Genomic DNA, 57,671 nt, shown 5'->3' on the forward strand with positions numbered 1-57,671 from the left:
TTTCCGGTAAACGTGTATGGGTTTTAAAGCAATAGTGCGGGTAATCAATGGGTTCGCCATTGCGCAACGCCTGCAGGTGCGCTTTCAGCAATTCGTGTTCGAATGCATTAGGGTGATCATAGTTATTCTTCTCCCGCGCTTCCATTGGCAGGTGGTCCTGCGCACGGTAGTAGTGATCTTCCCGTAATATTTGTACAGGGCGACCTTGCGCGCTGAAGGCATTTAACAGATTTTTAGTAAAAAGTGATTTCCCGGAGCCCGAAGCTCCGGATATAGCGATAATTAATGGCGACTGCATAACTCTGGACGGCTGATATTCCTCCTGCAAAGATACGCATTTGGCCCTCGCGAATCAACGTATAATTCACGATCAGTCAAAAAGTGGTTCAGTCTTTGCAGACCGGACACAACTGGCTGAGCTAATACCTGCCGTACCTGGTACGGCGTTTTCTCTGGGCTGGTGGAGCAATCAGGCTTATTTTCCGAGTATAACAATGTCCTCATCAGTAATCGGGGGAAGTGCGTAAGAATGCTGTTTGGATCTGGAGCCTTCACCCTGTGCTCTGGGCGGATAATATTTTTCCTTTTCCACCGGGAAGGGCTCAAAGGTTTCATCCAGCGCCGCACGGATCTCACTTAAGGTTTTATCCAGATTGGCATTAAAGTCCGGTCTTTTACGTTTGGTATGGCCCAGTTCGATCAGGCGCAGGAAAACACGGTTAGCAATCGTTATGAGTTCCTGGGGCACATCTTTATTTTGTGGCAAGGTCGCATCAGGGTTCTCAATGCAATATCTGACCAGCGCTGCGTAAAAGCAGAACGGTTTGTTTTGCATCAGGATAGCCCGGCCGTCTGCGCCGTTGCCGATACATTTCGTGTTCAGATCGATAACCAGTTTAGGTTGGGGTGGTGGCGGTGCTTCTTCTTTCGCAGATTTACGCTTACTTCTGGCCCGCGGTTTGTAGCCAATTAACACCGGAGCAGCAATCAAAGCCGCCAGAATGGCCAGCGGATGGATATGCACCGAAAAGTATAGCGGGGTAAGACTCAAACCAATGTCGATATTTTGTTCTGCGGTGGATAATGTGAATGTGGCGGTTTCAACCGTTTCTTCCACCGGTTCTGCAGTGGCAGTAACGTGCTGGATTTCACTGATTGTAAGGGGGTAAGACTGCTCCGCCAGAGTTGCATTAATGCGGCGCATATAATGACGGACCGCGGCATCATTCACCGGTGTTTTCAGGGTTTCGTTACCCACATCCAGATAGGCGAGATCGAGACTTATCCGGCGTTCTACATTATCAATAGCCTGATGACGATCGATATATGCACCGGCAAACTGCCCTGCAAAAATACAACTTTGAAACAGAGCAAATAGTCCCAGCGCGGCTGCCGCTGTTCGTCCCCACTGAGAGGCTGTCATTTCACTGAGCGTTTGCATTTACACAAGGCTCCTTCAGTTCTACCTGCTGATAGTATTTTTTATTTTGTGCGGCAGAAATGGCCTGAATCACGTTTTGCACGGCGCATTTTAAATCTGTGTTGCGAGTCTGCATTTTCAGGTACCAGCGCATGCCTTTTACACTGTTTTCAAGCGGTGTGATATAAGTGCGCGACAGGATTTCGCCGTCATTTTTATCCCAGTAGGATGAAATAATATCGACTTCACCGGAAAGCAACGCTCTGCGCATCTCTTTGTGAGAGCTGTAATAATGCAGCTCTACATTATTCGGATTCAAATCTAAAGTTTTCAGTACCTTCTTAGGCACAATATGGCCTGAGCGGCTGCTCGGATAATCCAGTATGCCAATACGCTTGCCCAGTAAATACTCTTTAGACAGCACAGGTTTTTCCTTTAAAGCGATAAAGTAGGCTGCATAGTCCTGATGGGAGGCAACTTCTTCGTAGCCATAAATCTCACTGGCACCAAAGGCACTGACAACATTGTTCTTTACGAGGGCAAGATCACTTACGCCGTGGTTGATGTAGCGGTAGGTATCATAGTCATTTTGTCCCACTGTAATTCTTACATTACCAAACTGACGTTTAATTACCGGGTTCTGACAGAAAGCTTCCAGTGCACTTTCTGAGAAGGTTTGCTCTGTCAGATAGATGTCGAAATCGTCTGCATTAGACGAAAAACGGTCCTCGCAGTTCAAAGCCTGACCAGTTTGCGGCCCAACTAAGGGAAGATTTCTAAATTTTTGAAAAAAACCTGTGACAAGGCAGCACCCAGCAATGAGCACGACAATGATGACCCTGTATTGTTTCAAAAATGAAAAACTGACCACTTGAGTAAATTTATGTAGGTTTATTTGTTGGCGCAATTTCACCAGTTAAGCTTATTTAATGCAATAGGTAAGTTTATTTTAATTTCTTAAGTTGTTGTATTTTAGTTATTTTAAATCAATGAAGCTGAATTCCAATAAGCGGTGTTTATCTGAAAAAAATCTGCGTTGAATAGTCGGGCTGGTGACGAACTGCACGTGCTAAAGTTTTTGCGTAAATTTTCCGGACCATTTGTTCCGGATACTAATAAAAAAAACAGTATGCTCAGCATCTTAAGTGTTAATCATTTTCTATTGCTGTCATAAAGCTGACATAAAACTCACGAAGAATTGCAGCCGTTTCCAGTTGATGCCGGTAGCGTCATTTTCTCTGTTTTGATGTTGCTACCGTTTGTCGATTATGACTTGGGGGAGAGCCAAATCTCCAAAGTGCATGGCTTTTCCCCGGTCAGAATCACAAAAACGAATCCGTAAAAAAATAAAAGATACGGGCGTTGCAGCCACAGTGGTCAAATTTGCGGTCACCTGGCGCCAGAAAACTCACCAGCCAACAAGCGATTGTTGGCTGGTTCCTTTCCGTTGTATAAGATGGAAGTGGCGGTTTATCTGCGAAAAACAAGACTGGATAGTATTTCTTTAGAGTGAATTACTGTTCCGGGTTAAGTCTCCGGATAGTTCGCTCTGAATCGTGATGTGCGTGAAGTTGAAAACGAATGTGTCATGAGCCGTCATATTTCTGAGGTCATGGCCAGTAGCATCACGGGAAAGTAGTTATCTTGATCCGTTGGACAAAAATAAAAACCCAACGTTCAGAGAGTTTTTAAAAAACGATAGGGAAACACACACATGTTTAACAAGTCTAAGCTGAGCCGTATAGCGTTAGCTGTTGCACTTTCTGTAGGTGTTGCAACAACAGCTGTTGCAGCGAATGGTCAGTCCGCCGCTATGCGCGGTGTTATCTCCGGTCCTCAGGGTAATCCTGCTGCCGGTAGCAAGATTACTATAATCCACATGCCTTCAGGCACTGTGAAAGAGTTTACAGTAAACGAAGAAGGTGCATTCTCTGCACGTGGTCTTCGCGTCGGTGGCCCGTACACTATTTATATTGAATCTGATAAATTTCAAAGCACAGCTGTTGAAGATGTCTATCTCGAGCTGAACGATACTCTTGTATTTGACCGTTCTCTGGAAGATCCGAGCAGTGTAGAGCGTATTACTGTAACCGGTTCTCGCGACTTTTTCGCTAACAATGGTTCAAGCTCTACTTTCGGTGAAGATACAATCAATAATACACCGACGTTTAATCGTGACTTGAAAGATGTTGTACGTCTTAACCCTCTGGCAGTAGTTAGCCCAACAGGCGGCCAGATGAGCATTGCTGGTCAGCATCCTAAATCAAACTCAATAACTATTGATGGTGTGGGTTTGAATGATACTTTTGGTCTAAACGACAATGGCTATCCTTCACAACGTTCTCCAGTTTCCCTTGATGCAGTAAGCCAGATTTCTGTTGATACAGCACCATTTAATGCCCGTGCTGGTAAATTTACCGGCGGTAACGTTAACATCGTTACTAAATCCGGTACTAACGAATTCCACGGTACAGCTTTCTACGAGAAGGTTCCATGGGCAGGTACTGCGAAAAATGACCGTACTGGTGAAGAATTCGATGTTGAAAACGAAGAAGAAACCTTCGGTGCTTCACTGGGTGGTGCAATCGTTGAAGATAAATTATTTTTCTTTGCTTCGTATGAAGAATGGGAAGAAGAAATTCCTTTCGACTACAACCTGGATACGCTGGAAGGTCATAATGTAACAAATGGTCAGGTTGACCAGTTTATTTCAGCGCTGAGTTCAGTGTATGGCTTGACTGATACAAAAGGTGCTACCCCAGCGCCAGACAACGACAAGAAAACGTTGATCAAGTTAGATTGGAACATCAATTCTGATCACCGTGCTGACTTTACATATAATTATCAGGATACAACGTCTGCCCGTAACTATACCAATAGCCGTTCGACTCTGAATATGAATTCAAATGCGTGGACTCAGGTGTCTGAAACCACAATTTATACCGGTCACTTATATTCAGACTGGAGCAGCTCGTTCTCTACCGAAGCAACTATTTCATATAAAGAGTTTTCACAGGCTTCTGTAACGAACTCTCCGTGGGGGGAAATTAACGTTCGTACTGGTACAGGGACTATTGTTGCCGGGCAGGACGAGAGCCGACATCGCAACGAACTGGCTAATGAAGTTTGGAACTTTGGTTTGCATGGTACCTATTTGGCTGGCGATGTAGAGTATAACTTCGGTGTTGAAATGGAAGACACTTGGAATTACAACCTGTACGCTAGAAACTCAGCGGGTACATGGCAGTTCGAATCGCTAGAAGATTTCGAGCAGCGTTTACCAGACGAAGTGGTTTACTGGAATGCCTATAGTAATGACACCAGCGACCTTGCTTATGATGTAAGTAGCAAGCTCTATTCAGTGTATGGCGAAGCTAACTTCGAGCTTTTCGAAGACTTTGAAGTGACAGCTGGTTTGCGTTATGAGTACTTGACCGTTGGTGATTCACCGCAGTTGAACGAAAACTATCTGGAAACTTATGGTTTTGCTAACACTGAAAACCTCGATGGTACCTCTATGCTGTTGCCTCGTGTGGGCTTCAACTGGGATCTTACTGACGATGTAACTATCCGCGGTGGCGTGGGTCGTTATTCAGGTGGTATGCCACTGGTTTGGATTTCCAATGCGTACACCAACGATGGTGTAACTATGTCTAACGTATACTACTCAGGCAGTGATATTGATCCAGCCAACGTTGCGTTTGATTCAGTGCCTCAGTTCCTGCAGGATTCTGTATCTCCTGGATCAGGTAATACAGTGTCTATCGATCCTGATTTCAATTTGCCGTCTGATTGGCGTTATCAGTTGGCCGTAGACTATCGTTTCGACATTCCGAAAGTGGGCGATAATTTTGCATGGTCTAATGAGATCACCTACATCGATAAGTCGGATTCAGTTTACTGGATTGAAATGGCCCGTGTACCCGAAACTACGCTGGCTGACGGTCGTATCATCTACGGAACCCGTTATGAAGGGACAGACCGTGAAGACAATTACGACATGCTGACTACCAACTCTGATGATGGCGGCCGTAATATCGTATTTACTTCTGCATTGAACAAGCAATGGGACAATGGTGTTTCAATGAGCTTGTCGTACACCCATCAGAATATTACTGAAGCGGCTGCGCAGACTTCTACTACGGCACACTCTAGCTACATTTACAAAACCACGCTAAACCGTAACGAGCCAATCGTAGATACAGCTTATTATGAAGTTCCACATCGTTTCGTGTTTAACTTAGGTTACACCACGGAGTTTTTCTCTGGTTATAACACAACATTTAACCTGTACTGGGAGCGCCGTTCAGGTCGTCGTTTCACTCCTACTTTAGGTCTGTATAACGATGGCGATTTTGGTGACCAAAGTGCACTGGATGGCGGTGATTACCTGGTTTATATCCCTAATGGTCCTGATGATGCGCTGATGGATTATGAAGGCGGCATGAGCTACGATGAAATCATGGAAGTAGTTGCCAATGCTGGTCTGGAAGGCTATGCCGGTTCAGTTGTACCTAAGAATATCGGTAAGCAACCGTGGATCACCTCTATGGATCTGTTCGTTTCTCAGGAAGTACCTGGATTCCACGAAGACCATAAAGGCATGGTTTACATGAGTATCGAGAACTTTGCTAACCTGCTGAATGACGACTGGGGTAAGGTCTACCAAGCTAACTATTCTTCAATCGATTTATTCGATTTAGGTGGTCTGTCTGATGATAATCGTTACCAGTATTCCCGTGCATATGACGGCGATTCAGGTCAGAACTGGGATACATTTGAGACCGATGAGTCTACTTGGCGCATTAAAATTGGCGTACGTTACACTTTCTAATAGTCATTTTTGAGAAAGCTTAAATCGTCATGAATATGATTTAATCAAAAGGGGGCCTGCAGCAAAAGCAGGCCCCCTTTTTACGTTTAAATAGAGATAGGCTAATAAGTTATATAAATAAAAAATTTATAAGAAATTGATATACTTGAAGAAGATAAGTTTAACCATTTTATGTCATAGATCTGACATCATGGTTTAGCAAAATTGGTTAAAGTACCAACAAATACTGACAGCCTTACAATAAGAAAAATTGGACATTAGAAACAAATTTTAAAAGAACGATAGGGAAAACACACATGTCTAACAAGTCTAAGCTAATCGCGTAGCCTTAGCCGTTGCGATGTCTGTAGGTTTATCTACAGCTGATTTGGTATCAGGTTCAAAGAACACACACATCGCAACGTTAGTGGATAGAAAGTCGCGCTTTACTATTATCCTCAAATTAGCAGGAAAAGACGCTGAATCAGTACATGCGGCTTTACAATCGACCTTCAGATCAATGCCCCCGGAATATTGTAATTCTTTAACTTGGGACAGAGGTATAGAACTGGCAAAACATGCTGATTTAACGAAAGAAATCGGTATGCCTGTATACTTCTGTGATCCTCAATGTCCATGGCAAAGAGGGACAAATGAAAATACTAACAGCTTAATTCGCCAGTATTTCCCTAAGAAAACAGATTTATCACCGCATACACAAGTACGGCTAAATACTGTGGCATGCCAACTAAACGAACGCCCGAGGAAAACATTGAAATTTAAAACACCATCTCACATGATTGACAAGGGTGTTGCGATGATCATTTGAATCTACAGCGGTTTTTTTTAAGATGTCTCGTTCTTCGGTAGCTCGTTTTAATTCCTTCTGAAGGCGCTTTATCTCAGCCTGGGCCTCAGATAAATCATTCTGCTTCTTGGAATCAGGGCCGAACTTCTTAACCTAGGCATACAAGCTGTGAGTAGTAATATCGAGTCGCTTGGCAACATCAACGACTTGTTTGACCGCTTCAATTTTGAATTCATCAGGATAGCGTTTACCGCTCATATACACCTCTCTTTTCAGTTAGTTTATCTAACTAAGAGGCGTCTAGGAAATTAGTGGCGATTCAGTATTCTGGAAGAAAATAACTACAACACTATTGTTGTTGGTACAGAAGATCCTGAACGTCGCGTTGGTAACGCTTCACTGTGGGAAATCCGTGTAGGTGTTAACTACAACTTCTAATCTGACAACAGGAAGCTCAGCTTCTTAGCTCAGAAAAAAGCATATAAACCGCCGTTTTTTACGGCGGTTTTTTTATGCTTGTAAAACAACCTGCCTCAGCATTTACTCACTGGCAGTTTCTGCACTGCCATCATCAACATTACCCAGACCTCCGCCCATCACCCGGTAAAGGGTAATGCGGTTGCTTAAATCAATTTGCTGCGTGGAAATCAGCGACTGCTGAGCACTGTAAAGAGTTCGCTGTGAGGTGAGGGCATCCTGAAAACTGTTCACGCCATTTTCATAGCGGGCCAGTGACAGGCGGTAACTGTCTGATGCGACATCGACTAAATCCTGCTGCGCGCCAAGCTGACGGGCAATGGTGCCCCGTCTTGCCAGTGCATCTGCCACGTCAGAAAATGCAGTTTGGATGCTGTACTCATAGGCGGCGACCATTTTGTCCCGGTTTGCCTTGGCGTAATCAAGCTGGGCATCGTTGGCGCCACCGGTAAAAATAGGTACCGACACAGAAGGGATAAGGCTCCATATTGTGGACGCGCCACCGGTAAAAATGTCGGCCAGCACATTACTGGCCAGCCCGCCGGTTACGGTTAGCGTAACAGACGGGAAGTAGTTTGCCCTGGCGGCACCAATATCTGCATTTGCTGATTTAAGGTTATGCTCAGCGGCAAGTATATCCGGTCTGTTGAGTAAAATGTCGGACGTCAGCCCTGCCGGGATCACGCTAATGAAATCATCGCTCTCCGGCAGACCATCAGGTAACCATTGCTTATCTACGCCACTGCCTGCGAGCAGCATAAGTGCATTAATGTCCTGCGCGACCTGGGTGGTATAGCTCGCAATATCTGCCATTGCAGTGTGGTAGGTGGTTTGCGCATCCAGCACATCCACTTTTGAGTCCACGCCCAGCTCATTACGGCGGCGGGTGATTTCCATGGCTTTCTGCGCGTTTTCTGCGGTTTCTTCTGCCAGTTTCAGTAAGCTTTGGTCCGACGCCAGCGTCAGCCAGGCATTGGCGGTTTCGGCAATAAGCGTGATCTTCGCCGCCCTGGCTGTCTCCACAGAATAAAGCCAGCTTTGCTTATCAGCTTCCGTTGCGCTCTGATTCTTGCCGAACAGATCAATTTCGTATCCGCTTAAACCGGCATCAGCTTCATAACTGGTGCTTACGGAGTCGTCTGACGATTTCGCGCGTGTACCGGTTAAACTCGCACTCACCTTAGGAAACAACTCTGCCCGCTGAATGCGGTAGGTGGCTCTTGCTGCCTCTACATCTGCAAGGGTTTGTCGTAAATCCCGGTTGTTATGCAGTGCCGTCTGAATCACTTTCTGCATTCTGCTGTCAGTAATGAACGACTGCCAGGGAAGCTGTAAAATGGCGTTATCTTCTATGGTGTTTGCGTTCTGCAGCGAAGTTTGTTCAACATTCGTTGAATCAGTGTAAGCCTCGCCTGCCGGCCACTCAGAGGGCACCGGTGAGGCAGGGCGCTCATAATCCGGCGCCAGGGTTGCACAGCCGCTCAGCGACAGTGCGACAACGACGGCGCACAGAGAAAGCTTGCTAAAATGACGTGTAGATTGCATTGATTACTCCTTATCCGCAGCAGTGTCATAAACGGGTTTTCTGGCCGGAAACGCGGTTCTTACCAGTACGAAAAACATGGGAATGAAGAATATGGCCAGCAAGGTCGCGGTAAGCGTGCCGCCCAGGATACCTGTTCCGATGGATATCCGGCTGTTTGCTCCTGCACCCGATGCGATAACAAGGGGGAAAATACCAAAGACAAAGGTGAGCGATGTCATAATGATCGGGCGCAGTCGTTGAGCTGCTGCGTGAATAGCGGCATCCACGGCGCTTTGCCCTTTTTCATACGCTGCTTCGGCAAACTCGACGATCAGAATGGCGTTTTTAGCGGATAACCCGATGGTGGTCAGCAGCGCTACCTGAAAGTAAACATCGTTTTCAAGGCCGCGGAAAGTTGCCGCCAGTGCTGCACCAATTAATCCCAGCGGAATAACCAGCATTACCGAGAATGGAATAGACCAGCTCTCATACAGTGCGGCCAGTGCCAGAAAGACTACCAGAATAGAAATGGCGTACAGGTAGACAGATTGCCCGCCGGACAGATTTTCCTGATAGGACAATCCTGACCACGCATAGGTCACTTTGCCGTTACCCACTTCATCTGCAAGGCGTTCCATTTCCGCCATCGCTTCGCCGGAACTGACGCCCGACGCTGCGCTGCCCTGAATCTCATAGGATGCCAGGCCGTTAAAGCGGCTTAAGGTTTGCGGCATCTGCGACCAGGAGACACTGGAAAAGGCACTGAAAGGGGTCATGGTCGTATTGCCGTCACTGTCAGTACCACGCACGTGCCACTGGCGTAAATCTTCCGGTTTGGCGCTGTAGTTACTGTCGCCCTCGATGTAGACTTTTTTCACCCGGCCGCGGTCAAGAAAATCGTTCACATAGGAACCGGCCCAGGCTGTAGATAAGGTGTCGGCCACATCTGACAAACTTAATCCCATGGCAACCGCTTTTTCGTTATCAATATCGATATCCAGTTGCGGGGTTTCACTTAGCGTACCTTCACGCACACCACTCAGCAGCGGATTGGTGCGGGCTTGTTGTAAAATAGCATTCTTTATTTCTGTCAGTTCGTCACGGGTTGTGCCCGCTGCTGCCTGCAACTCAAAGGTAAAGCCGTTACTTTGACCGAGACCCTGAATCACCGGCGGCAGCATAGCTATAACACTACCATCGCGGATTTCGCTCATTTTCATCATCAGGCGACCGGCAATGTCTGATGCCGACTCACCGTCGCCGGTTCTTTCGTCCCAGTCTTTCAGTGACAGGAAGCCCATACCTGCGTTCTGGCCGCTGCCGGAAAAGCTGAAGCCCGAAACCGTAAAGAAGTGATCAACCAGATCCGATGCCTCTTCCTGAATATAAGTCTGGATTTCATCAGCAATGGCGGTGGTACGGGTAATCGATGCACCGGCAGGTAAGTTAAACATCACCATTACATCACCCTGATCTTCTTCTGGCAAAAAGCTGGAAGGGAGTTTCACCATCATCAGGCCCATCACCGCAATAATTACCACATAACCGGCCAGCCAGAATTTAGGGCGCTTAATCGCCGATACCGCACGCAGGGTATATTTGTCGGCAAACTTATCGAACATACGGTTAAACCAGCCGAAAAAGCCCCCTGTCTGACGACTTGCGCCGGTATCTTTAAGCAGTGATGCACACAGCATGGGGGTCAGCGTTAACGCCACAAACACCGATAGCAGCATGGAGGAAATCACGGTTACCGAAAACTGACGGTAGATAACACCGGTTGAACCACTGAAGAAAGCCATGGGCAGGAACACGGCGCAGATCACAATGGATGTACCGATAAGGGCAGAGGTGATCTCTTTCATTGACAGGATTGTGGCATCACGGGGCGACATCTTTTCCTCTGACATCAGCCTTTCTACGTTTTCAATTACTACGATGGAGTCATCTACGAGTAAGCCGATGGACAGCACCAGGCCAAACATAGTCAGGGTATTAATGGAGTAGCTCATTGCGGCCATGATGCCGAATGTACCCAAAAGCACCACGGGCACAGAAATGGTAGGAATAATCGTGGCCCGCCAGTTTTGCAGGAACAACCACATGATCAATACCACCAGAACAATGGCGATGATCAGGGTTTCCACGACTTCCAGAATTGATAACTTGATAAACGGGGTAGCGTCTTTCGGAAACGCCATTTTGTAGTTTTCCGGGAAATTCTTTTCCAGATCACTCAATACCGCTTTAACCCGTTCTGATGTATCCAGCGCATTGGCACCGGGCGCCAGCATAATGGCAATACCGGATGCAGGATGACCGTCGAGACGGGGAACAGCTGTGTACGATTCACTGCCCATTTCAACACGGGCAACCTGAGATAACCGTACATCGGTGCCCTGGCGGTCAGACTTCACAATGATGTTTTTAAAATCGGAAACACTCTGCAGCATGGACTGAGCCGTTACGGTAGCATTCAGCTCCTGCGTATCAGGAGAGGGCATGTCACCGATTTTACCGGCGGGTACCTGCACGTTCTGGGCGCTCAGGGCGGAGGTAATATCTGAGGGCATCAGTTCGTATGCCGCCAGCTTTGCCGGGTCGAGCCATATGCGCATGGCATACTGGGAACCGAACACGTTTATGTCACCCACGCCTTCAGTACGGGCAATGGTGTCCTGCATATTTGAGGCGATGTAATCAGAGATATCGAACTCAGAGTCCGCGTCGGTTTCATCGTACACGGCGGCAATCAGCAGCATGTCGCTTTGTGATTTAGTTACCGTCACCCCTTCAGACTGCACGGCAGAGGGGAGTCGGGAATTCACTTGCTGTACTTTGTTCTGAACCTGCACCTGCGCGTAATCGGCATCCGTTCCCTGCTCGAATGTGAGTGAGATACTGGCGCTACCTGCAGATGAGCTGGAAGATGAAAAATACAATAGTCCATCCAGGCCCGTGAGCTGCTGTTCCAGTACCTGGGTGACACTGTTCTCCACGGTTTGGGCGTCGGCACCGGAATAGTTGGCACTGATGCTCACAGTAGGTGGCGCAATATCCGGGTATTGGGCAATGGGTAAAGAGAGTATGGAAGCGGTTCCCGCCAGCATAATAATAATGGCGACAACCCAGGAGAATACGGGCTTATCTATGAAGAATCGGGCGAACATTACTCATCTCCTTCCTGATTTTTAGCTTTAGGTGCTGCCACTCTGCCATCTTCGTTCAGCGTGACTTCAGTAACGGTGATGTCTGCGCCGTCCTGTAAACCGTCGATGCCTTCCACAATCACTTTTTCACCGGCCTTGATGCCGGACTCAGTCAGCCATTTATTACCGGTGGCTTCCTGTAAGGTCAGCGACCTTTTCACTGCTTTACTCCCTGAAGCGACCCAGGCGAAAGCATTGCCTTTATTGTCAAACTGCACGGCTTGCTGGGGTACCAGAATCGCGTTTTCGTCTACCGCTATGGTGACTTTGGTGCGGATAAACATGCCGGGCATGAGAATGCCGTCCGGATTGGGAAAAGTCGCCCGTAGGGTAATAGAGCCGGTTGCTTCATCAACAGCTACTTCATGCATAGTGAAGGAGCCGGTTTCATCATATTCAGTATTGTTTTCCAGCATGGCGATAACATCACTTGAGCCGGATGTTACGCCCTCACGCTGCATCATGGCACGGCGCTCAAGCACACCTTCGCTGGTTTCTGTCATATCAATATAAATCGGGTCGAGTTTGCGAATGGTGGTTAACGCCGTGTCCTGGCCCTGAGTAAGCAATGCGCCTTCGGTCACATTAGAAATACCGGTACGGCCACTGATGGGGGCAGTAATGCGGGTAAAAGCAAGATTCACATTGGCAGAGTCCAGTGCCGCCTGCGCTTTCGCCAGTGAGGCCTGAGCAACCAAATAGTCTGCATGGGCGTTATCGGCATCCTGTTGGGAAATACCTTCTATCTTTAACAGGTTCTGGTAGCGCTCATCAATCAGCCGGGTTGACTCCACAGACGCTTTCGCGCTCACCAGATCGGCTTTTGCTTCGTTCACGCTGGCTCGATAGGTTGAATCTTCAATCTGGTAAAGAAGCTGTCCTTTTTCTACAAAACTGCCTTCTTCGAACAAACGCTGTTCAAGTACGCCGCCCACCTGTGGCCTGACCTGAGCGGTTTGCTGCGCCACAACACGGCCTTGTAGTGTGCGGGTAATCGGGAATGTTTGTGTGGCTATGGTAATTGCACTGACGGCGGTGGCGCGGGGCGCAGAGCTTTGATTTTGTGTTGTGTCACTGCAGGCTGAAAGGGTAAGCAGGCTGGTGAGAACACAGAGGGTGGTGGCGATCTTCATGGCGATTCCTTGTTTAATCCGGAGCTGACGGCGCTAAGCGCTTTCCCGTCAGTTTGCTTAAGCAGAGTGTATCGACTAGGAGGGTTAAGGCAGGGTTAACGCGGTTTTATGAGAAGGCAGATTAGCGAAAAAGCAGGACGAATTTACTCATTCACCGGCGTTTTTGCCGTGAATGAACGCGCCATTTACAAAGGGGGTACAATACTGAAGAAATAAAAAAAGCACCTGAAAAGGTGCTTTGTGCAATAGCAACTGTGTCAGACGTTTTCGAACAGGTTCTCTACGCGCTGACGAATTTCTTCAATACGGGTGACGTCAGCCGGGGCGATAAAAATAGTATCATCACCGGCAATGGTTCCCAGCACGCCGTCTTTCTGACTCAGAGAGTCAAGCAATCTTGCGATAAGCTGTGCGGCACCGGGGCTGGTTCTTATGATTACCATCACATTATTGTGTACAATGTCGAGCACGAGCTGTTTAAGCGGACTTTTCGCCGTAGGCATGCCAAGTTCAGGTGGTAAACAGTAAACCATATCACCGCGGGCATTTCGCGTTCTTACCGCGCCGAATTTACTCAGCATACGGGACACTTTTGATTGGCTGATGTTATCAAAACCCTGTGATTTCAGTGCTTCAACGATTTCACCCTGAGACCCGAAGCTTTCTGCTTTCAGGATCTCTTTGAAGGCTTTGATCATCTTTTCTTGTTTTACGTTAGCCATATTTTCCTGTCGTATTTGGTGTTTAAGGGTACAAACCGCTATTATTGTGCCGTAGTCATCACATTTAAGCAATATTTATGCATATCCATTCAAATTATTGCATAATCTTGCGGCTTATACCCATTATGCATGCATAAGACCATTGGGTGATTGAGTTTTTTTACGCGTTGATTTACTGTGACGCTCCGTTTTTTTGACGAGTAACTATTCCATAGGAGAAATGGTATGAAAGTAGCCGTGTTAGGTGCTGCCGGTGGTATTGGTCAAGCGCTGTCATTGTTGTTGAAAACACAATTGCCAGCAGGTTCTGAATTAGCGTTATATGACGTTGCGCCAGTTGTTCCTGGTGTTGCTGTTGACCTGAGCCACATCCCCACCGCGGTGAAAGTTACCGGTCATGGTAAAGATGATCTGGCTGATGCGCTTACCGGTTGTGACGTTGTTCTTATTCCGGCCGGCGTTCCGCGTAAGCCTGGTATGGACCGTTCTGACCTGTTCAACATCAATGCCGGTATCGTTAAGAACCTGATTGAAGGTGTTGCTGATAACTGTCCATCTGCTTGTGTTGGTATTATCACTAACCCTGTAAACACTACTGTTGCTATCGCTGCTGAAACGCTGAAAGCAAAAGGCGTTTACGACAAGAACAAGCTGTTCGGTGTGACTACTCTGGACGTGATCCGTGCTGAGACTTTCGTGTCTGAACTGAAAGGTCTGGACGTATCAAGCGTACATGTTCCTGTAATCGGTGGTCACTCCGGTACGACTATCCTGCCTCTGCTGAGCCAGGTTGAAGGTGTTTCTTTCACTGACGAAGAAGTAGCAAGCCTGACTACACGCATCCAGAATGCAGGTACTGAGGTTGTTGAAGCGAAAGCTGGCGGCGGTTCTGCAACGCTTTCTATGGGTCAGGCTGCAGCACGTTTCTGTCTGTCTCTGGTTGCTGCAATGCAAGGTGAAAACGTTGTTGAGTACACCTATGTACAAACTGACGACAGCGATGACGCGGCATTCTTCGCACACCCTGTACGTTTAGGTCCTAACGGCGTTGAAGAAATTCTGCCATACGGCGAGCTGAGCGCTTTCGAACAAAAAGCGAAAGACGACATGCTGGAAGGCCTGCGTGGCGACATCAAAATTGGTGTTGAATTCGTAAACGGCTAATCCAGTTTCGATAATGCATTGAAAACCGGCTTTTGAAAGCCGGTTTTTTTATGCCCTGATTTCAGGCACAGAATGAATTGTTTGAAAGTACAGGATGATTTAAGGATGACTGCGTTCCACAGCGATATCAGAGCGACTTAATACACATCCCTGTGATAACGGTGGCTGTCGGTTAACTGTTGCACCTGTTCCTCTCCGAGCATCCTGATTAATGTGTGGTGTACGCCTTCGCCCATACCATCGTAGCTGCCGCAAACGTATATCTGGCCGTTATTGTTTACCACATCACGAAGCGCTTCTTCGCTTTGCTGCAGCGCTTGTTGCACATACATGGGATGGTCCGGACAACGTGAGAATACCCGTTTCACGTTAACATTGGCTGCGTTCAGCGCCTGTGCAGGAATAACTTCTGACAGGATGTCATCATGTTCCCGTGTGCGTTCACCGAATAGTACATAGACTGGCGCAGTATGTTGCTGTTCTGCTGCCTGCATCCACTGAGCACGGATACCTGCCAGTCCACTGCCGGCAGCTATCAGAAGTAGTGGTTTGTTGTTAAGTGTAAGGTGGCAGGCGGGGTTTACATGCAACTTAGCTTTAACTGTGTCGTTTATTTTCAACTGCTGTGTCAGCCACCCTGAGGCCAGGCCCTGACTGCCGTCCTCTTTTATCGCCAGCCTTACAATCAGTTTAATAATATGGCTTTCGCTGCTTACAGAGGCGATGGTATAGCTGCGGGCGATTTCCTCTGATGTGTTCAAAGGCAGTACATCAAGAATATCACCGGCTTGCCATTGCTGAGCATTGTGCCCGGCGTACAGATCGATTTCAAAAAGAGGGTGACGGGGACCACTGTTGAGTTGTCGCCGGCGAATAAGCGTGAAATCCTCATACGCAGGTACAGCCTCACTTGCAGATGAGTATTGTGCCAGTGCGGCGGTTTCTTCACCTTTACTGTGATCAAGTTTAACCAGTGGTGCAACGGGGCTGGCACCCAATGCATTCAACCGCTTATCAATATGTTCGCCGAAAGCACAAAAATGCGGATATTTACTGTCTCCCAGCGCGACGACTTCATACTCGAGATGAGATAAATTAATTTCGTTCCTGCGGGTGCGGTTCAGGGCTTTGAAAAATGAACGTCCGTTATCGGGCGGCTCACCATGACCGTAAGTACTTACTACAAATAAAGCCCTTTCGAATTCTTTCAGACGCTCCGGTGTGATGGCTGATAATGGCATCAGCACACCGTGTTTAAAGTCTCTGTGGTTTGCAGCATAAGCTTCTGACAGTGCCTGTGCGGTGCCTGTCTGGCTGGCCCAGGCAATAAGAATATTGCTTTCCTGAGAGTGCTGCCTCAGCAAATGCTTCCCTTTGTGTTTCCAGAACAGATAGCCAACCCAGAGGGAGTAGGCCGCTACCATAAAAAGACCCGTCAGTAGTCGTTCAAACTCGGTCACAACCAGAATACCTTAATGAATAAAAACCAGCATAATGAAAACAGGGATGAGGAAACCCAGTGCCGTTACTGGCCAGGTTGACGTTTTGTGAGGTGCCTGTTTTATCAGCAGTTGCAGTCCGGTGACGGTGAAAATAATCACTACCACAGAAAATATATCGATAAACCATTGCCACACTGTGCCGGTATTCCGGCCTTTATGTAAGTCGTTAAAATAGGCTATCCAACCGCGATCTGAGCCTTCGTAGACTAATCCACCCATTTCGGTATCCACTGACAGCCAATGATCCTGACCCGGACCTGGCCAGGAAACATACAGTTCAACACCATCCCATTCGCCCTCCTTATCTGACGGCGGCGTGATGCGCTGAGCGTCAGCCAGCCAGCTTCTTAAAGAGGCGGGCAGGGCGACAGAGCCTTCAGGCAACTCACTGATATCAGACAGCACATTATCCGGTAATTCCGCTTCAACATTTCTTACCTGCGGCGCGACTTCAATATCAGCCGCGTGATTCAGCGTGATACCGGTTATGGCGAACATGAACATGCCAATCATACAGATGGCGGCTGAAATCCAGTGCCACTGCCGGGCACTGCCAAGGGAAAATCGCATAGTGTTACTCAAATTCGGGAATACAGGCTTTGTAACATAATTCAAAGCAGGATAGGGATATGATAATGGGAATTATTATTTTTTGAAGTGGAGCCGGCCCGCATAGCAGGCCGGTTGTCGTCATATCGGGGTAAATTGCTTATCAGAAAGTGTACGTGATATAAGCACTTGCACTTCGTCCCGGCTCAGAGAACCGCTGGTAACCGTTACCGCTGACACCGGAGAAGAAGCCACCATTGCCTGAGCGAAGGTTATCTACAACACTCCAGTTGTAATACTCCTTGTCTGTCAGGTTGTAGATAGCCGCTCTCAGAGTCAGGTTTTCTGTGATTTCATAGAAACCGGTGAGGTCAAACATAGTCAGACTCTGTGGATAGAAGAAAGGGCCACTACCGTTGTTCAGCGAGGCAAAACTTTTCTGATCAGATGTATTCATGCCCGCAGAATAAACCATGTGTGCTTTGATACCCCAGTTGCGCTCGTCTGAAAGGTAACCAACGCTCACCGTCGCAGAGTCTGGCGCAAGGGTCTCAAGATCATCCCCTTTGTCATAGAAGTCGAAATCTCCTTCGCTGGCCGGCGTGTATTCAGACAGGTATTCGCCGTCAAGAGCTGAGTACGTCAGGCGACCGTGAATGTTGTCGGTGAATAGATAAAAGGCACTGAATTCAACGCCTTCTACTTTTATTTCACCGGTGTTTTGCGCCTGGGTATACACATCTTCCGTTAGTATTTCGCTTGTACAGGTTCCGGTATAGTAACTGCAGGTTTCAATATTTACTTCGGTATCATAAGGAGTAGAAAATGTTTCGCTTTGGATGCGGTTTGTGTAGTTCGTTCTGAACGCAGTCAGGCTGATATAGCCACGTTCGAAGTGAGCCTGATAGGTTATTTCATAATTAACAGATTTTTCTGCATCCAGGTTTGGATTCGATATTTCGTCAATGTCCTGATATACCGTACCGGTTACCGTATCCGTGATTTCTTCACCGGAGTTAGTACCAAAATAAAGTTCCTGTAGCGTCGGTGCTTTGTATCCCTGACTGATTTTTGCCTGAATTTCGTGACCGGGAACGAATTCATAGCTTAATCCCACCTCACCGATAAGAGCATTAAACTGTGCATCGGAAACGCTCTGGCCCAGCGGATCGGAGAAACTGTCATTCAATTCAGGCTCGTACTCTGTTTTGTCGTAGCGCGCACCTACATACAGTTTTACTAACTCATTCAGCGCCATGGTGTCTGCCGCATACACAGACAGTACACGTTTATCTGATGCTGGAACAAAACCCTGGTCCAGAATAGGGTAACCATCCAGTACCGGGTCGCTGGTGGTTTCACCATTGTAGCGGCGGTCATACATGATGTTTTCTACGGACACTGACTGATAATTCACACCATAAGCAAAGTCATGATTGATATCCCCTTCAACCGACTTTTTAAGGTCGATATTCAGACTGGTGGAGTCCTGTTCAAAGCTGCGATCTTCCTGACGAAGAACTACAGCGCCACGGCTTGAGTAAAGAAAAGAGGTCAGGCCGGACGTATATAATTGCTGATAATCCGCCTTCACTTCAATGCTGTCGAAGAAGAGGTTTCCGGCATTGTCCTGTTTGTAGAAAATACCTGCGCGCTCGCGGTTATTTTCGTCATAACTGCTGAAATTGTAGTAGCTGGCAGTTTCACCTTCTGCGGGTTCCCGGGATAGCGGTGTACCATCTGAAGAGCGGTCAGTTTTTTCGTAAACCACGCCAACCTGTGCGTCTTCAGACAGGTTGTACGCGAATTTCAGCAGCACGGCATCTGACGTATTATCCATAGGATCGGCCTGGCCACGGGCCGCTCCGGCGATATCTGCACCGTTGCTGTGAGCTTCTGTTTCATTGCCGTCACGACGGGTGTATTGCAACAGGCTTTCAAAATTGCCGGTACGGTTTGCAACAGAGCCGTTGATCAACCATTCGTTTGAACGCGAATCGAAACCGGTTTTCACTCTGCCGCCGGTTGCATCGCCGGATACAGGCAGAAAATCTGCGGCATCATTAGTGACATAGGTTACTGCCCCGGCCAGTGCGCCTGAGCCGTTTGCGACAGCACTGGGACCTTTCGAAATTGTTACGGTTTTAACGTGTTCAAGTTCTACCTGACCACGGCTTGAACCGAACATGCCGTAAGCCGCAAAACTTGACGGGTTAAGGGTTTCCCCCTGAGAAATACCATCTACGGTTACCGCAATAGCATCGCCTTCAAGGCCACGGATATTGAATCCATCGTCACCGAAGCGGTTTCCCGAATCATTAATTTGAACGCCTGCTTCATAGCGGGCGGTATCTTCGATATTGGTGATAGATTGTTCTGCCAGCGTTTTAGCATCCAGAGTAACCGCAGTAGATGTCATTTCTTTACTGTCTTCGCTCTGTACTTTGGTTGTGGCGAGTTGTTCTTTTTCTTGTGCGAAAACATTACCAGACAAGATCGCCGTGACTGCAAAAAACAGGGCTGACCGTTTGAAGTTCATGAGTGGCTCCGTGCAATATTAATAAAAGTGCAAATAATTAGTATTTGGATCTAAGTGGCGAAAAAGGGAGAGTTATGCGATGCGCAGAAAAGGTGATTAACACTATCGCCGCTCAGATTTGATTGAGGATGATATTGATAACAATTCCTATTTGCAATAAGATCGGGAAACTTTTTACAACCTAAGTACTAAAAAATGAAAATAAAATCCTTAGCACTGGCAAGTACAATGATGATGCTTGCACCCATAGCGAACGCCCACACTCCTTACCTGAAACCGCTTAGTTTTGAGCCGGTTAGCCGTGACTCGATGACCCTGGATGCGTCATTCGCAGAGCAGTTTTTTGTGCCCGAAGTGGCCATCAGTAATGCACCTTTCGAGGTTGAGCAACCCGATGGCAGTATCGTACCGGTAGAAACGGTGGTGAATCTGAAAACCCGTAATGTCCTTGAACAGACACTGGAACAGGAAGGGACCTATAAGTTTTCCACCGGTAAGCGGTTGGGGGCGATTTTTCGCGTTTACGATTTGAATGGTGAGCGCGGTTCGGTGAGAGGAAATGAAGAACCTTTACCGGAAGGGGCTGTGTTGACAGAGCACTTTCAGTCGGTGACCAGCGCGGTTGCCTATGTGACGAAGAAAGGCCCTACTGAAAAAGTATTAGCCGGCACGGGTAAAGGACTGGAGATTGTGCCAGCGACCCATCCTAATGGTTTGTTTGCGGGAGACCGGTTTGAATTCACCCTGCAGTACGAAGGCAAACCACTGGCTGAGCAGGCGGTAACGGTGTATTTCGCCAATGATCAGTTCAGCGAAGAAGCAGATTTTCAAAAGTTAACGACCAACTCAAAAGGTGTTGCATCGGCCACCCTGGATAAACAGGGATTGTATTTGCTGCAGGTCCGCGTGAAAGAAGCTGCACCGGAAGGCGAAGCGGTACCGCTTTACAGCTACACAACCACGTTAACGTTAGAAGCTTTTTAAGGAGCCCATCATGAAAACACGTATTTCTTTTATTGCTACAGCTTTAACTCTGCTTAGCTGCACCTGCTCACTGGCCGCCCCTCACAGTGCCAGCGGTATTATTTTAACCTACGACCTGGATGGCAACGAAAAGCTGTCTCTGGAAGAATTTGTTGATGCCCGCAGACAGCGTTTTGCCGCAACGGATACCAACCACAACGGTACCATCGAAGAAGATGAGTATGTTTACGAGTGGGAAGGTCATATGAAAACACGCATGACGGCTGACAGAAAAGCGTCGGTGAAACAGACACATATTCGCTTCAACGCCATAGACAAAGATGACGATAAACAAATCACCAAAGCTGAAATGGATGCAGTGGGGGGGCGGGGCTTTGACTTCATGGATCAGAATAAAGACGGACTGATCCTGGCGTCTGATCCTGACCCGGTACGCGAAGGCCGCAGTGCAGACAGTGACGACAAGCCAAAGCTGGAGCAGCGCCCCATGTTGCGCATGCCGACCACACATAATATCAAAGGCTTCATGGATTTATATGACACCAATGGTGACGGCAAAGTCGATAAGGCTGAATTTCAGGCTGTCAGAGATGAGCAATTTGCCCGTACTGACGAGAATGGCGATAAGGTACTGACTGAGCAGGAATATGTGCTGGAGTTTGAAGACCGTCTGGACGCGCAGTATGAAAAAACCTATGAGGGACAGGTAAAACAAACTTACGTGCGTTTTGGTGTACTGGACAAAGACGAAAGCGGGCATATGACATTTAACGAATACATGCAGTCCGGCTTCCGTTCTTTCAGCCGTTACGATACCACCGGTGATGGTTTCATCACCATCGACGATCCGGCTCCGGTATTTGAACGTGAAAGCAATGATAATGACGACAAGGCAACGCAAACTGCGAGTGTCAGTAATCCATGAAACGTCGCTTCATTATCTGCCTTCTGAATGCCTGGACAGCGGCAACTGTTCAGGCCGCCGGTTCAGCTCAACCTGAGCCGGCAAAGCAATCTTTTCACATTAAGCAGCCCGGCTACGACGTCACGGTCATCATGGAAGGCGGCCATGCAAAGGTTGAGCAGGAAGCGCTGAATGCACTGGTGCACGACACGGCAGAGGCTACAAACCCGCAAGGCAGCTTACTCACGGAACTCTCCCTTGGGGGAACGCATGAATTGCCATCCTGGTTGTATGAGGGCATCGCGAAATGTGAAGCCTGGTTTCAACTGACAGAAGGGAAAGTCAGTTGCCGTAATGGTGCGCTGTACCGTTACTGGGAGCAGTATGTTGCCGGGAACGAGTCTTTGGAACGGCGGGATGCACGGAAACTGGCGAGAACATCCAGAGTTACGGCAGTGTCATTAACTGCGCCGGCACAACTTACAATGCCGCAGGCTATGCCTGACGGACCATTCTGGAACACAGGCATTATTGGTGATGCACTGATGGTTAACCGGATTTCCGGTTATCTCACTGAGAAAGCCGGTGCCGGGGCTGCGTTTTCCGTTCAGGTGAACGATACAGTGTCCTTTTACGGGGCGTCGCCGCAGGACCGTATGCTATTTGGTGAACCTGTGGCTAATCATAACGAACCCTTTTCCGGCACGGTCATAAATACTGTCACGAGAAAGGTTGTTGCCGGAGCAAAGGAAGCCGGCGTGCTGGACAGCAGTGATGGTTGGCCTTCCTCCGGTTTAACGTCTCATGTGGTGGCGAAAAATGTGTTTGATGCGGCTCTGGCCGCTCAACTGGCGGTGATAACCACAACGACACAGATGCAGGATTTACTCAGCGACAAACAGGATGTGCTGGTAAAAACCACTGATAAGAAAGGCAGGGTGAATACGTCAGACGGTTACTTTGCCTTCTGGCGGGGGAAGGATGATGCCGGTGTGACTGCGCTGGATATCGATGTGACGCTGCCCCGTTTTAATGTCAGTAATTATCATGGTCCCTATGCGTCGGTATGGCTTACCGGTGAAGATGCACAGCTGGTTAAAAGCTTATTAATTCGCGGAGACAGCCTGCGCTGGCTGACAGAATTAAGAGTGTGGTGGCGTAAAATTGGACGTAAACATGAAGATTTCATTGACGGTTTTGCCGGTGCGACCCGCAAGAACAAGCCTCTGCACGTACACTGGGACGGATTTGACGAACAGGGAAGGCCGGTAACGGATAAGAAGCTTGTGCTGAATGTGGAAGTTGCAAGAGAAGATGGCGGTCGTAACTATCAGAAAATCCCGCTGGACTTGAATGCCCTGATTAAGCAACCCCTCCATACAGCCGGTAAAGGGGAGATTGGGGACATAACCGTATCGTTATAAGTGTGTGTGGCGGACAATCCGCAACAGAAGCAAAAAAGCCGTCGTAATGACGGCTTTTGCATTTGGCACCGCCGACGGCGGATTAACCGGTGTTACGCATACCGATTGCGATACCGGCGATGGTTACCATCATGGCACGTTCCAGCACAGGGTTCTGCGCGTCGTCACCGGCGGCACGGATACGTTCCAGTAACTCAATTTGCAGATAGTGCAGAGGCTGTAAGTAACCGGCGCGGATGTTCATGGACTCTTTACCCATAGGATCTTTATCCATGATGCTTTTCTGGCCTGTAAGACTCAGCAGCGAGTCAATACTCTCCTGCAGCTCATCACGCAGTGCTTTACCGAAGTGTTTCAGTTCCGCAGGGACCAGACGCTCATCATAGGCTTCACTGATTCGCGGATCGGCTTTGTTGAATACCATGTCCAGCATAGACAGACGGGAACGGTAGAATGGCCATTCAGCGAACATTTCCTCAACCACTTTCGGGTCGCTCTCCGCTTTAACGGCATCTATGGCGCGCATTACGCCAAGCCATGACGGCAGAACCAGACGGGTTTGCGCCCAGGCGAAAATCCACGGGATCGCACGCAAACTTTCAATCCCGCCCTGCGGCTTACGCTTGGAAGGACGACTACCTAAAGGTAACTTACCCAGTTCCTGTTCGGGTGTAGCAACACGGAAATACGGCACAAAGTCTTTGTCCTGACGAACGGTACCGCGATAGTTATCGCGACCATTTGCTGCCATCTTGGTGATCAGCTCTCGCCATTCCGGTTTTGGCTCCGGTGGCGGGAACAGCATCGCTTCAATAATGGCTGATGCGTAAATGCCCAGACTTTGCTTCGCCAGTTTAGGCATACCGAACTTATAACGGATGGTTTCACCCTGTTCAGTCACACGGAAGCCACCGTCTAATGAGCCCGGAGGCTGAGAGTGAATAGCTGCGTGTGCAGGCAGACCACCACGACCAATCGTACCGCCACGTCCGTGGAACAGGGTCAGTGTGGTTTCAAATTCGTCCGCCACTTTTACCAGCGCTTCCTGAGACTCGTACTGTGCCCAGCCCGCTGCCAGTGCACCGGCGTCTTTTGCTGAGTCAGAGTAGCCAATCATGACAAACTGTTTGCCTTTGATATAGCCACGGTACCAGTCGATGGACAGCAGCTTACGCATGACGGCAGGAGAGTTGTTCAGATCGTCCAGCGTTTCGAACAACGGCGCCACCGGCATCGGCCAGTCTACACCGGCTTCCTGAAGCAGCAACTGCACAGCCATAACGTCAGACGGTTCACTGGCCATGGAAATGATATAAATGCCGAAGCCTTCCTTGCCGTGCTGGGAAATAACCTTACAGGTATCCAGTACTTCTTTAACGTCGGCAGACGCATCCCACTCGGCAGGGAACAGCGGACGCTTCGAGCTCAGTTCGCGTAACAGGAATGCCTGTTTGTCAGCTTCACTCCACTGCGCGTAGTCACCCAGACCCAGATAGCGGGTAATTTCACTAAATACATCAGCATGACGCTCAGAATCCTGGCGCACATCCAGTTGCAGTAGGTGAATACCGAAACATTTCACCCGGCGGATGGTATCAAGCAGTAAACCGTTGGCGGTTACACTCATGCCACACTCAACCAGAGAGTCGTAACACAGTAACAGCGGCTTCAGCAGCTCATCATTATGTTGTACCCAGTCAGACTGGTCGACTTTTTTGCCGGACAGATAATCTGCAATACCGTCGCGGGTAGCACCACAGCGGCGAACCAGCGGACGTAACAGAGCACGGTATGGTTCGTTAGCTTCTTCGCCCACTTCTTCACGAAGGGCAGCGCTGCAATCGAACATGGACAGTTCGACCTGTAAGCGGTCGAGGTCTGAGGCAAACAGTTTTGCGGCCCGTTTACGGGCCAGCAGCAGAACCTGCTCAGTTACTTTTGCGGTAACAAACGGGTTACCGTCACGATCACCACCCATCCAGGAACTGAAGTGCACAGGTGCTGCATCCAGCGGCAGACTAACATTGTAATCAGCTTTTAAGCGCTCATCCAGATCACGGAGGAAATCCGGTACGGCTTCCCACAAAGAGTTTTCGATGACGGAGAAGCCCCAGCGTGCTTCATCAACAGGCGTCGGACGAACTGAACGGATTTCTTCGGTATGCCATGCCTGACTAATCAGATCAGCGATACGGGTTTCAATACGCGTACGCTCGTGATCATCCAGAGATTCCTGGTGAATGCTTTGCAGGCATTGGGCAAGTTCTTTCTGTTTATGGATTAACGTACGGCGGGTCACTTCTGTCGGGTGAGCCGTGAGTACCAGGTCGATGTTCAGCTTCGACACTGCTTTTTGTACGTTTTCAACTGACAGATCAGCTTTATCGAGGTGTTTGAACAATGCATCCATAGATGCATCAACACTCATTGCACTGTTGTATTCCTGCTCGGCAATATTACCTAATGTCAGGAACTGTGCGAAAGCTCGTCCGACCGTCAAAAGATCAGAATCCGTCAGATTTTTGAAAATTTCTTTCAGATTTTCGCTACGGGTTGCATCGCCCTGAAATGAAGAACGACCATCTTTTCTGATGGTCTCAATGCGGTCTAACCATTCCTGACCTAGTTCAGCTTTAATGGTTTCGCCAAGGACTTTTCCCAAGTACCGGACTGTGTCTTTCAGTTCGGCATCATAGTGTGATTGCATAGCATCCTCCTACTGTATATGCCCATAACCTTACTTCAAAATTGTTAAACTTGTCTAACCACTTTGAGTTATAAATTAAACCTTAATGAAAAGTTCATTTAACAAATCCCAAGCCCCAAGCATGTTGCAGCCCGATATGATAAACTTGCCGGCAGGTTATTTCTTGGCCTTCAATGTAGTCATAATTAGCCCAAAAAATAAACAAATCTTGTAATTTAATTTCAGGAGTCAATGTGACCGATAAATATACCAGCGTAGAAACGCAAGCAAGTTACGGTGTTGGTTTCCAAATGGGAGAGCAACTTAAATCTAACCCATTCGAAGGCCTTGCGCTAGAAGCAGTTGTAGAAGGGTTAAGCGATGCGTTTAACGGCCAGGCTGCACAGGTTGACACCGATACCCTGCGTAATGCGTTCGGCGAAATCCATCAGCGTATGCAGGCTGCTAAAGCTGAGCAGAGCAAAGCGGTAATCGAAGAAGGTGAAGCATACCTGACAAAGAACGCCGAGCGTGAAGAAGTCACTGTGACTGAAAGCGGCCTGCAGTATGAAATCATCGAAGCCGGTGAAGGCGACAAGCCTGCTGCTGACAGCAACGTGCGTGTTCACTACCACGGTACACTGATCGACGGTTCTGTTTTCGACAGTTCTTACAAGCGCGGTCAGCCTGCTGAGTTCCCCGTAAACGGTGTTATCCGTGGCTGGACTGAAGCACTGCAACTGATGCCTGTTGGCTCTAAGTGGAAACTGTACATCCCTTACGAGCTGGCCTACGGCGAGCAAGGTGCGGGTGGCGCAATTGCACCGTACTCTACATTAGTATTTGATGTAGAACTGCTTGATATTCTGGGCTAACTGCCTGCTGCGGCAGTCACCGGACTGCCGCTCTTTGCATCTTTGACGACTTTTCTCTTTAATAATTCAGAGCTGGATCTGCTCAGAGTTGTTATCCCGACAGACGCTATTACAATACGCGCACAATTGATAAAGGAAAAACTACTATGGTTATCAAGCCTAAAGTCAGAGGCTTCATCTGTACAAATGCGCACCCGGCAGGCTGCGCAGCTTCCGTAGCTGAGCAAATTGAATACGTTCGCCAGCAGGGCGTTGCGGGTGAAGGCCCGAAAAATGTTTTAGTGATCGGTTGTTCAACAGGGTATGGTCTGGCATCGCGGATCACTTCCGCCTTTGGCTATGGTGCTAAAACCTTAGGTGTTTGTTTCGAAAAAGAGCCGTCTGAGCGTAAAACAGCTACTGCTGGATGGTATAACACTGCTGCATTTCATCAGCAGGCAGAGAGTAACGGACTGTACGCAAAAACCTTAAATGGCGATGCGTTCTCTGACGAGATGAAGGCGCAGGTGATTGAGCAAATTAAGGCAGACCTGGGTTCTGTGGATCTGGTCATTTATTCACTGGCATCTCCCCGCCGTACCGATCCTGTTTCAGGCGAAACCTATAAGTCTACGCTCAAGCCTGTTGGTCAGGCGTATACCACTAAAACCTACGACACTGATAAAGACAAAGTTCATGATGTGACGTTAGAGCCTGCCAACGATGAAGAAATTCACAACACCATCAAAGTAATGGGTGGCGAAGACTGGGAACGCTGGATGGATTTCCTCGGCGAAGCCGGTGTTCTGGCTGAAGGCTGTAAAACTACTGCCTATACGTATATCGGTAAAGAGCTTACCTGGCCTATTTATGGTCAGGCGACTATCGGTAAAGCGAAAGAAGACCTCGATCGCGCAGCCGCTGCGATTATTGGCAAGCATACAGAAAAACTGGTTGAAGCGAATGTATCTTCACTTAAAGCGCTGGTCACCCAGGCCAGTTCAGCTATTCCTGTGATGCCTCTGTATATCTCTCTGATCTATAAAGTGATGAAAGAAGAAGGTACTCACGAAGGCTGTATTGAACAAATCGCCGGCTTGTTCAGTGAGTGCTTGTACAGCGACAGCCCGACACTGGACGAAGCGAACCGTTACCGCATGGACGGGAAAGAAACCAATGATGCAACACAGGCGAAAATTAAAGCCTTGTGGGATCAGGTAACGCAGGAAAACTTCCATGAGTTAAGCGATTATGCCGGTTATCATCATGAGTTCCTGAAACTGTTCGGTTTTGACATTGCCGGTGTTGATTACGATGCCGATGTGAATCCACTGGTGAAGTGGTAACTCAATAAAATTTTGCAGAAGCCGTCGTGACAGACGGCTTTTTTGTACATTTTTTAATGTATCTGCAAAGTGTGTTTTGACAATGTGGATAAAATTTGTGCAATAAGGGTTAACACGCAGTAATTAGGCGTTAAGTCTTAGTCAGTTTCGAAAAACTTTGTGGTAAACTTTCACCGCCAATCCCAACCAGTGACTTATGTCATGGCATTACAATGTGTGACCCCGTTAAGCGTCAGACCAAAGATAGACTACAATAGAAGAGTTTTGGCTGAGGCGGATGTAACGATTACATAGCGAAAAACACACAGTGGTTATATTAAAAATTAACAAAAATTGTGGATAATCCATTATTTGCATAGCCTAAAGTGCTGCGATAATGCTAAAATCCCGTAGTTAAGTAGAGGGTATTTATATCCCTGCTTCCGGCTCACGCTTCAGTACCGCACCGGCAATAGCATGTGTGCAGGTTTCAGCTGATGTCCGGCCCTATAAAAATATAACGATAATATCCCGGCACGTATCGAGGTTTGCAACGCCGCAAGGTGAGTGCATGAACGCTGCAACGGAAAATCAATAAATAGTTTAGGTGACGGATACCTAATTTAGTAAGTGCGCTTCTGCATGCAGGCAGCGGATGCTGCAGTCATGCATAAGGGTTCTTCTATTAGAGTAGTGCGATTACGTATGATAAAAATCAAGAAAGGTCTCGACCTCCCTATTAAGGGAGCGCCGCAACAGCAAATCTCCGATGGATCTGCTGTCACGCGCGTTGCCGTTCTGGGAGAAGAATATGTTGGCATGCGTCCTACCATGCATGTCCAGGTTGGTGACAAAGTGGCTAAAGGCCAGATTCTTTTTGAAGACAAAAAGAATCCGGGCGTTAAGTTTACTGCACCAGCTGCGGGCGAAGTGGTAGAGGTAAACCGTGGTGCTAAACGTGTTCTTCAATCTGTAGTAGTGAAAATCGAAGGTAACGAAGCTGTTACTTTTGAGAAAATTGCTGCAGACCAGATCGCAAACGCTTCTCAGGAACAACTGCAAACCTTACTGGTAGACTCCGGTCTGTGGACTGCGTTACGCACGCGTCCGTTCAGTAAAGTACCTGCTTTAGGTTCTGTACCATCCTCCATTTTTGTGAATGCAATGGATACCAACCCCCTTGCTGCAGATCCTGCGGCAATCATCGCTGAGCGCAGTGATGATTTTGTTGCCGGCCTGAAAGTGCTGAAGCAACTGAGTGGTGGCAAGGTTTACGTTTGTAAAGCCGCAGGCGCGTCAGTGTCTACCGGTGATGCGACCGTAGACGTTGCTGAGTTTGGTGGTCCGCACCCTGCAGGTCTTGCGGGTACGCATATTCACAACCTTGATCCGGTTGGCGCTAAGAAAACCGTCTGGTCTGTTAACTACCAGGACGTTCTTGCGTTCGGTGCTACCGTGACTACCGGTGAACTGGATAACCGTCGCGTTGTTTCGCTGGCAGGTCCTGCTGCGAAAAATCCTCGCCTGGTCAGAACACTTCTGGGTGCTGACATTGCAGAGCTGACAGCTGGTGAACTGGTTGATGGTGAAGTACGTACAGTGTCAGGTTCTGTCCTGAACGGTACTACAGCGCAAGGTGTTCACGGTTTCTTAGGCCGTTATCACTTACAGGTTTCAGCGTTAAAAGAAGGTCGTGAGAAGAAATTCCTCGGCTGGATCACGCCGGGTTCTGATAAGCACTCTGTAACCCGTGCTTATTTAGGTCACCTGTCGTCGAAAGATTACGACATGACAACCACCACTAATGGTTCAGAGCGTTCAATGGTACCAATCGGTAACTATGAGCGTGTTATGCCATTAGATATTCTTCCTACACTGTTGTTACGTGATTTGATTGCGGGCGATACGGACAGTGCTCAGGCAATGGGTTGCCTTGAATTGGACGAAGAAGATTTAGCTCTGTGTACTTACGTGTGCCCGGGCAAATACAGCTACGGTCCAATCCTGCGCAGTTGTTTAACCACCATTGAGAAAGAGGGTTAAGTCATGGGTTTGAAAGCGTATCTGGAAAAAATCGAGCCGGATTTTGAACCGGGTGGTAAGTATGAAAAGTGGTATGCACTGTATGAAGCAGCGGCAACGATTTTTTACACTCCCGGTAAAGTAAACAAAGCCGGTACTCATGTTCGTGACAGCATCGACCTGAAACGTATTATGATCATGGTATGGATGGCAACATTCCCGGCCATGTTCTTCGGTATGTACAACATCGGTCTGCAAGCGCAAGACGCGCTGGGTGCCGGTGCAACTGTACCAGACAGCTGGCAGGCAGCTATTTTCACTGTATTAGGTGGTGATTTGGCCAGTGCCGGCGGATTAGGCCTGTTCTTCTACGGTGCCTGCTTCTGGTTACCAATATACGCAGTAACGTTCGCAGTAGGTGGTTTCTGGGAAGTCCTTTTTGCATCAGTTCGTAAGCACGAAGTTAACGAAGGTTTCTTTGTTACTTCTGTTCTGTTCGCACTGACACTGCCCGCAACGATTCCATTATGGCAGGTTGCTCTGGGTATTACTTTTGGTGTTGTTATCGCTAAAGAAGTCTTTGGTGGTACTGGCCGTAACTTCCTTAACCCTGCACTGTCTGGCCGTGCTTTCTTATACTTTGCGTACCCTGCACAAATTTCAGGTGACCAGGTATGGGTAGCAGCCGATGGTTTCTCAGGTGCTACATCTTTAAGCCAGGCGGCTTCCGGTAACTTAGATTACAGCAACATGGATCAGTGGATGAACAGCTTCATCGGAACCATTTCAGGTTCTGCGGGTGAAGTATCTGCACTGGCTATCATGATTGGTGGTCTGTTCATCATGTATATGCGAATTGCAAGCTGGCGTATTGTTGCCGGTGTTGCAGTAGGTGTAGCCTTCTTTGCTACTCTGCTTAACATGATTGGCAGCGACACGAACCCGATGTTTGCAATGCCTGCTCACTGGCACTTCGTTGTAGGTGGTCTTGCCTTTGGTATGTTCTTCATGGCAACTGACCCTGTATCGGCGTCGTTTACCAATAAAGGTAAGTGGGCATACGGTATCTTCATTGGTTTCATGACGGTACTGATCCGCGTCCTCAACCCTGCCTTCCCTGAAGGTGTAATGTTGGCCATTCTGTTTGCCAACCTGTGGGCGCCACTGTTCGACTATTTCGTCGCGCAAAGCAATATCAAGCGGAGGGTAGCTCGTGTCGGCTAAGAAAGAATCTTTAGGAAAAACAGTTGGCGTAGTAGTTGCCGTCTGTCTGGTTTGTTCAATTGTTGTGTCGGGTGCGGCTGTTGGTCTGCGTTCACTGCAACAAACAAACGCCCAATTGGATAAGCAAACAAACATTCTTACTGCTGCAGGTCTGTACGAGACTGGCATGAGCAACGACACCATCAATGCAAAATTTGATGAGTTTGTTGAGCGCCGTTTTGTCGACTTAGACTCTGGTGAATTCACTGAAATGCCTTCACCTGATTTCGACATGTACAAAGCTGCAAAAGTAACTGAGACAAGCACGAAAGTGGTAAACAGCAATGTTGGCTTCCAACGTCGTCCTAATGTTGCCAGTGTCTATCTGGTGCACAATGACGCCGGTGAAGTTACCCGCGTGATCCTGCCGGTACACGGTAGCGGTCTGTGGGATCTGATGTATGGTTTCCTGGCAGTTGATGCCGACGGTGAAACTGTGAAAGAACTGATTTACTACCAGCAGAAAGAAACGCCGGGACTTGGCGGTGAAGTGCAAAACCCTGCATGGCAGGCAAAGTGGGATGGCAAGAAGCTGTATGAAAACGGTGATGTTGCTATCGAGGTTAAGAAAAATGCTAACCCTGATAATCCTTACTCTGTAGATGCACTTTCCGGCGCAACCCTGACCAGTAATGGTGTTGAAAACACAATTCAGTACTGGGTAGGCGAGCAGGGCTTCGGTCCGTTCCTTAAGAAACAAGCATGGCGTTCATAAAGGGGTCTTATCGTGGCTGACACTAAAGAAATGAAAAAGGTCCTCTTTGGACCGATTTTAGACAACAACCCGATCGCCCTGCAGGTACTGGGTATCTGTTCTGCACTGGCGATTACAACTAAGCTGGAAACAGCTCTGGTTATGTCGCTGGCGCTGACAAGCGTTGTGGCGTTCTCTAACCTGTTTATCTCGGCAATCCGTAACCAGATTCCGTCAAGCGTACGTATCATCATTCAGATGACCATCATCGCTTCTCTGGTAATCGTGGTAGACCAAATCCTGAAGGCTTACTCTTACGAGGTATCCAAACAGCTCTCAGTATTCGTTGGTCTGATCATCACCAACTGTATCGTAATGGGTCGTGCAGAAGCGTATGCGATGAAGAGTCCTCCGCTGATGAGCTTCCTGGACGGTATTGGTAATGGTCTGGGTTACTCTTTCATTCTGATTTGTATCGGTACAGTTAAAGAGCTGTTCGGCTTCGGCACCATCCTTGGTTTCGAAATTCTGCCGCTGGTACAAAACGGTGGCTGGTATCAGGGCAATGGCCTGTTGATCCTGCCATTCAGCTCATTCTTCCTGATCGGTGGCATGGTATGGATTATCCGTACTTTCCGTCCGGAACAAGTCGAGCCTAAGGAGTAATTCGTGGAACATTATCTGTCTTTATTCGTTCGCTCGATTTTTATCGAGAACATGGCGCTGTCGTTGTTCCTGGGTATGTGTACGTTTCTGGCCGTATCTAAGAAAGTAAAAACAGCGATGGGTCTGGGTGTAGCCGTTATTGTGGTACTGGGTATCTCTGTACCGGTAAACCAGATTATCTATGTAAACATTCTTGCTCCGGGTGCGCTGGCGTGGGCCGGTTTCCCTGATGCAGACTTAAGCTTCCTGAACTTCCTGACGTTTATCGGCGTTATCGCTGCGTTAGTACAGATTCTGGAAATGGCGTTAGATAAGTTTTTCCCTGCGTTATATAACGCTCTGGGTATCTTCCTTCCGCTAATCACAGTTAACTGTGCAATATTCGGTGGTGTGGCATTCGCGGTTCAACGTGAATATAACTTCACTGAAAGTATTGTCTACGGTGTAGGTAGTGGTATGGGCTGGGCGTTAGCTATCGTTCTGCTGGCCGCTGTTCGTGAAAAACTGAAATATGCTGATATGCCAGATGGTGTACGTGGTCTGGGCTCTGTGTTCATGATCGCAGGTCTGATGGCGTTAGGCTTCCAGTCTTTCACTGGTATCGCACTGTAATAACGCAGAGGAGCATATAAATGAGTATAGAAATGTTACTTGGCGTTGGCATGTTCATTGTCATCGTTCTGGCGCTGGTATTTATTATCATGTTTGCCAAATCTAAGTTAGTACCAAGCGGTGACGTGACCATCATGATCAACGATGATCCTGAAAAAGCGATTACCACGCAGCCTGGCGGTAAACTGCTTGGCGCACTTGCTGAAGCGGGTATTTTCGTATCATCTGCATGTGGTGGTGGTGGTTCTTGTGGTCAGTGTCGTGTAGACATCAAAGAAGGTGGTGGTGAAATTCTGCCAACCGAACTTGACCACATTACTAAGCGTGAAGCCCGTGAAGGTTGCCGTTTATCATGTCAGGTTGCTATTAAGCAGGACATGAAGATCGAACTGGAAGAAGAAATCTTTGGTGTTAAGAAGTGGGATTGTGAAGTTATTTCTAACGACAACAAAGCCACGTTCATCAAAGAACTTAAGCTTAAAATTCCTAACGGTGAAAGCGTACCTTTCCGTGCTGGTGGTTACATTCAGATTGAAGCACCTGCTCACCACGTGAAGTACAAAGATTACGACATTCCTGAGAAGTTCCGCGGTGACTGGGAGCGCTTTGGTTTCTTCGACATCGAGTCTAAAGTAGACGAAGAAACTATCCGTGCTTACTCCATGGCGAACTACCCGGAAGAAGAAGGTATTATTATGCTGAACGTGCGTATTGCTACGCCGCCGCCTAATAACCTGACTCTGCCTGCCGGTAAAATGTCTTCGTACATCTGGAGCCTGAAAGAAGGTGATAAAGCAACGATTTCTGGTCCGTTCGGTGAGTTCTTCGCGAAAGAAACTGACGCAGAAATGGTGTTTGTTGGCGGTGGTGCAGGTATGGCACCTATGCGTTCACACATCTTCGACCAGCTTCGTCGTCTGAAAACCGATCGTAAGATCACATTCTGGTATGGTGCCCGTTCACTGCGCGAAATGTTCTATGTTGAAGATTTCGATGAGCTGGCTGCCGAGAATGAAAACTTCGAATGGCATGTTGCACTTTCTGACCCTCAACCTGAAGACAACTGGGATGGCTACACTGGCTTCATCCACAATGTCTTGCTTGAGAACTATCTGAAAGATCACCCTGCTCCGGAAGATTGTGAATTCTACATGTGTGGTCCTCCCATGATGAACGCAGCTGTTATCAACATGCTGAAAGATCTTGGGGTAGAAGACGAAAATATCCTGCTTGATGACTTTGGTGGTTAATCAGCAAACGGTATAATTGAAAAAGGGGGCATCGCCCCCTTTTTTAATAGATAAGGATAAGAAGTGATTAATCAGTATCTTCGTTTTAGTGTACTTGCTGTCGTTGTACTCTTTCTTAGTGCCTGTGGTGAGGAAGCCAAACAGGTTGTGCATTTACACGGAAATACCATGGGCACCACTTACAATGTTAAGTATGTAGTGGATGAGCGTGGTCAGGTTGATGGTCTGCAAGAGGCCATTGATGCCCGGTTAGTAGAAATTAATAAACTGATGTCGACCTATGACCCTACATCAGAATTATCCCGTTTTAACCAGAATCGTTACACCACGCCCTTTCCGTTAAGTGACGAAACGTCATTGGTGGTGACTGAAGCTATCAGGCTCGGCAAGCTAAGTCATAACGTACTGGACGTAACTGTGGGGCCGCTGGTGAATTTGTGGGGATTTGGTCCGAACAAACGTCCTGAAAAGGTGCCATCTGAAGAGCAGATTTCTGAAGTCCGAGAGTATGTCGGGCTGGATAAAATCAGTATTTCAGAACAGGGTCTGAAGAAAACGCATCCAATGGTTTATGTCGACCTGTCGACTATTGCCAAAGGCTACGGTGTAGACCAGGTTGCTGTGATTATGGAAAAGCATGATCTGCACAACTACCTGGTGGAAATCGGCGGTGAAATGCGTGTTAAAGGCGAGCGGGGGAATGGTGAGGAATGGTTAATAGCCATTGAGAAGCCGGTCTCAACGGAACGCTCGGTGCAGAAAATTGTCTCTATTGGTACGAATGCCATTGCCACCTCAGGGGATTACCGCAATTACTATGAAATGGACGGTAAGCGTTATTCTCATCTGATTGATCCCCGAACCGGTAAACCCATTACTCATAATCTGGTATCGGTAACGGTGGTGGACCCGTCATCTATGACTGCTGATGGCCTTGCCACTGCGTTCAATGTGATGGGGTGGGATGAAGCTAAAGCGCTGGCGGAGAAAGAACATCTTGCCGTTTTCTTAATTCGTCGCACAGCAGATGGCTTTGAGGAGTATGCATCTCCTGAGTTTGATACTATGGTTGAAGTTAAGAATTAGGAGACGATGATGTCTACATTTATCCTCGCGTTTGTGTTTTTTCTTGCCATGGTACTGGCAATGGCCGTGGGTTATCTGATCCAGAAGAAGTCCATTTCCGGTAGTTGCGGCGGTTTAGGCGCACTGGGTATTGAGAAAGCCTGTGATTGTCCTGAGCCGTGTGACCGTAAGAAGATGCGCCTGGAACGTGAAGAAGCCAGACAGAAAAAAATTGCTGAGTGGAAGGATAACCAGATCCTGTAAATTTTCAGGTTTATCAGTACACATCAAGTGATGATGAAAATGGCCGGACGAATGTCCGGCCATTTTTGTTTCTACTCGTAGCTGTAACTTAACGTTACGTTGCTGTAAGTGCTGTAAGCTCTCAGGCCGATATGCCAGGTGCCGTCAGCCGGTGCAGTAAACGTGCACACCTCACTGTTGCCGTTTTTGTAAGGACGACAATCATAGGCCGATGTGGAAGGCTGGCTGCCGTATCTCACATACAGATCGGCATCACCGCTGCCGCCGGAGATTTGAATTGTCATCGTGGAAACGCCAGCCGGGATATCCCAGGTGTAGCGATCCCAGGATGACCGTGAACCTGATAATCCTGTTAATTGTCCTGATACCGGTTCAACACCTGGATCGGTCGGGTCTCCGCCGCCGTTACCGCTGCCATCACAACCGTTGTTATTCAGGTAGCTGTTCGCCTCCGCTACACGGACAATACCGTAACCGTACTGATTATCTCTGCCTGAACTGCCACTGCGCCGTTGCCATTTTTAAAGGTGACAATATAGCGTTCATTGCTTTCCTGTAAACGCAGCTCCTGGCGCAGGTTCTTTAACTGCTCAAAGGTAAGTGGTTCAGGGGAAACACTGACCGGCCCGTTGCCGGCAGACGCTGCAGTAGCGGTTAATGTGATTAAACTTAACGATGTAGCGAGTAACGATTTGGATGGTAATGTGCGTAATATGGACATTATTTTTTTCCTGTCTTGTTGTTATCCCCTCCCGCTCTGTGGCGTGTTACTACGGGGTATTTTTACCGGGTCTGTACACATCGGTTTATCTGCTTTAGTGATGACAAAAACTGTTCCGTCAGCTTGTCATTCAGGAGAAATAAACCGGCTATGCACAAACGTTGTAAACGCTGCTTTTTTCTGCAGCTCGAAATCCATACTACTTAAGTCTATCGGGAGTTACGCATATAGCCGTATAACTATGAATGGCATTTAATACGTATAAAAAACGGGGGTATTGGTATGCCGGCCAGACATTACGGGCAGCGGAGAAACAAAAACTGACTAAAATTTAAGTTAAGAAAAAGATAAATAAAAACAGATTTATCCCGAAATCCAACTTAAATTTTGTGTAAATATGTAATCAGGAAAAAGAGACGATAGCGTATCCGGGGGCGGAGCCGGAAAGGTTTGCTATGCAATACCTTTCAGTGTCCGGTTTATCCAGCCAAGAAGGAACTTTGCCTGTGAGGGATTATGATTAACAATTTCCGCATAACGGGCGACTTTCTTGAGTGCATAGCCATGCAGAAATACTTCCGGTGGCATGTTGTTGATGGCCTTTAAGGATTTCGTACCGATGATCCCGTCAACGTACACATCAGCAACTTCCTGAGCCAGTTTCGACGCTGCAGACAGGCCGGCATTAACGGCGAAATCAAAGAGGGTTTCAGCTACACGTTGAGAATCAATAAAGTCTCCGCGGATCCGTTCCCAAAAGTGCTGTTGGTAGAACGCTGCGACATGAGGCATCAGTTGACTGTCGGGGACGCCGGCATCAAGTAGTGGCCAGCCTTCCCAGTCAGGATGAAAATTGCGGGCTATACCGGCGTAGGTAGCACCACCGCGGTCACCCTCCACACGATGAAGTGTATAGCCCCCTTCGTTATCAATCATTTTTTCAAAGGCGGGTAAAAAAGCAGCCATGACATCCTCCCTGATGAATGGTTAAATTTTACGCTTATTACCAGTTTATCTTTTCAATAAGGTTTTACAATCCTGTTGTATTAACTTTTTGCAATATTTTGACCTATTATTCAGTGTTGAACTTTGCACTGGCATAGTTGACATAATCCGCTAAAATACTGTTCATATATACAGTGTGGTGGCAGAGTGCGAAAGATTATTCACGTTGATATGGATTGCTTTTACGCTGCAGTTGAAATGCGCGACAATCCGTCATTGATCAATAAGCCCATAGCGATTGGCGGCAGCGCCGATCGCCGTGGCGTGATATCAACGTGTAACTATCCGGCAAGAAAGTTTGGTGTGCGCTCTGCCATGGCAACAGCATACGCAAAGCGTTTGTGCCCTGAGCTCATTCTTGTACCCGGCAGAATGGATATGTACGTCCGCGAGAGTCAGCGTATCCGTGAAATTTTCAATGACTATACCGACCTCATCGAGCCTTTATCTCTGGATGAAGCCTATCTGGATGTCACTCACACCACTTTGTTTAACGGCAGCGCCACACTCATAGCACAGGATATCCGCCGGCGAATTAAAGAAGAACTGAATCTGACTGCCTCGGCTGGTGTGGCATCATGCAAATTCGTGGCTAAGGTAGCCAGTGACGAAAATAAACCGGACGGGTTATGTGTGATCACACCGGATAAGCTGGATGCATTTGTCAGAAATATGTCGCTGTCAAAAATTCCCGGCGTGGGCAAAGTTACACAGCAGAAGTTGCAGCGTCTGGGCCTGACTACCTGTAATGATGTCCGGCAATATCCCTTTGAACGTCTGCAGAAAGAGCTGGGGAAATTCGGTTCAGTGCTGTGGAACCGTGCTCACGGTGTGGATGAGCGGGATGTCAATGTCAGCCGGGTAAGAAAATCAATCGGAGTGGAACGTACCTTCAGCAGCGATTTGCATACACTTGATGAATGCAAGGCGGTACTGCCTGTATTGTGGGAGAAGATGCAGCAACGCATTGAAGGGCATTTAAAAAAGACCGGTGAGCGGAAATGTCTGATAAAATCTCAGGGCGTGAAGCTCAAGTTTCAGGACTTCCAGCAAACCACCGTTGAGCACCGTCATCACGATATCAAAGAAGCGTTTTTTTATGAATTGCTGGATGAAGCGTGGCAGCGGGCCAGAGGCAGGGGTGTCAGGCTGGTGGGCATTCACATTGGATTAGCCGGCGGTTTGCCGGCAGAGCAGCTGCTATTGCCACTGGAGGATGAATAATATGTCGAAGTCGGTTGTGCCCGGAACGTATCAACATTACAAAGGCAACTTTTATACTGTCATCGGTGTGGCTAAGCACTCAGAAGATGAATCGGAACTGGTGGTGTACCGGCCGGAATATGGTGAAAAAGGGCTTTGGGTCCGTCCGCTGACCATGTTCACTGAGCAGGTGGAAGTGAACGGACAAACGGTTCCCCGTTTCAGACATATTGAAGAGCAGGACCGGGATTAATCATCCGGTAGAATAAAATCACAAAAGGGGCGCAAAGCGCCCCTTTTAAATTACTTGTATCCGCTGTTTTGGCCGTTACTGGTTGCGTTCAGCATCAAATACCTTAATTCCGGCTGTCCAGGTTTGCAGCACCCGGGTGCGCCAGATATCTTTCGGATCCACATCGAATATATCCTGATCCACAAGAATAAAGTCAGCCCATTTCCCTGGGGTCAGCGTACCCAGGCTGTCTTCCATATGCGCGGCGTAGGCAGCATCCAGCGTAAAGCCTCTGAAAGCCTGCTGAACGGTCATCGCTTCGTGAGCATACCAGCCCTTTACCGGCTGGTTGTTTCTGTCCTGACGGGTAACTGCAGCATGAATACCGTAAAACGGATTGGCCAGCTCTACAGGAAAGTCTGAACCCAGCGGAATGGGGATCCCTGAATCCAGCAAAGTCTTCCACGCATATGCACCGGCCATGCGATCCTTTCCGAGGCGGTCTTCTGCCATGTTCTTATCGCTGGTAGCGTGGGTGGGCTGCATGGAAGGCAGTACACCCAGCTCCGCAAACCGGGGCAGATCGTCGGGATGAATCACCTGAGCATGTTCAATACGGTTTCTGAAGTCAGCATCAGGATGTTTTTTCATTTCCTTTTCAAATTGATCCAGCGCCATACGGTTTGCACGGTCGCCGATAGCGTGAAAGTTGAGCTGAAATCCGGCGTTCATGACTTTACTGAACAGGGGAGCCATTTCTTCAGGCTGGGTAAGCAGTAAACCTGTCTGATGGGGATCGTCGGTATAGGGAGCCAGCAAAGCCGCACCACGGCTTCCAAGTGCGCCGTCACCATAAGCTTTTACGCTGCGGATAAACAGAAAATCGTCACTGCTGCGTACCGGTCCGTTATCCAGCATGGCGTCCAGGTCCTTGTCTGTAGCACTGACCATGGCATAAATACGTACCGGCAACGATTGTTCAGCTGCACGGGCCAGATAAAAATCGTAAACCTGATGAGGGACACCGGCGTCATGCATGGCGGTAACACCCACAGACAGCAAATGCTGACCGGCGGCATTTAACTGCTGATGGTAAAGTTCTGCGCCCGGGGCAGGCATCACCTTTTCCATCAGTCCCATGGCATTATCAATCAGCACGCCAGAGGGATTACCACCGGCATCACGCATAATTTTTCCGCCCACCGGGTCTGGCGTATCACGGGTAATACCGGCCAGTTTTAATGCGGCTGAATTGGCCCAGCCTGCATGGGCATCAACTCTGGTCAGCCACACCGGGCGACGTGGGATCGCTTTATCCAGAATGCCTGCGTCCGGGAAGCTGCGATCCGGCCACATTTCCTGATTCCAGCCTCTGCCAGTGATCCAGTGCTGTTCCGGATTGGCAAATGCGTAGGCAGCAGCCAGCTTAGCCGCATCCTGCGCACTTTTACTCTCACGGACATCCACTTCCAGTAAACTGCTGCCAAGGCCAAGCAGATGACCGTGGGCATCAATAAGACCGGGCAGTAAGACATTGTTATGGCCATCTACAACTGCATCGGCGCGGGGAGACTCCGGATCCAGTTTTTTCACTTTGCCGTTTTCTATCAGCACTGAAGAAAAGGCGATCAGCTCGCCTTTTTTATTCAGGGTATAGCCGCTGATATTATTGATTAATGTCGTGCCGGCAAGGGAGTTAAATGAGGCAGTAAGCAATACGGCGGCACTCCACCGTAATGAACGTTTAAACAATGACATGGCTTAGTCCTGCTCCTGTTCAGTTAAGTTAGGTGGCTGAAGTAAATAGTCTGTCGCCCAGATTTTTTGCATGCTCTGCTGGCTGATATTACCGCCGGTAAGTATTACCAGGGCGGTCTGGCCTTTTGGTGCTTCCAGTGCCCATGAGGTTACCGCTGCCATGCTCATGGCACTGGTGGGTTCTACATGCAGTTTCAGCAAATGTTGTAACCATTGGGTCCAGTAGGCAATCTGGATTTCATCAACTTCGTAAAAGTCATCCAGTTGCTGTAAAAGCGGGAAGGTATGCAAGCCAACTGCAGGTGTGGCCGCACCGTCTGCGAGCGTGTTTGCGGGCCCCGGTAGTGATTCAATAATACCGCTTTGCAGAGAACGCGATGCATCGTTGGCTACCTGAGGTTCTGCGCCGATGACTTTGGCATCCGGTTGCAGGGCTCTGGCAGCAAGTAAGGTGCCACTGATAAGGCCACCGCCGCCGCAAGGCGCAAATACGGCATCCACTTTACCGGCATCTTCCAGCGCTTCCATACATGCTGTGCCCTGACCGGCGATAATATCCGGATGATCAAAGGGCGGGATCCATACAGTTCCTTCTTCTTTTGCTGCTTCGGCCACCGCTGCATCGGCTTCGGGCCGCGTAGGGTACAACGCCAGTGTCGCGCCATAGCTTTTAGTCGCAGCGGCTTTTACCGCAGAGATATTTTCAGTGGAGTAAATCGTTGCTGGAATATTCTGTTGTGCAGCAGCATAAGCCACGGCCTGGGCATGGTTACCTGAACTGTTTGCCACAATGCGTGAAGGGAGAGCATTTTGCTCTGCCAGCTTGCTGATAAAATTTGTTGCACCGCGCATTTTAAATGCGCCGGTAGTTTGCAGGCATTCTGCTTTAAACAAAATACGCTGACCCAGCCAGCGGTTTAATAATGAGGATTCCAGCAGAGGTGTGCGGCTTACTTTTCCCTTAAGCCGTAATGTCGCCGCATGCACGTCATCGAAGGTGGGAAGGCGGATATCTGTCACTTTTGTTCCTTGATAGTCTTCGCTATTTCAACCTTCTACACTATCACTGTTTCTGTGATGCTGCGACTTAATAAAAGCTTCATACTTTTGTAGTATTTTTCCCGGTTTCAACATAGCCGGGTAGTGATGTGATGCCAGAACGAAAGAAAAGCAGGGTTTACCTGCTCCCGTTCATGCTGTTTTTGTTATTGAGTTTCCTGTTCGTCGCGGCAGGCTTTTACCTCATTAACGATGAACGCCAGTCACGTATATCCAAGGCCACCTCACTGGCCAGTCAGCTGAAAAACAGCCTTGAACTGTTTTCTGCAGAGCGTCGTCAGGCAATGATCAGTCTGATGCAGACCTGGCCTGCTTTCTCTCCCAATGAAATTGACTGGTTCAACGTTCAGGCTGTGTCGCTGATGAATATTCAGCACGGCTATACGTCATTGTCTGTGACAGACAGAAGCGGGAAGATCCGCTGGATGACTATTCCGGAAGGGCAGGGGGCAGAAGCTGCCGGCTTTGCAAAGCCTGAAAGGAAAGAGTTGCCGCTAAGGCTCCCTTCACTTCGCCTGTCTGATGATTTTCAGAGTATGCTGGTGCAGTCACGGACAAGTGGCCATTATTTCTTAGTATACGCCCGCGCCATCAGTACGCAGGAGCCTGAACTGGGTTTCCTGGTAGCCACTTTCGATGTCAGTGAAATTCTTAACGCCATGGTCGGGGAGCTGGTTGGGCCTCAGTTTAATTTCATGATCCGCGATATTGATGCACATTTACTGGAAGCCGGTGATTTTGCTGATGACGGTTCAATTGTCGAAACCGGCAAAATTGCTTTTCTGGGGCGCGACTGGTCACTGCAAATACAGAGCCGGCCCGCCAGGTTCGACGCCGGATGGTTGCTGGGCGCGGCGGGTGTGCTGATGTCGTTGCTGGTAAGCTGGATTTTCCATAAACAGTTAAAAGGTGCAGTCAGGTTATCTGTCAGCCAGAAGCGTTATCAGATAGCCAGCGAAGCCGGTCTGGATGCACTGATGATTTACCAGCCCGCGTCCGGTGGCTTTGTACTGCTTGAAGCCAATACCGTTAGCTATGAACTGTTTCCCTCTCTGAAAAACCGGCAATTGCCACACACACTGCACTACCTGATGGCATTTCTTGGTCATCCTGAGCTGACAACCGCAGCAAAGGAAGTGTCAGACTCGGGAGTGCCTTACGAGACCTATGTAAAAGTCGATACAGATGCTACGGCGGCAGGATGGCTGAAAATTCAGATGGTGAAGGCAGGAGAAACCTTGGCGCTGACCATGCGGGATGTATCAGAGCGGTTCCGAGCACAAATTGATTTAAAGAAAAGCGAGGAGCGTTACCGGCGTCTACTGGACAACATGCAGCGCCACTTCGTGTACACCAGAACACCTGATCACCGGTTTGTTTTTGTCAGTGCCGGACTCAGCGCCATTACCGGATTGAGTGCTGACGAATTTTGTGAACAGTCTGCCAGTCTGACTTACCGCGTACCGGATAATATTCACTCTGTTACAGATGCAATCGCAAAGGGAGTTAAGCCTGAACCGTATCTTGTTCATTATCAGGGAAAAGACGGAGAGATTTTTGTCATTGAATTCATCGACACACCGGTGTGTGACGACAACGGCAAACTCATTGCCGTGGAAGGGATTGCCAGGGACGTGACAAAAGAGCAGGCTCTGCAGGAAGAGGTGGTGTTTCAGGCCAGTCATGATCAGCTCACAGGACTGGTGAACCGGTATGCTTTTGATAACGAACTGCACGTGTTGCTTGAAAGCGTTAAACGGGGAGAGCAAACCGGTGTGATGTGTTTTATCGACATGGACAGATTTAAACTGGTGAACGACAGCTGCGGTCATCCCGCCGGCGACCGTTTACTGAAAGAAGTCGCCGGTATTTTTGCCCGCCATCTTACTGAAAATGAATTGCTGGCGCGCATTGGCGGTGATGAGTTCTGCATTATTTTTTCCAATCAAACGCTGAAAGCAGTTACGGCAAAGCTTGATGAAATTATCAGAGCCGTGTCTGAATACCGTTTTGTCTATGAAGACCGGCTTTTCTACGTAGGCGCCAGTATCGGCGTCATTTCTATTGATCAAAACAGCGGTTCAGCGGCAGAACTGATCCAGGCGGCTGACAACGCCTGCTATCAGGCAAAATATCAGGGCCGCAACCGCTATGTGGTGCATCAGCCTGATGGCTGCGGAAGCGGGCTGAATAAAGAAAGCAGTGTGTTACATGCACTGCAGCGGGCAATCCAGCACGGGCTGTTTGAATTGCACAGTCAGTCCATAGTGCCTATGCACAAAGAAGAACAGGCGCTGGAACACTACGAAATATTGCTCAGGCTGCCGGATGGTAAAGGCGGGCTGATAAGTCCCGCATTGTTCATTCCGCTGGCTGAAAGACATGGTCTGATGAATCAGGTTGACGGGTGGGTGGTTGACCGCACCTTGTCGGTACTGGAAGCACATCCTGCTCACCTGGAAAGACTGGGTAAAGTGGCAATTAATCTGTCCGGTCTGACTTTAGGCGACCCGTCGGGGCTCGCAGGTATCGTCGACAGGGTAATGCGCTCAACAGTGCCTGCACACAAAATCTGCTTTGAAATTACGGAAACTGCCGCAGTAACCAATATTAATGCAGCCAGACATTTCATTGAAACTCTACGTAGTAAAGGATGCCTGTTTGCACTGGATGATTTCGGCGCAGGGATGTCATCGTTTACCTATCTGAAAAATCTGGAAGTCGATTTTGTGAAAATTGACGGCTCCTTCGTGAAAAATATGGCCAGAGACAGTATCGACCATGAAACGGTGAAAGCGATCAGTGCTATCGCGCAAAGTATGGGCAAGAAAACCATCGCTGAGTTCGTTACTGACCAGGCTACCTGTGATGCATTACGGGAACTGAACGTCGATTACGGTCAGGGTTTTGCTCTGGGTAAACCACTACCATTGATGAATCGTTTGCATACCCGTGATAATGTTAATCTGCTTCGGGCATAAACGTCATTTTAAGGAGAACCCATGGGATTGTTTGATGCGTTGTTAGGTAATGCCAGTGAAACTGATGCGCAGGCTGTGGCTGAAGAATTAGCACCGGTACTGGGCGCAGGTGAGTCCGTTGTAAGTGCTTACAAACTTGTCAGGGACTTAATCGTCTTTACTTCCGGGCGAATGATCCTCATTGATAAGCAGGGACTGACAGGTCGCAAAGTGAATTACCATTCAATTCCCTACAAATCCATTACCCAGTTTGTAGTGGAAACGGCGGGACACTTCGATACGGATTCTGAACTGAAAATCTGGGTGTCGGGTCAGGATGCACCAGTTGAAATTGAGCTGAGCAAAAATGCCGCGCAGGGCGTACAGAACGCACTGGCTAATCAGATGTTCGGTTAAATCCGGACTGCATGGAAATCAAAACGGGCTGCAATTGCAGCCCGTTTTTTGTTTAATCCGCTTTCGAAGGATGCAGATTACGGTTAAAGAAGTTGGTGATGGTCTTGTACAAGTGAATACCGGTTTCTTTGCCGCGGATACTGTGTTTCTTACCCGGGTAATCCATGGTTTCAAATGGGATCGCCATATCCTGAAGATGCTTGTACAGTTTAGTGCTGTGGGTAAACAGCACGTTGTCGTCTGCCATACCGTGGTAAATCAGCAAATCGCCTTTTAAGTCTTGCGCGTAAGGAAAGACGCTGGAGGCTGTGTAAGCATCATCATCAGTTTTCGGGTTACCCATGTAGCGTTCAGTGTAATGCGTGTCGTACAAACGCCAGTCGGTGACAGGCGCACCGGAGACACCGGCAGCAAAGTAGTCACCGGCTTTGAACATCGACATCAGTGTCATGTAGCCGCCATAGCTGTGACCATGAACACCGATGCGGTCTGCATCCACATACGGCAGTGTACGCAGGAATTTCACACCCGCCACCTGGTCGTCCACTTCTACCGTTCCCATTTTCTTGAAAATAGGATCTTCAAACGCTTTGCCGCGATAGTTTGAACCACGGTTGTCGATGCTGAACACCACATAACCCTGATCTACCCAATATTGCATCAGCAGGCCGCGGTTTCCGCCCCAGCTGTTAGTCACAACCTGTGCATGAGGGCCGCCGTAAAGATAAACAATTACGGGGTGTTTCTTTTCCAGGTTTTCCGGCTTGTACAGACGATAGTAAAGCTCTGCGCCATCGTCAGTGGTAATGGTGCCGAATTCAGGTTTTGTCCAACTGTCCATGTAGGCACTGAGAGGATGATTGTCGTCTACAGCATTCTCTTCAAGCCAGGTAATTTGTTCGCCACCGGCTTTGTGCAGACTCACCTGAGCAGGGTGATTCACCGTTGACATGCTGTCTACATAAATCGAGGCGTCGGAAGAGAAAGTGATGCTGTGGTAGCCGTCTTTCTCTGAGATACGCTGAATGTCACCATCATCAATTGAAACACTGTATAAGTGACGCTCAAGAGGCGTGTCTTTCCTGCCGGTAAAGTAAATGTTGCCCGTTTCAGGATCGATGGCTTCAAGCTCATCCACGACCCATTTGCCTTTTGTTAGCTGCTTTACCAGAGAACCATCATTGTTATACAGGTAAAGATGTTTGTAGCCGTCGCGCTCTGATGCCCAGATGAACTGATTGCGCTCTGGCAGGAAGGTCAAATCATCGTTCAGATTAACCCAGGTATTACTGTTTTCTTTAATCAGTACGGTCTGTTTTTTACTATTCAGATCATAAGCGCGTAATTCCAGCGCCTGCTGGGTACGGTTTTGCCATTGATAGGTGAAAACGCCGGAGGATGGCATCCAGGCTCCGCGGGCCAGATAAATATCTTTATCTTTGCCCAAATCCACCCATTGACGGGCACCGCTGCCAATTTCCTGAATTGCCAGCGTCACTTCCACATTCGGGGTGCCGGCAGCGGGATACTTCTGCTCAATCATTTTTATGCTGTCCGCATAAATTTCAGAGCGGGTAATAATGTCTACCGGCTTTTCATCTACACGGGTAAATGCAATGTATTTTTCATCGGGTGACCACCAGTAACCGGTCATACGACCCATCTCTTCCTGTGCAACAAACTCGGCCATACCATATTTGATATTGCCGCCACCGCCCTGGGTAATCGCCGTTTCTTTGCCACTGGCGATGTTTTTCACATAAAGGTTCTGATCACGGATGTAAGCAATAAAATTGCCTTTCGGAGACAAAGTGATATCTGTTTCAAATGCGTCCGTATCAAGCAGTTGTCTGGCGCCTGCTTTTCCCAGTTCGTGATAAAACACGTCACCACCTAAAGGAAACAGTAAGGCTTTGCCGTCGGCTGACCACTGGTAGCTGACAATACCGCTGCCGGATAAGCGCATACGTTCACGACGGGCCTTTTCTTCGTCAGACAGTTCACCGTCGCCTTGTGCAAGGGTGGCTGAGTCGAATAACATGCGGATTTCGCCGGACTGGATGTGGTATTCCCACAAATCCAGCTGATCATAATCATCCTGCTTTCCGCGCAGGAAGGTTACCCGTTGTCCGTCAGGGGAGACCTGCAAATTCCGCGGGGCATTTCCGTCGAGTGACGGTGATTCAAATATACGTTCGATGGATAGATCTTTGGCGTGAACGAGTGAACTGAGCATAAGGGCTCCGAGTAGTAACGTTTTTTTCATTATTATCTTTGGCAATCGTTAGTTATAAAAGTCTGTCGGATATTTAAAGGATGACACAAGGTGAATAGCAATAAAACCGCTTTAGTGCTGGGTGCGACAGGATTGGTGGGAAAGGCGTTGGTTCGCCAGCTATTGCTCGATCCCAGATATGATTCTATTACTATCCTGGTCCGGCGACCTGTGCCGGCTAGCTTGTTCAGCGACCCGCTGGGTAAGCTGACACCGCTGGTTATCGATTTTGAGCAGTTACAGGATTATCAGGGCTATTTCAGTGTTAACCATGTTTATTGTTGTTTAGGTACAACCCTTAAACAGGCCGGTTCAAAGGCGGCTTTCCGTAAAGTCGATTTCGAGTATATCCACGTTGCCGCGCAGCTCACCAGGGCGCAGCGCGCCGACAGTTTTGTGTGGATATCCTCAGTGGGAGCAGATGCGAAAAGCAGCAACTTTTACCTGCGCGTAAAAGGAGAACTGGAAGATGCATTAATGCGGATGCCTCAACTACCTAATGCATCCGCGGTCAGACCTTCATTACTGCTGGGTGAGCGAAATGAAAGCCGTCCGCTGGAAGCTTTCGGGCAAATGATAGCACCTGCTCTGGGTGTGTTTATGGCCGGTCCACTGAAGAAATACCGCCCCGTGTCTGCCACGGAAGTGGCACATAAAATGATTACTCTGCAGGAGTTTGACAGCCAGTAATGGGAAAGGGGTTTCGTTGTAAGCAGTTCGCGGTGGCCCAGGATAACTGCGCCATGAAAGTAAATACTGACAGCATGTTGCTGGGAAGCTGGGCGCAGCCCGGCAATGCAAAGCGGGTGCTGGATATTGGTACAGGCAGCGGCATACTTGCTCTGATGATGGCGCAAAAGGCCAGTTCTGCTGCACAAATAACGGCGGTGGATATTGACGGGCCGGCAGCCGCACAGGCTGCACAGAATTTTGCTGCATCCCCCTGGTCAACTCAGTTACAGGCGTTAACCGGTGACATCACTTCCCTTGCATTCTCTGGCCGTTTTGATGTGATTATAACGAACCCGCCTTACTTTGAATCAGTGTCCGGGGGCTCCCGGGCATACACAACGCTGACCACAGAACGGGCAACCGCCAGAATTGACGACAGCTTGTCGCCCGCTACACTTTTTGATGTTGTTTCCCGTCAATTGACTGACGATGGGATCTTCTACTGCGTATATCCTGCCTCCCGGGAAACATTGATTACTGAAACTGCAGAAAAGGCCGGACTCTACGCCAGTCAAAGGCTGTACGTCAGTGCGGTGGTGGATAAACAGCCTTATCTGATCGCCTGGCGTTTTAAACGGCAAAGAAATTGCTTGGATAGTAAGCAACTGGCGATTCGGGACGGTAACGGAGAGTACACGTCAGAATTTCGCCGCTTATGTCGTGAATTCTACTTAAAATTTTAGCGCATCATTGAATCCATTTTTCTGGTGTTATAACTTCATATAAGTATCAGCCATAAGTTGAATTTATCCTGCCAGGGCACGGCTTTAAACTATGATCTAAGAAATCAGCACGTTTTCCGGTTATCCGGAAAGGCGCTACATTTCCGGGAGCCTTGTGTAATGTCGTTTGATAATTTTCCGCTGCAGGTCAGTGAAGGCGAAGCTTTTAGCAGTGAGTCTGAGAGTTTTTCCGGCACTGAACACTTCCGTGATAACACGGTTTATCAACTGGAGAACTTATGGCAGAACCGTTTACGGCAGTTCTGTGCGGCAGAGAAAGCCCTGCAACGGGCTAAACGTATGATGTCAATCTGGCTGGTGGTGGTGGTGATCAGCCTTTGTATGCTGTGTTTTTCACTGTTTGTCTCGCCCGTATCACCAGTATGGCTGTTTACGCTGGAGTTTATTGCTTTCTTCAGCGGTTGTGTGGTACAGCCGGTATGCTATCTGCTGGTTAAAGAGCAACGTCGTCACAGAGATGCTTTATCAAAACGTTTTTACCAGAGTAATCATGAAGTTGAAGTCACTGACAGTCACCTTGTACTGATTAACCGCGGGAATTATTCAGCAGTTACCCGCGTTCCCATTTTGGAGCGCTGATTTGTTTTCAAATTCTGTTTCCGGTCCCCGTTCCGGGGGGCTGGTGATTGTTTTTATTGCCGGTTTAAGCCTGCTGGGTTTGCTGTTACTGGTGCCTATGGATGCCTGGTCTCAGTTACTGGTTTCCGCTGTCCTCCTTATTGCCGTGCACCTCTGTTCCCAGGAGTCACGCGCCTATCACAAGTATCAGCAGTTTTTTCGCATGGTGGCTATTTTCCTTGGCCTGGCGCTCACTGTCCGGTACCTGATCTGGCGCGGGCTGTATACCCTCACGGCAACAGACGTTTTGTCGCTGGTGGCTGTATGGTTGCTTTATCTGGCTGAAATTTATGCCGGCATTACCCACGTAATGGGATGTATTGTGAATTCGTTGCCATTGAGCCGGCCTCTCAAAACCATCCGCAACATTCCTGAAGAAAAGTTACCCACCGTTGATGTGCTTATTCCCACTTACAATGAGCCTGCGGAACTGTTGGAAGTGACCCTGCGCGCGGCGCTGATGTTGAAGTATCCGCAGGAAAAACTGGCTGTTCATCTGCTTGACGATGGCAGTACAGAGCAGAAAATCACGCAACAGGATGTCGCGGCGGCAAACCGCGCCAGAGCACGCAAAGCTGAACTGTCGGCCATGTGTGAACGGCTTGGCGTACATTATCATGCCCGCAAACTGAATCATCATGCGAAAGCGGGAAACATCAACGATGCGTTGCTGGAAACCAATGGTGAACTCATCGTTGTGCTTGATGCTGACCATGTGCCGACCATGGATTTTCTTGATCATACCGTGCCCTGGCTGGTGGAGAACGAAAAAGTTTTTCTGGTACAAACACCTCACTTTATGGCGAACCCCGACCCGGTGGAGCGGAACTATTTCTCTGCATTCAGCAGAATGCCTTCAGAAAACGACATGTTTTACGGCACGATTCAGCGGGGGCTGGATTTCTGGTCAGCCTCCTTCTTCTGTGGCTCTGCGGCGGTACTCCGGCGTAGTCACCTTGAAATGGTCGGAGGGTTGTCCGGAGAGTCGATCACAGAGGATGCTGAGACCGCCTTCGATTTACACGCCATGGGTTATGAGTCCGTTTATGTAGACCGCCCGATGGTCAGCGGTCTGGCACCGGAGACTTTCGACGCTTTTGTGACGCAGCGCATGCGCTGGGCGCAGGGCATGACACAGATCCTGTTGCTGAAAAAGCCGTTTATGGAAAAGAAGCTGAGCTGGCATCAGCGTATGGGCTATATGAGTTCAATTCTGTTCTGGCTGTTTCCCTTCGCACGTATTATTTTTCTTTTAATGCCGCTGGCCTATCTGGTTTTCGGCATGCAGGTTTACCACGCCTCTATGACTGAGATCATGGCTTACACCATGCCCCACGTCATTGCGACTTACATGCTATCCACCATGTTATTCGGTAAAACCCGATGGCCGCTGGTATCAGAGCTTTATGAGATCCTGCAGTGTATCTTCACTCTCAGGGCGCTTACGAAAGTGTTCAGGAATCCCCGTGCGCCATCGTTTGTTGTGACGCCCAAAGGGGAGAACCTGACTCAAACCTTTATTTCACCTCTTTCCGGTGTATTTTATGCATTGCTGTTGCTGGTGGGCGTTGCCATGGTAGCCGGTGTGGTAAAAATGGTGAATGAACCCCTTACCCGTGAACTCACCGCCGTGGTGTTGGGTTGGAACGCATTTAATCTGTTGTTGCTTGTCAGTGTAATGGGTGTGCTGGTAGAGCGTAAGCAAGTGCGGGAACAGGCCCGGTTGCCGGCCAATGATTACATCAGTCTTATCGGCTCTGATGGGAATGCCTGGACCGGTCACTTGATTGATTTGTCTCTGGGGGGCGCAAAGCTCAGGCTGAGCGGCGACACTGCCGGATTGCCGGAGAAAGTGACGCTGATCACAGACAGAGAAGGTGACTTAGGCAAGGTCCGACTGCCGTGTCAGGTGCTGTCTGTATCTCCTGACAATAAATTTGTACGATTTCAGTTTGTTCAGGACGAAGGTAATATTGACCAGATCGTCCGTTTTGTTCTGGGCGACAGCCGGCGCTGGCAGAGTTTCCAGCGTCGCAGAACCCGCCCGGTGTCCTACTGGTTCGGTGTTAAACATGTACTGAGGGTAAGTGTCAGACCGGCATTTCAGCATTTGTATCTGAACAGCCGCCGCTACTGGCAAAAGATGCGCACAACTAAAGGAAGCACATAATGAAAAAAATGGTTTTCGTCCTGTTATTTGGCCTGGGTCTGTTAAGTCAGGCAATAGCAGCAGAAACCCACAAAGTGCGACTGTCTGATTTGTATGCAGGTGACAGTACATTGAGAATGGAAGGGGCAGTGGCAGAATTTGAATTATCTGTGCCATTGTCCGGTGGTCTGAAGGTGGAGAAAGCCACACTGGACATGCGGGCGGTAAATTCTATCGCTCTCATCCGGCAGCGTTCGGTTCTGGCGGTCCGGTTTAACAATGCCACCATCAGTCAGATTGCGCTGGATCCTAATGCGCCGAATTTCCGTCCGGAAATTGATATTCCTGCTGAACTCTGGCGTGAAGGATTCAATACCCTGACGTTTGCTGTGAGTCAGCATTATGCCAACCAGTGTGTTGATAACGCCGCGCCGGAACTGTGGAGTGAAATCGATTTATACCGTTCGGTGCTGTCTGTAGAAACATCAGCAGTTAGTGGCCCGGCCGTGCTGGCTGATTTAAAGAACCGGTTTAATCCCGGTATCGGCCGGCAACAGGGCGTCACATTGTTTACTGCGTCCGGAGCTGAACGATCTACTCTCACCACTGCATTGCCATTGGTTGCTCAGGCGCTGGCGCTACGTGCAGATTACCAGAATCTGGCAATCCGCCATGGCGAGCTGGACAATACCCGTGCGCTGCCGGCCAGAGATGATCTGACGCCGTGGAGTGATGAACAGGCGGAACGCTATCGCATCAGCAGTTTTTATCTTGATAACAGGTCGAAGGAAGCCTTACATGTGGTAGTGGGAACGGCGTCTTCTTTGCGTCCGTTTTTATCTGAGCAAACCTTCAATCAAATCCAAGATGCATATTTAGGTATCGAGTCCACACCAGCCATTGTGGTGGATGACAAGGTGCTGGTGCCGGCGCGGCAGCGCCTGATTGTTTCCGGTACTAATGAGGGGCAGGTACAGCGCGCTGCAACTACACTGGCTCTGATGGATGATGCACTGAATCCGGATCCCTTCATTCTGATTGACGGCTTCCAGACTGCCAGCAATCAGGTACCGCTGGTGGCCGACACCCTGACGCCCGGGGAAAGCTATTCGTTTCAGGATATGGGCGACGGTGGTGCGGAATACCGCGGAGAAACTGCCACTACCAAGCGAGTTGAATTCAATTTACCGGCGGATTTCTATGTGCCTGAAAATGCCACGGTAACCTTGTTGCTGGATTTTGCCTACGGTGCTGAGTTTGGTCAGGGTTCAATGATGAATGTGCTGATAAACGGCAAGTTGGTGCATGGATTGCCGTTATCAAATCCCAATGGTGATTCCTTCCGCAAGTATCAGTTAAATGTGCCTGCAAGGCACCTGAAAGGAGGCCGCAACCGTCTCGATTTCGACGTGGCGATGCGTGCACCTATTACGGATGTGGTGTGTGATGATGTGGCAGGGCGTCATCTTTACTTCCAGTTGTTACCTGACAGCCGAATAGAGCTGCCGGAAGCGGGACATGTGGCGAGGCAGCCTGATCTGCGATTGTTTGGGGAAACCGCTTACCCCATGGCATCTGTTGTGCGCAAGTCTGCTGATATTTACGTGACCCGGCCGGACATGACCGGTGGTGCACTGACACTGGCCGGTAAACTGGCGCAGACAGCAGGTACGCTGCTTCCCGATATTCACGTTATTGAAGGCGTGCCAGGCACGACAACCGATACCGCATTTTTGATGACCACACCGGACTCTGTACCGGAGGGTTATGCCACTGCGTTCGGTGCGTCGCTTGATAATGCCAAAAAGTGGCCCTACCGCCTGCAAAACATGCTGCACAACCGTCTGCGGGAAGCGGCAGAAGACAAACAGCATAAAGATCTGATCATGCACGGCGTGACAGTGCAGCAAAGCGGGCTGGGCGATCTGGCAGTCCTGATTGCTCAAAAGAACCCGCAGAGTGACGGTACCGGCACAATATTTATGATGGCCGCTGATACCCCCTTACAACTCAATGACCGTGTGCAGGATCTGATTTCACCGTCCATCTGGGGGCAACTGGGGGGAGACTTCTTTGCCTGGGAAAACCCTGAGCAGCCGGCGCTGGTGATGCAGGTTGCCGATGTTTACGTGGTCGGAGAATTTGAAGATAGCTGGCTGCAAACCCGCATGTGGCTGTCGAACCATCCCTGGTACTGGCTAATTGCGTTTATTGTGCTGGTCCTGTTCTGTTCATTCATTGCTTACTGGTTGTTACGCCGCCGGAATAACAAGATGCAGGACCAATGGTGATGAGACGGTTTGGCTTTGTTTTAATTTCTGTGGCGGTGCTGATGACTGCTTGCTCTCCTGCCCGCAAAAGTGAGTCCGCCCTCGCCTGGGACACCTACGCGGCCAGATTTTACGACCAGGGTCGTATTATCGACACCGGTAACAATAATGTGTCCCACAGTGAAGGGCAGGGGTACGGTATGTTGTTCGCTGTGGCGGCTGACGACAAGGCACGGTTTGACGAATTATGGCAGTGGACAGCCACTACCTTACAGCGAGCCGATAAGCTGTTCAGCTGGCGGTACACGCCGTGTCCTCAACAGGGCAGAACCTGTGTGGATGATCCCAATAACGCCTCGGACGGGGATATACTTATCGCCTGGGCGTTAATTAAAGCGGCAGATAAATGGCAGGAACCTGTGTACCGTAAATCAGCCATGGCGATTCTGGAGGCTGTAAGGGCCACTATGGTCGTGGCTAAACACCCGTACGTACTGTTGCTGCCGGGGGAAAATGGTTTTATTTACCCCAACGGCGATGTGCAGGTGAATTTATCCTACTGGGTATTTCCGGCGCTGAATGCTGCCGCTGATGCTACCGGCGATGAAACCTGGGACGATCTGGCCGTATCCGGCATTTCACTGATACAGCAGAGTAATAACCAATGGTCATTAACCCCGGACTGGTTAAGAGTGACAGACGATGGCATCAGTCTTGAAGATGTAGTAAACCCTGAGTTCGGGTTCAATGCCTGTCGTATTCCGTTGCAACTTGGCTGGCAAAATATCGATAAGCAGGTAGCGAAGCCTTTTCTGGATTACTGGGCAGATACCGCTGCACCGGCAACTAAAAACTTACTTACCGGTGCGGTGGCAGAATATCCCCTGACGCCGGGCATGAAAGCGGCAAGTGCCGCGACGGCACAGCTTTATGGTGAGCCGGTGAAGGGGGATAACGCCGCCGGTGTATTTACCCTTAACGGTGAGCTTGATTACTATTCAGCAAGTCTCATTATGCTTAGCCGTCTGGCAATACAAGAAGGAAACCGGCATGGCAGTTAAGCGGTTGTCACTTTTAACCGTAGCAGTACTGACGACTCTGGGCCTGAATGCGCCTCTTCAAGCGGCTGAAGCACCGGATCTCACCGGCGTGTGGTATCACATTAAACATAAGCAGGTGGCGCTGGCGAACGCCGAATATCAGCGTTTACAAAGCCGTTATCCTGACTGGCAGCCGGAAGAATCTCTTAAGCAGGCTATCAGCTTGCTGAATAAACCGTTAAAGCCGGTGGTCCCTGTCGAAAGGAAAAAAGAGACCGTTAAAGAAGACCCCGATGCGGCATTTATGGGCCGGCTGGCAGCGATGAAAGAAAAGCAGTGGCAGAGGCTTTCTGTCGTTGCAGTGTCCCGTGCTGCAACCATTGCTAACAGCAAACGTAATGACGCGGACTTGTTACTGACCGGTTGGATTTACATGGCCAGGCAGCAATATAACGAAGCCATGACTCTGTTCTCTCTGGTCAGTGAAGGCAGTGCCGGACAGAAAAAAGATGCCATTGGTGCGGCTGTGGATGCACTCAGCTTTCAGGCCATGGCTGCAGACGATCTTAACGGGTTGCAAGCGCTTTATGATGCATGGCCGCAGCAAGTTGCCGCACTGATAAACGGTGCTGCCTGGCAGGCTTTTGATGCCGGTGAGTTTACCCGCTCGGGATCTTTATTCAGGATAACCGGTAACCGTTACGGTGAGGTATTGAGCCTGGACGGGCAGGGACACAGTAAAGACGCACTTGTACTGGCTTGTACTACTCCTGCCACGACTGAATTAACAACATGGTGCCGTGACGGATTGTCTTCACAGCAAACAGCTGCATGGGAAGCGAAAGATTATGCAGCCAGCATCCGTGCCGCAGAATCCCTTAAAGAGCGTAATCTTCTCAGCCGTGACCAGGCAATGCTGTACGGCTGGGCACTGGATGAAAGCGGTAATAAAGCGGCCGCTTCGAAGGTGTTTCTGTCTGTGCTGGCAGACTCCCCGGCTGACGAAGAGGTTCAGTCTGCCGTTATTCACAGTTTTGATTACAATGCTGAAGCGCTGATGCCGCTGTCAGCAAAGTATCCCTTTATTGCCACGTTTATCAGCAGTCAGGAAGGCGGACAGGCATTCGGGAGAAAACAGTTCGACCTGGCTGATCGTTACAATGCTAATCCGGCAAAAGAATCAACCGCCGGCGATGTGCAGGTTTATGCCGGCTTATCAGCCCGTCACCGTAGCGGTGAAAGGGGGCTTGGCCATCTTGATGAGCATGCCGGTTATACCGGCTTCACTGATGTCTTTAAAGATACCCGTGTCGATGTCAGTGTGCGTCACGAGCAGGTGTTCAGCGGGACACCGGATGCCGGTAGCTGGTTTGGTACAGGCTTGTCTGATGCTGACTTTGCCGGTGAGGCAAAGCAGGCCGGGCAGGGCATCGATGTTTCCTTAACCCGTCAGGAACAGGACTGGACCTGGTACGGTCAGGCCGGGTACTTGCTGCTTGATCAACCTGTCTCTACCCGTCTGACCGGTGCCTTAGGGGCTACCTGGTATCAGGCTGATTTCTTAGTATCAGGTCTGGCTTACAGAGAACGCAGAAAAGACAGTGTTCTCAGTCAGACCGGCACCTGGTTTGATACCTCATCACGTGACAGTAGCGCAGCGTGGGGCGGTGTTATGCAAACAGGTCTGCGTGGATTGGGTGTAGTGGCCCTGAACGATGTGTGGTCAGCATCTTTGTCAGCAGAAACCGCCATGCTTGACGGAGAGCAGGTGAAAGATAACTCCATGCACAGCCTGCGGGTTGAAGTTAGCAGAGAATTATCCGGCGATAAGAAAGACTGGCTGGACTATTTTCGCGTGGCACCGTATCTCGGCTGGCAGCAGTATGATCACGATTTAAGTGGTTTTACGGCCGGACATGGCGGCTATTTCAGTCCGCAGAGATTCTTCAGTACCGGGGTCAGCACTGACCTTCTTACCGCCGAAGGTAGACTGTGGCAGTTGAGAGGCCGTTTCAGTCTCGGCTGGTCTTCAATCAAACAGGATGGCGGGCCGCGCTTTCCGTTAACTGAGGATTCAGTCACGGTGTTACCGTCAACCAATGTGTCAGGCGTCAACGGTGAGTTGCTGATTGAAGGTCAGTATTTGTTTGGGAATCACTGGTCGCTGGCGGGTTATGTCAGCCGCTCACATGCTGTGGCGTATCAGGCAACGTATGCTGGTATTGAGCTTCGCTGGTATGCCGCCCCACGTAAGGGCGTAACCAGCGAAACACTGATAGGGTCGTCTGTGGAATTAAAAGGCTTTGCTTTTTAATAAATACTGACGGAGACCAAATGCCATCAGGATGACGAAAAACAACGCGCCGCCGGGCTCGCTGACAGTAAAGTTACCGAACTGATAGTTATTAATCTGGCCTGTCAGTGTACCCACAGGCGATGTCAGGCTTTTCACAATAAAGTTGCCATCAATATGCCCGTCATAGAATACCGTGTCTGCCAACGGAGCCAGAATACTGCCTTTAAAACCAATGGCGTTCAGGGTCAGTGATGTGGCATCAACAAAGTTAAATAACACATTATTCGCGTACGTACCGTCGTGACGGTAAACCCCCGGC

43 protein-coding genes and 3 pseudogenes (2 of these 46 running past the window's edge) are annotated in these 57,671 nt (G+C 48.9%); 27 read left to right on the top strand and 19 right to left on the bottom strand.

The genetic code is table 11. The features are described 5' to 3' along the window. The 3 genes from udk to ACXAG2_RS12485 form a co-directional block, all read right to left on the bottom strand. Positions 1-298 carry the 5' end (the start) of a uridine kinase gene (gene udk / locus ACXAG2_RS12475; RefSeq protein ID WP_119502591.1) on the bottom strand. Its footprint begins 326 nt before the window's first position, so only the first 298 of its 624 coding nucleotides appear in the window; the start codon lies at positions 296-298; the stop codon falls past the left edge of the window. A gap of 177 nt (positions 299-475) precedes the next feature. Continuing rightward, positions 476-1,441, bottom strand: coding sequence for a hypothetical protein (locus ACXAG2_RS12480; protein WP_474867430.1), 966 nt, complete (start codon positions 1,439-1,441; stop codon positions 476-478). Continuing rightward, positions 1,425-2,159, bottom strand: a complete 735-nt coding sequence (locus ACXAG2_RS12485) for a PhnD/SsuA/transferrin family substrate-binding protein (protein ID WP_474867433.1) — start codon at positions 2,157-2,159, stop codon at positions 1,425-1,427. The genes ACXAG2_RS12480 and ACXAG2_RS12485 overlap by 17 nt, the downstream gene beginning before the upstream one ends. Positions 2,160-3,134: 975 nt before the next feature. Between ACXAG2_RS12485 and ACXAG2_RS12490 the strand changes: the two genes are divergently transcribed. Beyond that, the gene (locus ACXAG2_RS12490) at positions 3,135-6,254 is read left to right on the top strand and encodes a TonB-dependent receptor (RefSeq protein ID WP_474867435.1); all 3,120 of its coding nucleotides are present in this window, start codon (positions 3,135-3,137) and stop codon (positions 6,252-6,254) included. Between the two features lie 343 nt (positions 6,255-6,597). Next, positions 6,598-7,062, top strand: a pseudogene (locus ACXAG2_RS12495) (IS30 family transposase); the annotation flags it as partial. A gap of 9 nt (positions 7,063-7,071) precedes the next feature. Here ACXAG2_RS12495 and ACXAG2_RS12500 read toward each other — a convergent pair. The 5 genes and pseudogenes from ACXAG2_RS12500 to argR all read right to left on the bottom strand — a co-directional run. Then, positions 7,072-7,299, bottom strand: a pseudogene (locus tag ACXAG2_RS12500) (transposase); the annotation flags it as partial. A 282-nt stretch (positions 7,300-7,581) separates the two neighbouring features. Then, positions 7,582-9,063, bottom strand: coding sequence for an efflux transporter outer membrane subunit (locus ACXAG2_RS12505; protein ID WP_474867438.1), 1,482 nt, complete (start codon positions 9,061-9,063; stop codon positions 7,582-7,584). A gap of 3 nt (positions 9,064-9,066) precedes the next feature. Continuing rightward, positions 9,067-12,213 carry an efflux RND transporter permease subunit gene (locus tag ACXAG2_RS12510; RefSeq protein ID WP_474867441.1) on the bottom strand — a complete coding sequence of 1,049 codons (3,147 nt, stop codon included), beginning with the start codon at positions 12,211-12,213 and terminating at the stop codon, positions 9,067-9,069. Beyond that, positions 12,213-13,385 (bottom strand): efflux RND transporter periplasmic adaptor subunit, encoded by a 1,173-nt coding sequence (locus tag ACXAG2_RS12515; protein ID WP_474867443.1) that lies wholly within the window; start codon positions 13,383-13,385, stop codon positions 12,213-12,215. The genes ACXAG2_RS12510 and ACXAG2_RS12515 overlap by 1 nt, the downstream gene beginning before the upstream one ends. Positions 13,386-13,642: 257 nt before the next feature. Continuing rightward, a complete protein-coding gene (argR, locus tag ACXAG2_RS12520) occupies positions 13,643-14,107 on the bottom strand; it encodes a transcriptional regulator ArgR (RefSeq protein WP_119502583.1) in 465 nt (154 codons plus the stop codon). A 225-nt stretch (positions 14,108-14,332) separates the two neighbouring features. Between argR and mdh the strand changes: the two genes are divergently transcribed. Continuing rightward, positions 14,333-15,271 (top strand): malate dehydrogenase, encoded by a 939-nt coding sequence (mdh, locus tag ACXAG2_RS12525; RefSeq protein ID WP_119502582.1) that lies wholly within the window; start codon positions 14,333-14,335, stop codon positions 15,269-15,271. Positions 15,272-15,408: 137 nt separating this feature from the next. Here the strand turns inward: mdh and ACXAG2_RS12530 are convergent, their stop codons facing one another. The 3 genes from ACXAG2_RS12530 to ACXAG2_RS12540 form a co-directional block, all read right to left on the bottom strand. Next, positions 15,409-16,731, bottom strand: coding sequence for an NADPH cytochrome P450 oxidoreductase family protein (locus tag ACXAG2_RS12530; protein WP_474867445.1), 1,323 nt, complete (start codon positions 16,729-16,731; stop codon positions 15,409-15,411). A gap of 12 nt (positions 16,732-16,743) precedes the next feature. Further along, a complete protein-coding gene (locus ACXAG2_RS12535; protein WP_474867448.1) occupies positions 16,744-17,343 on the bottom strand; it encodes a PepSY-associated TM helix domain-containing protein in 600 nt (199 codons plus the stop codon). A 142-nt stretch (positions 17,344-17,485) separates the two neighbouring features. Next, positions 17,486-19,861 (bottom strand): TonB-dependent hemoglobin/transferrin/lactoferrin family receptor, encoded by a 2,376-nt coding sequence (locus tag ACXAG2_RS12540; RefSeq protein WP_474867450.1) that lies wholly within the window; start codon positions 19,859-19,861, stop codon positions 17,486-17,488. Between the two features lie 195 nt (positions 19,862-20,056). Between ACXAG2_RS12540 and ACXAG2_RS12545 the strand changes: the two genes are divergently transcribed. From ACXAG2_RS12545 to ACXAG2_RS12555, 3 genes are read left to right on the top strand one after another with little or no spacing between them, the layout of a single operon-like run. Beyond that, the gene (locus ACXAG2_RS12545; protein ID WP_474867453.1) at positions 20,057-20,845 is read left to right on the top strand and encodes a DUF4198 domain-containing protein; all 789 of its coding nucleotides are present in this window, start codon (positions 20,057-20,059) and stop codon (positions 20,843-20,845) included. A 10-nt stretch (positions 20,846-20,855) separates the two neighbouring features. Further along, on the top strand, positions 20,856-21,770 hold the full coding sequence (locus tag ACXAG2_RS12550; RefSeq protein WP_474867455.1) for a calcium-binding protein: 915 nt from the start codon (positions 20,856-20,858) through the stop codon (positions 21,768-21,770). Beyond that, positions 21,767-23,173 (top strand): DUF2271 domain-containing protein, encoded by a 1,407-nt coding sequence (locus ACXAG2_RS12555; protein WP_474867458.1) that lies wholly within the window; start codon positions 21,767-21,769, stop codon positions 23,171-23,173. The genes ACXAG2_RS12550 and ACXAG2_RS12555 overlap by 4 nt, the downstream gene beginning before the upstream one ends. Positions 23,174-23,255: 82 nt before the next feature. Here ACXAG2_RS12555 and ppc read toward each other — a convergent pair whose 3' ends face one another. Next, positions 23,256-25,880, bottom strand: coding sequence for a phosphoenolpyruvate carboxylase (ppc, locus tag ACXAG2_RS12560; protein ID WP_474867460.1), 2,625 nt, complete (start codon positions 25,878-25,880; stop codon positions 23,256-23,258). A gap of 233 nt (positions 25,881-26,113) precedes the next feature. On the opposite strand from ppc, the gene ACXAG2_RS12565 reads away from it, so the two are divergent. The 10 genes from ACXAG2_RS12565 to nqrM all read left to right on the top strand — a co-directional run bounded on the left by ACXAG2_RS12565 (position 26,114) and on the right by nqrM (position 35,874). Further along, positions 26,114-26,734: an FKBP-type peptidyl-prolyl cis-trans isomerase gene (locus tag ACXAG2_RS12565; RefSeq protein ID WP_474867461.1), complete on the top strand. Its 621-nt coding sequence runs from the start codon at positions 26,114-26,116 to the stop codon at positions 26,732-26,734. Positions 26,735-26,880: 146 nt separating this feature from the next. Then, on the top strand, positions 26,881-28,059 hold the full coding sequence (fabV, locus tag ACXAG2_RS12570; RefSeq protein WP_474867464.1) for an enoyl-ACP reductase FabV: 1,179 nt from the start codon (positions 26,881-26,883) through the stop codon (positions 28,057-28,059). 684 nt (positions 28,060-28,743) lie between these two features. Further along, positions 28,744-30,081, top strand: coding sequence for a Na(+)-translocating NADH-quinone reductase subunit A (locus ACXAG2_RS12575; protein ID WP_474852616.1), 1,338 nt, complete (start codon positions 28,744-28,746; stop codon positions 30,079-30,081). Positions 30,082-30,084: 3 nt separating this feature from the next. Further along, complete coding sequence (locus ACXAG2_RS12580; protein ID WP_474867467.1) at positions 30,085-31,284, top strand: NADH:ubiquinone reductase (Na(+)-transporting) subunit B; 1,200 nt, start codon at positions 30,085-30,087, stop codon at positions 31,282-31,284. Next, positions 31,274-32,038 carry a Na(+)-translocating NADH-quinone reductase subunit C gene (locus ACXAG2_RS12585; protein ID WP_119502571.1) on the top strand — a complete coding sequence of 255 codons (765 nt, stop codon included), beginning with the start codon at positions 31,274-31,276 and terminating at the stop codon, positions 32,036-32,038. Before ACXAG2_RS12580 ends, ACXAG2_RS12585 begins: the two co-directional genes overlap by 11 nt. Before the next feature lie 12 nt (positions 32,039-32,050). Next, on the top strand, positions 32,051-32,683 hold the full coding sequence (locus ACXAG2_RS12590; RefSeq protein ID WP_119502570.1) for an NADH:ubiquinone reductase (Na(+)-transporting) subunit D: 633 nt from the start codon (positions 32,051-32,053) through the stop codon (positions 32,681-32,683). 3 nt (positions 32,684-32,686) lie between these two features. Continuing rightward, the gene (nqrE, locus tag ACXAG2_RS12595; protein ID WP_349589390.1) at positions 32,687-33,295 is read left to right on the top strand and encodes an NADH:ubiquinone reductase (Na(+)-transporting) subunit E; all 609 of its coding nucleotides are present in this window, start codon (positions 32,687-32,689) and stop codon (positions 33,293-33,295) included. A gap of 20 nt (positions 33,296-33,315) precedes the next feature. Then, entirely contained in the window at positions 33,316-34,545 is a 1,230-nt protein-coding gene (gene nqrF, locus ACXAG2_RS12600) for an NADH:ubiquinone reductase (Na(+)-transporting) subunit F (RefSeq protein ID WP_474846141.1), read from the top strand. A gap of 63 nt (positions 34,546-34,608) precedes the next feature. After that, entirely contained in the window at positions 34,609-35,631 is a 1,023-nt protein-coding gene (locus tag ACXAG2_RS12605; RefSeq protein WP_474867470.1) for an FAD:protein FMN transferase, read from the top strand. A gap of 9 nt (positions 35,632-35,640) precedes the next feature. Next, positions 35,641-35,874, top strand: coding sequence for a (Na+)-NQR maturation NqrM (gene nqrM, locus ACXAG2_RS12610; RefSeq protein WP_119502567.1), 234 nt, complete (start codon positions 35,641-35,643; stop codon positions 35,872-35,874). A 71-nt stretch (positions 35,875-35,945) separates the two neighbouring features. On the opposite strand, the pseudogene ACXAG2_RS12615 reads toward nqrM, so the two are convergent. The 3 genes and pseudogenes from ACXAG2_RS12615 to ACXAG2_RS12625 all read right to left on the bottom strand — a co-directional run. After that, positions 35,946-36,377: pseudogene (locus ACXAG2_RS12615) on the bottom strand (PPC domain-containing protein); the annotation flags it as partial. Beyond that, on the bottom strand, positions 36,329-36,595 hold the full coding sequence (locus ACXAG2_RS12620) for a hypothetical protein (RefSeq protein WP_474867472.1): 267 nt from the start codon (positions 36,593-36,595) through the stop codon (positions 36,329-36,331). The pseudogene ACXAG2_RS12615 and the gene ACXAG2_RS12620, both read right to left, overlap by 49 nt. 453 nt (positions 36,596-37,048) lie before the next feature. Beyond that, positions 37,049-37,561, bottom strand: a complete 513-nt coding sequence (locus ACXAG2_RS12625; RefSeq protein WP_119502565.1) for a glycoside hydrolase family 108 protein — start codon at positions 37,559-37,561, stop codon at positions 37,049-37,051. Between the two features lie 186 nt (positions 37,562-37,747). On the opposite strand from ACXAG2_RS12625, the gene dinB reads away from it, so the two are divergent. Together dinB and ACXAG2_RS12635 are read left to right on the top strand one after the other, a co-directional pair. Next, entirely contained in the window at positions 37,748-38,824 is a 1,077-nt protein-coding gene (gene dinB / locus ACXAG2_RS12630) for a DNA polymerase IV (protein WP_474867475.1), read from the top strand. Between the two features lies 1 nt (position 38,825). Then, complete coding sequence (locus tag ACXAG2_RS12635) at positions 38,826-39,056, top strand: DUF1653 domain-containing protein (RefSeq protein ID WP_474867478.1); 231 nt, start codon at positions 38,826-38,828, stop codon at positions 39,054-39,056. A gap of 75 nt (positions 39,057-39,131) precedes the next feature. Here ACXAG2_RS12635 and ACXAG2_RS12640 read toward each other — a convergent pair whose 3' ends face one another. Then, the gene (locus tag ACXAG2_RS12640; protein ID WP_474867481.1) at positions 39,132-40,793 is read right to left on the bottom strand and encodes an amidohydrolase; all 1,662 of its coding nucleotides are present in this window, start codon (positions 40,791-40,793) and stop codon (positions 39,132-39,134) included. Between the two features lie 3 nt (positions 40,794-40,796). Continuing rightward, positions 40,797-41,804, bottom strand: a complete 1,008-nt coding sequence (locus tag ACXAG2_RS12645; protein WP_474867620.1) for a serine/threonine dehydratase — start codon at positions 41,802-41,804, stop codon at positions 40,797-40,799. Between the two features lie 140 nt (positions 41,805-41,944). Here ACXAG2_RS12645 and ACXAG2_RS12650 point away from each other — a divergent pair, with 140 nt between their 5' ends. Beyond that, complete coding sequence (locus ACXAG2_RS12650; protein WP_474867483.1) at positions 41,945-44,833, top strand: putative bifunctional diguanylate cyclase/phosphodiesterase; 2,889 nt, start codon at positions 41,945-41,947, stop codon at positions 44,831-44,833. A 21-nt stretch (positions 44,834-44,854) separates the two neighbouring features. Continuing rightward, complete coding sequence (locus tag ACXAG2_RS12655) at positions 44,855-45,229, top strand: PH domain-containing protein (RefSeq protein ID WP_119502559.1); 375 nt, start codon at positions 44,855-44,857, stop codon at positions 45,227-45,229. A 52-nt stretch (positions 45,230-45,281) separates the two neighbouring features. Here ACXAG2_RS12655 and ACXAG2_RS12660 read toward each other — a convergent pair whose 3' ends face one another. Further along, positions 45,282-47,495 carry a S9 family peptidase gene (locus tag ACXAG2_RS12660; RefSeq protein ID WP_474867486.1) on the bottom strand — a complete coding sequence of 738 codons (2,214 nt, stop codon included), beginning with the start codon at positions 47,493-47,495 and terminating at the stop codon, positions 45,282-45,284. A 60-nt stretch (positions 47,496-47,555) separates the two neighbouring features. Between ACXAG2_RS12660 and ACXAG2_RS12665 the strand changes: the two genes are divergently transcribed. The 7 genes from ACXAG2_RS12665 to ACXAG2_RS12695 all read left to right on the top strand — a co-directional run bounded on the left by ACXAG2_RS12665 (position 47,556) and on the right by ACXAG2_RS12695 (position 57,370). After that, positions 47,556-48,194, top strand: coding sequence for an NAD(P)H-binding protein (locus ACXAG2_RS12665; RefSeq protein WP_349589370.1), 639 nt, complete (start codon positions 47,556-47,558; stop codon positions 48,192-48,194). Between the two features lie 53 nt (positions 48,195-48,247). Further along, complete coding sequence (locus ACXAG2_RS12670) at positions 48,248-48,919, top strand: tRNA1(Val) (adenine(37)-N6)-methyltransferase (RefSeq protein WP_474852604.1); 672 nt, start codon at positions 48,248-48,250, stop codon at positions 48,917-48,919. A 159-nt stretch (positions 48,920-49,078) separates the two neighbouring features. Further along, complete coding sequence (locus tag ACXAG2_RS12675) at positions 49,079-49,558, top strand: hypothetical protein (RefSeq protein ID WP_474867488.1); 480 nt, start codon at positions 49,079-49,081, stop codon at positions 49,556-49,558. Between the two features lies 1 nt (position 49,559). Beyond that, entirely contained in the window at positions 49,560-51,767 is a 2,208-nt protein-coding gene (gene bcsA / locus ACXAG2_RS12680) for a UDP-forming cellulose synthase catalytic subunit (RefSeq protein ID WP_474867491.1), read from the top strand. Beyond that, positions 51,767-54,037 (top strand): cellulose biosynthesis cyclic di-GMP-binding regulatory protein BcsB, encoded by a 2,271-nt coding sequence (locus ACXAG2_RS12685; RefSeq protein WP_474867495.1) that lies wholly within the window; start codon positions 51,767-51,769, stop codon positions 54,035-54,037. The genes bcsA and ACXAG2_RS12685 overlap by 1 nt, the downstream gene beginning before the upstream one ends. Further along, a complete protein-coding gene (locus ACXAG2_RS12690; RefSeq protein WP_474867498.1) occupies positions 54,037-55,077 on the top strand; it encodes a family 8 glycosyl hydrolase in 1,041 nt (346 codons plus the stop codon). Before ACXAG2_RS12685 ends, ACXAG2_RS12690 begins: the two co-directional genes overlap by 1 nt. Continuing rightward, positions 55,067-57,370, top strand: a complete 2,304-nt coding sequence (locus ACXAG2_RS12695) for a cellulose synthase subunit BcsC-related outer membrane protein (protein WP_474867501.1) — start codon at positions 55,067-55,069, stop codon at positions 57,368-57,370. Before ACXAG2_RS12690 ends, ACXAG2_RS12695 begins: the two co-directional genes overlap by 11 nt. Here the strand turns inward: ACXAG2_RS12695 and ACXAG2_RS12700 are convergent. Further along, positions 57,350-57,671 carry the final stretch of a choice-of-anchor A family protein gene (locus tag ACXAG2_RS12700; RefSeq protein WP_474867503.1) on the bottom strand. It continues 683 nt past the right edge of the window, so only the last 322 of its 1,005 coding nucleotides appear in the window; its start codon lies beyond the right edge, outside the window — the gene reads right to left on this strand; the stop codon is at positions 57,350-57,352. The genes ACXAG2_RS12695 and ACXAG2_RS12700 overlap by 21 nt on opposite strands.

The organism is Alteromonas sp. ABH4_456, from assembly GCF_056160645.1.

Bases quoted from the DNA above. Each gene is read 5' to 3' on its own strand.
- ACXAG2_RS12480 (WP_474867430.1), bottom strand. From the start codon at position 1,441: ATGCAAACGCTCAGTGAAATGACAGCCTCTCAGTGGGGACGAACAGCG.
- ACXAG2_RS12490 (WP_474867435.1), top strand. From the start codon at position 3,135: ATGTTTAACAAGTCTAAGCTGAGCCGTATAGCGTTAGCTGTTGCACTT.
- ACXAG2_RS12505 (WP_474867438.1), bottom strand. From the start codon at position 9,063: ATGCAATCTACACGTCATTTTAGCAAGCTTTCTCTGTGCGCCGTCGTT.
- ACXAG2_RS12510 (WP_474867441.1), bottom strand. From the start codon at position 12,213: ATGTTCGCCCGATTCTTCATAGATAAGCCCGTATTCTCCTGGGTTGTC.
- ACXAG2_RS12515 (WP_474867443.1), bottom strand. From the start codon at position 13,385: ATGAAGATCGCCACCACCCTCTGTGTTCTCACCAGCCTGCTTACCCTT.
- argR (WP_119502583.1), bottom strand. From the start codon at position 14,107: ATGGCTAACGTAAAACAAGAAAAGATGATCAAAGCCTTCAAAGAGATC.
- mdh (WP_119502582.1), top strand. From the start codon at position 14,333: ATGAAAGTAGCCGTGTTAGGTGCTGCCGGTGGTATTGGTCAAGCGCTG.
- ACXAG2_RS12535 (WP_474867448.1), bottom strand. From the start codon at position 17,343: ATGCGATTTTCCCTTGGCAGTGCCCGGCAGTGGCACTGGATTTCAGCC.
- ACXAG2_RS12540 (WP_474867450.1), bottom strand. From the start codon at position 19,861: ATGAACTTCAAACGGTCAGCCCTGTTTTTTGCAGTCACGGCGATCTTG.
- ACXAG2_RS12545 (WP_474867453.1), top strand. From the start codon at position 20,057: ATGAAAATAAAATCCTTAGCACTGGCAAGTACAATGATGATGCTTGCA.
- ACXAG2_RS12550 (WP_474867455.1), top strand. From the start codon at position 20,856: ATGAAAACACGTATTTCTTTTATTGCTACAGCTTTAACTCTGCTTAGC.
- ACXAG2_RS12555 (WP_474867458.1), top strand. From the start codon at position 21,767: ATGAAACGTCGCTTCATTATCTGCCTTCTGAATGCCTGGACAGCGGCA.
- ppc (WP_474867460.1), bottom strand. From the start codon at position 25,880: ATGCAATCACACTATGATGCCGAACTGAAAGACACAGTCCGGTACTTG.
- fabV (WP_474867464.1), top strand. From the start codon at position 26,881: ATGGTTATCAAGCCTAAAGTCAGAGGCTTCATCTGTACAAATGCGCAC.
- ACXAG2_RS12575 (WP_474852616.1), top strand. From the start codon at position 28,744: ATGATAAAAATCAAGAAAGGTCTCGACCTCCCTATTAAGGGAGCGCCG.
- ACXAG2_RS12580 (WP_474867467.1), top strand. From the start codon at position 30,085: ATGGGTTTGAAAGCGTATCTGGAAAAAATCGAGCCGGATTTTGAACCG.
- nqrF (WP_474846141.1), top strand. From the start codon at position 33,316: ATGAGTATAGAAATGTTACTTGGCGTTGGCATGTTCATTGTCATCGTT.
- nqrM (WP_119502567.1), top strand. From the start codon at position 35,641: ATGTCTACATTTATCCTCGCGTTTGTGTTTTTTCTTGCCATGGTACTG.
- ACXAG2_RS12620 (WP_474867472.1), bottom strand. From the start codon at position 36,595: ATGTCCATATTACGCACATTACCATCCAAATCGTTACTCGCTACATCG.
- ACXAG2_RS12625 (WP_119502565.1), bottom strand. From the start codon at position 37,561: ATGGCTGCTTTTTTACCCGCCTTTGAAAAAATGATTGATAACGAAGGG.
- ACXAG2_RS12635 (WP_474867478.1), top strand. From the start codon at position 38,826: ATGTCGAAGTCGGTTGTGCCCGGAACGTATCAACATTACAAAGGCAAC.
- ACXAG2_RS12640 (WP_474867481.1), bottom strand. From the start codon at position 40,793: ATGTCATTGTTTAAACGTTCATTACGGTGGAGTGCCGCCGTATTGCTT.
- ACXAG2_RS12650 (WP_474867483.1), top strand. From the start codon at position 41,945: ATGCCAGAACGAAAGAAAAGCAGGGTTTACCTGCTCCCGTTCATGCTG.
- ACXAG2_RS12655 (WP_119502559.1), top strand. From the start codon at position 44,855: ATGGGATTGTTTGATGCGTTGTTAGGTAATGCCAGTGAAACTGATGCG.
- ACXAG2_RS12660 (WP_474867486.1), bottom strand. From the start codon at position 47,495: ATGAAAAAAACGTTACTACTCGGAGCCCTTATGCTCAGTTCACTCGTT.
- ACXAG2_RS12670 (WP_474852604.1), top strand. From the start codon at position 48,248: ATGAAAGTAAATACTGACAGCATGTTGCTGGGAAGCTGGGCGCAGCCC.
- ACXAG2_RS12675 (WP_474867488.1), top strand. From the start codon at position 49,079: ATGTCGTTTGATAATTTTCCGCTGCAGGTCAGTGAAGGCGAAGCTTTT.
- ACXAG2_RS12685 (WP_474867495.1), top strand. From the start codon at position 51,767: ATGAAAAAAATGGTTTTCGTCCTGTTATTTGGCCTGGGTCTGTTAAGT.
- ACXAG2_RS12690 (WP_474867498.1), top strand. From the start codon at position 54,037: ATGAGACGGTTTGGCTTTGTTTTAATTTCTGTGGCGGTGCTGATGACT.
- ACXAG2_RS12695 (WP_474867501.1), top strand. From the start codon at position 55,067: ATGGCAGTTAAGCGGTTGTCACTTTTAACCGTAGCAGTACTGACGACT.